The 56,766-nt window shown below is 61.8% G+C and carries 57 protein-coding genes (2 of these 57 cut by a window edge); 40 read left to right on the top strand and 17 right to left on the bottom strand.

All coding sequences use genetic code 11. From position 1 onward, the window contains the following. On the bottom strand, positions 1–128 hold the 5' portion of the coding sequence (locus JSO19_RS02920; RefSeq protein WP_270909617.1) for a PucR family transcriptional regulator. The gene continues 1,318 nt to the left of window position 1, outside the view; 128 of the gene's 1,446 nt are visible here — the first part of the coding sequence; the start codon lies at positions 126–128; the stop codon falls past the left edge of the window. Positions 129–248: 120 nt separating this feature from the next. On the opposite strand from JSO19_RS02920, the gene JSO19_RS02915 reads away from it, so the two are divergent. From JSO19_RS02915 to JSO19_RS02890, 6 genes are all read left to right on the top strand, one after another. Continuing rightward, positions 249–1,352, top strand: coding sequence for a Zn-dependent alcohol dehydrogenase (locus JSO19_RS02915; RefSeq protein ID WP_270909616.1), 1,104 nt, complete (start codon positions 249–251; stop codon positions 1,350–1,352). Between the two features lie 12 nt (positions 1,353–1,364). Next, positions 1,365–2,789 (top strand): APC family permease, encoded by a 1,425-nt coding sequence (locus JSO19_RS02910; protein WP_217136519.1) that lies wholly within the window; start codon positions 1,365–1,367, stop codon positions 2,787–2,789. Positions 2,790–2,986: 197 nt separating this feature from the next. Next, positions 2,987–5,221, top strand: a complete 2,235-nt coding sequence (locus tag JSO19_RS02905) for an RCC1 domain-containing protein (RefSeq protein ID WP_270909613.1) — start codon at positions 2,987–2,989, stop codon at positions 5,219–5,221. Between the two features lie 58 nt (positions 5,222–5,279). Further along, positions 5,280–5,822 (top strand): YaeQ family protein, encoded by a 543-nt coding sequence (locus JSO19_RS02900; RefSeq protein WP_270909612.1) that lies wholly within the window; start codon positions 5,280–5,282, stop codon positions 5,820–5,822. 65 nt (positions 5,823–5,887) lie between these two features. Continuing rightward, positions 5,888–6,727 (top strand): endo alpha-1,4 polygalactosaminidase, encoded by an 840-nt coding sequence (locus tag JSO19_RS02895; RefSeq protein WP_270909610.1) that lies wholly within the window; start codon positions 5,888–5,890, stop codon positions 6,725–6,727. 248 nt (positions 6,728–6,975) lie between these two features. Then, entirely contained in the window at positions 6,976–7,686 is a 711-nt protein-coding gene (locus JSO19_RS02890; RefSeq protein ID WP_270909609.1) for a DUF1361 domain-containing protein, read from the top strand. A 15-nt stretch (positions 7,687–7,701) separates the two neighbouring features. On the opposite strand, the gene JSO19_RS02885 is transcribed toward JSO19_RS02890, so the two are convergent. Continuing rightward, the gene (locus JSO19_RS02885) at positions 7,702–8,724 is read right to left on the bottom strand and encodes an NYN domain-containing protein (protein WP_270909607.1); all 1,023 of its coding nucleotides are present in this window, start codon (positions 8,722–8,724) and stop codon (positions 7,702–7,704) included. A gap of 44 nt (positions 8,725–8,768) precedes the next feature. Then, positions 8,769–9,080 carry a thiamine-binding protein gene (locus JSO19_RS02880; RefSeq protein ID WP_270909605.1) on the bottom strand — a complete coding sequence of 104 codons (312 nt, stop codon included), beginning with the start codon at positions 9,078–9,080 and terminating at the stop codon, positions 8,769–8,771. A gap of 213 nt (positions 9,081–9,293) precedes the next feature. Between JSO19_RS02880 and JSO19_RS02875 the strand changes: the two genes are divergently transcribed. The 6 genes from JSO19_RS02875 (at position 9,294) to trxA (ending at position 16,567) form a co-directional block, all read left to right on the top strand. After that, positions 9,294–9,851, top strand: coding sequence for an OsmC family protein (locus JSO19_RS02875; protein ID WP_270909604.1), 558 nt, complete (start codon positions 9,294–9,296; stop codon positions 9,849–9,851). A 157-nt stretch (positions 9,852–10,008) separates the two neighbouring features. Further along, on the top strand, positions 10,009–12,708 hold the full coding sequence (locus JSO19_RS02870) for an ABC transporter ATP-binding protein/permease (RefSeq protein ID WP_270909603.1): 2,700 nt from the start codon (positions 10,009–10,011) through the stop codon (positions 12,706–12,708). Beyond that, positions 12,705–14,447: an ABC transporter ATP-binding protein gene (locus JSO19_RS02865; RefSeq protein WP_270909601.1), complete on the top strand. Its 1,743-nt coding sequence runs from the start codon at positions 12,705–12,707 to the stop codon at positions 14,445–14,447. Before JSO19_RS02870 ends, JSO19_RS02865 begins: the two co-directional genes overlap by 4 nt. A gap of 102 nt (positions 14,448–14,549) precedes the next feature. After that, complete coding sequence (locus JSO19_RS02860; protein ID WP_270909600.1) at positions 14,550–15,653, top strand: type I restriction endonuclease; 1,104 nt, start codon at positions 14,550–14,552, stop codon at positions 15,651–15,653. 44 nt (positions 15,654–15,697) lie between these two features. Next, positions 15,698–16,042 carry a hypothetical protein gene (locus JSO19_RS02855; RefSeq protein WP_270909599.1) on the top strand — a complete coding sequence of 115 codons (345 nt, stop codon included), beginning with the start codon at positions 15,698–15,700 and terminating at the stop codon, positions 16,040–16,042. A 141-nt stretch (positions 16,043–16,183) separates the two neighbouring features. Further along, entirely contained in the window at positions 16,184–16,567 is a 384-nt protein-coding gene (gene trxA, locus JSO19_RS02850) for a thioredoxin (RefSeq protein WP_270909598.1), read from the top strand. Positions 16,568–16,576: 9 nt separating this feature from the next. On the opposite strand, the gene JSO19_RS02845 is transcribed toward trxA, so the two are convergent. After that, positions 16,577–16,843, bottom strand: coding sequence for a hypothetical protein (locus JSO19_RS02845; RefSeq protein ID WP_270909597.1), 267 nt, complete (start codon positions 16,841–16,843; stop codon positions 16,577–16,579). An 87-nt stretch (positions 16,844–16,930) separates the two neighbouring features. Here JSO19_RS02845 and JSO19_RS02840 point away from each other — a divergent pair, with 87 nt between their 5' ends. Continuing rightward, positions 16,931–17,395, top strand: coding sequence for a MarR family winged helix-turn-helix transcriptional regulator (locus JSO19_RS02840; RefSeq protein WP_270909596.1), 465 nt, complete (start codon positions 16,931–16,933; stop codon positions 17,393–17,395). Positions 17,396–17,445: 50 nt separating this feature from the next. Then, a complete protein-coding gene (recQ, locus tag JSO19_RS02835) occupies positions 17,446–19,302 on the top strand; it encodes a DNA helicase RecQ (protein WP_270909595.1) in 1,857 nt (618 codons plus the stop codon). Positions 19,303–19,308: 6 nt separating this feature from the next. Here the strand turns inward: recQ and JSO19_RS02830 are convergent, their stop codons facing one another. Then, positions 19,309–19,977, bottom strand: coding sequence for a tyrosine-protein phosphatase (locus tag JSO19_RS02830; protein WP_270909594.1), 669 nt, complete (start codon positions 19,975–19,977; stop codon positions 19,309–19,311). 240 nt (positions 19,978–20,217) lie between these two features. On the opposite strand from JSO19_RS02830, the gene JSO19_RS02825 reads away from it, so the two are divergent. Further along, on the top strand, positions 20,218–21,678 hold the full coding sequence (locus tag JSO19_RS02825; protein ID WP_333734899.1) for a DEAD/DEAH box helicase: 1,461 nt from the start codon (positions 20,218–20,220) through the stop codon (positions 21,676–21,678). On the opposite strand, the gene JSO19_RS02820 is transcribed toward JSO19_RS02825, so the two are convergent. Beyond that, a complete protein-coding gene (locus tag JSO19_RS02820) occupies positions 21,675–22,331 on the bottom strand; it encodes a pentapeptide repeat-containing protein (protein ID WP_270909593.1) in 657 nt (218 codons plus the stop codon). The genes JSO19_RS02825 and JSO19_RS02820 overlap by 4 nt on opposite strands. Before the next feature lie 172 nt (positions 22,332–22,503). On the opposite strand from JSO19_RS02820, the gene JSO19_RS02815 reads away from it, so the two are divergent. Continuing rightward, positions 22,504–23,019: a flavin reductase family protein gene (locus tag JSO19_RS02815; protein ID WP_270909592.1), complete on the top strand. Its 516-nt coding sequence runs from the start codon at positions 22,504–22,506 to the stop codon at positions 23,017–23,019. 5 nt (positions 23,020–23,024) lie between these two features. Here JSO19_RS02815 and JSO19_RS02810 read toward each other — a convergent pair whose 3' ends face one another. Genes JSO19_RS02810 through JSO19_RS02800 form a run of 3 tightly spaced genes read right to left on the bottom strand, consistent with a single transcriptional unit; the run spans position 23,025 to position 25,274 of the window. Continuing rightward, positions 23,025–23,885 (bottom strand): NAD(P)H-dependent flavin oxidoreductase, encoded by an 861-nt coding sequence (locus JSO19_RS02810; protein WP_270909591.1) that lies wholly within the window; start codon positions 23,883–23,885, stop codon positions 23,025–23,027. Between the two features lie 12 nt (positions 23,886–23,897). After that, positions 23,898–24,536: a hypothetical protein gene (locus JSO19_RS02805; RefSeq protein WP_270909590.1), complete on the bottom strand. Its 639-nt coding sequence runs from the start codon at positions 24,534–24,536 to the stop codon at positions 23,898–23,900. A 15-nt stretch (positions 24,537–24,551) separates the two neighbouring features. Then, positions 24,552–25,274: a glucosamine-6-phosphate deaminase gene (locus JSO19_RS02800; protein ID WP_270909589.1), complete on the bottom strand. Its 723-nt coding sequence runs from the start codon at positions 25,272–25,274 to the stop codon at positions 24,552–24,554. 208 nt (positions 25,275–25,482) lie between these two features. Between JSO19_RS02800 and JSO19_RS02795 the strand changes: the two genes are divergently transcribed. Beyond that, positions 25,483–26,922: a M23 family metallopeptidase gene (locus JSO19_RS02795; protein ID WP_270909588.1), complete on the top strand. Its 1,440-nt coding sequence runs from the start codon at positions 25,483–25,485 to the stop codon at positions 26,920–26,922. Between the two features lie 128 nt (positions 26,923–27,050). Here the strand turns inward: JSO19_RS02795 and ppa are convergent, their stop codons facing one another. Continuing rightward, entirely contained in the window at positions 27,051–27,536 is a 486-nt protein-coding gene (gene ppa / locus JSO19_RS02790) for an inorganic diphosphatase (protein ID WP_217136481.1), read from the bottom strand. Positions 27,537–27,599: 63 nt separating this feature from the next. Here ppa and tilS point away from each other — a divergent pair, with 63 nt between their 5' ends. From tilS to cls, 12 genes are all read left to right on the top strand, one after another. Continuing rightward, on the top strand, positions 27,600–28,640 hold the full coding sequence (gene tilS / locus JSO19_RS02785) for a tRNA lysidine(34) synthetase TilS (protein ID WP_270909587.1): 1,041 nt from the start codon (positions 27,600–27,602) through the stop codon (positions 28,638–28,640). A gap of 13 nt (positions 28,641–28,653) precedes the next feature. Then, a complete protein-coding gene (gene hpt / locus JSO19_RS02780; protein ID WP_270909586.1) occupies positions 28,654–29,211 on the top strand; it encodes a hypoxanthine phosphoribosyltransferase in 558 nt (185 codons plus the stop codon). Between the two features lie 104 nt (positions 29,212–29,315). Next, positions 29,316–31,442, top strand: coding sequence for an ATP-dependent zinc metalloprotease FtsH (gene ftsH / locus JSO19_RS02775; RefSeq protein ID WP_270909585.1), 2,127 nt, complete (start codon positions 29,316–29,318; stop codon positions 31,440–31,442). A 10-nt stretch (positions 31,443–31,452) separates the two neighbouring features. Continuing rightward, positions 31,453–32,679 (top strand): dihydropteroate synthase, encoded by a 1,227-nt coding sequence (gene folP / locus JSO19_RS02770; RefSeq protein WP_270909584.1) that lies wholly within the window; start codon positions 31,453–31,455, stop codon positions 32,677–32,679. Continuing rightward, entirely contained in the window at positions 32,676–33,200 is a 525-nt protein-coding gene (gene folK / locus JSO19_RS02765; protein WP_270909583.1) for a 2-amino-4-hydroxy-6-hydroxymethyldihydropteridine diphosphokinase, read from the top strand. The genes folP and folK overlap by 4 nt, the downstream gene beginning before the upstream one ends. Continuing rightward, entirely contained in the window at positions 33,197–33,730 is a 534-nt protein-coding gene (locus JSO19_RS02760; RefSeq protein ID WP_270909582.1) for a DUF3180 domain-containing protein, read from the top strand. Before folK ends, JSO19_RS02760 begins: the two co-directional genes overlap by 4 nt. Positions 33,731–33,740: 10 nt before the next feature. Further along, a complete protein-coding gene (locus tag JSO19_RS02755; protein ID WP_270909581.1) occupies positions 33,741–34,244 on the top strand; it encodes a PH domain-containing protein in 504 nt (167 codons plus the stop codon). After that, entirely contained in the window at positions 34,241–35,860 is a 1,620-nt protein-coding gene (locus JSO19_RS02750; RefSeq protein WP_270909580.1) for a PH domain-containing protein, read from the top strand. Before JSO19_RS02755 ends, JSO19_RS02750 begins: the two co-directional genes overlap by 4 nt. Then, positions 35,857–36,555 (top strand): Rossmann-like and DUF2520 domain-containing protein, encoded by a 699-nt coding sequence (locus JSO19_RS02745; RefSeq protein WP_270909579.1) that lies wholly within the window; start codon positions 35,857–35,859, stop codon positions 36,553–36,555. Before JSO19_RS02750 ends, JSO19_RS02745 begins: the two co-directional genes overlap by 4 nt. Before the next feature lie 61 nt (positions 36,556–36,616). Beyond that, positions 36,617–38,161: a lysine--tRNA ligase gene (lysS, locus tag JSO19_RS02740; protein ID WP_270909578.1), complete on the top strand. Its 1,545-nt coding sequence runs from the start codon at positions 36,617–36,619 to the stop codon at positions 38,159–38,161. 55 nt (positions 38,162–38,216) lie between these two features. Continuing rightward, on the top strand, positions 38,217–38,387 hold the full coding sequence (locus JSO19_RS02735) for a hypothetical protein (RefSeq protein WP_217136460.1): 171 nt from the start codon (positions 38,217–38,219) through the stop codon (positions 38,385–38,387). Positions 38,388–38,582: 195 nt separating this feature from the next. After that, complete coding sequence (cls, locus tag JSO19_RS02730) at positions 38,583–40,067, top strand: cardiolipin synthase (protein ID WP_270912085.1); 1,485 nt, start codon at positions 38,583–38,585, stop codon at positions 40,065–40,067. A 56-nt stretch (positions 40,068–40,123) separates the two neighbouring features. Here cls and JSO19_RS02725 read toward each other — a convergent pair whose 3' ends face one another. From JSO19_RS02725 to JSO19_RS02705, 5 genes are all read right to left on the bottom strand, one after another. Next, positions 40,124–40,351, bottom strand: a complete 228-nt coding sequence (locus JSO19_RS02725; RefSeq protein WP_217136459.1) for a helix-turn-helix domain-containing protein — start codon at positions 40,349–40,351, stop codon at positions 40,124–40,126. Beyond that, entirely contained in the window at positions 40,351–40,995 is a 645-nt protein-coding gene (locus JSO19_RS02720) for a hypothetical protein (protein ID WP_270909577.1), read from the bottom strand. Before JSO19_RS02720 ends, JSO19_RS02725 begins: the two co-directional genes overlap by 1 nt. Further along, the gene (locus JSO19_RS02715) at positions 40,995–41,648 is read right to left on the bottom strand and encodes a hypothetical protein (RefSeq protein WP_270909576.1); all 654 of its coding nucleotides are present in this window, start codon (positions 41,646–41,648) and stop codon (positions 40,995–40,997) included. Before JSO19_RS02715 ends, JSO19_RS02720 begins: the two co-directional genes overlap by 1 nt. After that, entirely contained in the window at positions 41,648–42,418 is a 771-nt protein-coding gene (locus JSO19_RS02710; protein ID WP_270909575.1) for a hypothetical protein, read from the bottom strand. Before JSO19_RS02710 ends, JSO19_RS02715 begins: the two co-directional genes overlap by 1 nt. A gap of 247 nt (positions 42,419–42,665) precedes the next feature. After that, positions 42,666–43,601, bottom strand: a complete 936-nt coding sequence (locus tag JSO19_RS02705) for an endonuclease domain-containing protein (protein WP_270909574.1) — start codon at positions 43,599–43,601, stop codon at positions 42,666–42,668. A gap of 488 nt (positions 43,602–44,089) precedes the next feature. Here JSO19_RS02705 and JSO19_RS02700 point away from each other — a divergent pair, with 488 nt between their 5' ends. The 4 genes from JSO19_RS02700 (at position 44,090) to JSO19_RS02685 (ending at position 48,699) form a co-directional block, all read left to right on the top strand. Further along, positions 44,090–46,615: an ATP-dependent Clp protease ATP-binding subunit gene (locus tag JSO19_RS02700; protein ID WP_270909573.1), complete on the top strand. Its 2,526-nt coding sequence runs from the start codon at positions 44,090–44,092 to the stop codon at positions 46,613–46,615. Between the two features lie 76 nt (positions 46,616–46,691). Next, complete coding sequence (locus tag JSO19_RS02695; RefSeq protein ID WP_270909572.1) at positions 46,692–47,204, top strand: amino-acid N-acetyltransferase; 513 nt, start codon at positions 46,692–46,694, stop codon at positions 47,202–47,204. 27 nt (positions 47,205–47,231) lie between these two features. After that, positions 47,232–47,894 carry a hypothetical protein gene (locus tag JSO19_RS02690; protein WP_270909571.1) on the top strand — a complete coding sequence of 221 codons (663 nt, stop codon included), beginning with the start codon at positions 47,232–47,234 and terminating at the stop codon, positions 47,892–47,894. A 115-nt stretch (positions 47,895–48,009) separates the two neighbouring features. Next, positions 48,010–48,699 carry a DedA family protein gene (locus JSO19_RS02685; protein ID WP_270909570.1) on the top strand — a complete coding sequence of 230 codons (690 nt, stop codon included), beginning with the start codon at positions 48,010–48,012 and terminating at the stop codon, positions 48,697–48,699. Here the strand turns inward: JSO19_RS02685 and JSO19_RS02680 are convergent. Further along, complete coding sequence (locus JSO19_RS02680) at positions 48,696–50,141, bottom strand: PucR family transcriptional regulator (RefSeq protein WP_270909569.1); 1,446 nt, start codon at positions 50,139–50,141, stop codon at positions 48,696–48,698. The genes JSO19_RS02685 and JSO19_RS02680 overlap by 4 nt on opposite strands. 134 nt (positions 50,142–50,275) lie before the next feature. Here JSO19_RS02680 and JSO19_RS02675 point away from each other — a divergent pair, with 134 nt between their 5' ends. From JSO19_RS02675 to JSO19_RS02645, 7 genes are all read left to right on the top strand, one after another. Then, positions 50,276–51,457, top strand: coding sequence for a CaiB/BaiF CoA transferase family protein (locus JSO19_RS02675; RefSeq protein WP_270909568.1), 1,182 nt, complete (start codon positions 50,276–50,278; stop codon positions 51,455–51,457). 30 nt (positions 51,458–51,487) lie between these two features. Further along, positions 51,488–52,648, top strand: a complete 1,161-nt coding sequence (locus JSO19_RS02670) for an acyl-CoA dehydrogenase family protein (protein WP_270909567.1) — start codon at positions 51,488–51,490, stop codon at positions 52,646–52,648. Positions 52,649–52,814: 166 nt separating this feature from the next. After that, a complete protein-coding gene (locus JSO19_RS02665; RefSeq protein WP_270909566.1) occupies positions 52,815–53,051 on the top strand; it encodes a biotin/lipoyl-containing protein in 237 nt (78 codons plus the stop codon). A gap of 4 nt (positions 53,052–53,055) precedes the next feature. Beyond that, a complete protein-coding gene (locus JSO19_RS02660; protein WP_270909565.1) occupies positions 53,056–54,030 on the top strand; it encodes a thiamine pyrophosphate-dependent dehydrogenase E1 component subunit alpha in 975 nt (324 codons plus the stop codon). After that, positions 54,030–55,004, top strand: coding sequence for an alpha-ketoacid dehydrogenase subunit beta (locus JSO19_RS02655; RefSeq protein ID WP_270909564.1), 975 nt, complete (start codon positions 54,030–54,032; stop codon positions 55,002–55,004). Before JSO19_RS02660 ends, JSO19_RS02655 begins: the two co-directional genes overlap by 1 nt. Before the next feature lie 133 nt (positions 55,005–55,137). Further along, the gene (locus JSO19_RS02650) at positions 55,138–55,800 is read left to right on the top strand and encodes a 2-oxo acid dehydrogenase subunit E2 (protein ID WP_270909563.1); all 663 of its coding nucleotides are present in this window, start codon (positions 55,138–55,140) and stop codon (positions 55,798–55,800) included. A 44-nt stretch (positions 55,801–55,844) separates the two neighbouring features. Beyond that, positions 55,845–56,543: a FadR/GntR family transcriptional regulator gene (locus tag JSO19_RS02645; RefSeq protein ID WP_270909562.1), complete on the top strand. Its 699-nt coding sequence runs from the start codon at positions 55,845–55,847 to the stop codon at positions 56,541–56,543. Between the two features lie 99 nt (positions 56,544–56,642). Here JSO19_RS02645 and JSO19_RS02640 read toward each other — a convergent pair whose 3' ends face one another. Then, positions 56,643–56,766, bottom strand: the final stretch of a protein-coding gene (locus tag JSO19_RS02640) for a hypothetical protein (protein ID WP_270909561.1). Its footprint extends 191 nt past the window's final position; 124 of the gene's 315 nt are visible here — the last part of the coding sequence; its start codon lies off the right edge, out of view — the gene reads right to left on this strand; its stop codon occupies positions 56,643–56,645.

The following is a 56,766-nucleotide window of genomic DNA, read 5'->3' as shown; positions in this document are numbered from 1 at the left end:
ACCTCAGAGCCCTTGACGATGAGCTCGTCAAACCGCACCACTTCGGCCACGGTCTCGTCGAGATCGTGCAGCCCGTGAATTGATTCTGGGGTGAAGCGGGTGATGAGTTGTCTTAGGGTCAACGCCATACCCAGAGTGTACAAGATGGTGATGGCCTGCTGTCAGAATCATCATGATGCGCATTGTGTCTGCGGGGTGTTGCTTTATAAGCTCAGGTGTCTTCACGCTCCAACAGAGAGGTTACAGTCATGAAAGCAGTCGTCTTCCGAGGGCCAGACCACGCCATCGAGTACACCGACGTTGAACTCGCGGCCCCGAAACGGGGTGAAGTTCGGGTCAAGATCGTGGCAGCCGGAGTATGCCACTCAGACCTGCACGTCAAGCGCGGTGAGTGGGAGGTTGCAGCACCGCTCGTCATGGGCCACGAGGGCTCGGGCATTGTCACCGAACTCGGTGAGGGCGTTACGTCACTCTCAGAGGGCGACCACGTCGTACTCAGCTGGGTGCCACCGTGCGGCGAGTGCCGCTTCTGCAAGTCGGGCTACGAGGCCCGCTGCCAGCTCGTTGCCGATCTCGTTGCACCCCAGGGCGTGCTCTTCGACGGCACCTCGCGCATGAGCATCGGCGATGAGACCATTCAGCACTACCTCGGCGTCTCGTCATTCTCAGAAGAGGTCATCGTTCCTGCTTCGGGCGCAATCAAGGTGCGCGATGACGCGCCGCTCGACGTGCTCGCGCTCGTGGGCTGTGCTGTTGCAACCGGCGTTGGCGCCGTCACGAACACCGCGGGTGTCGAGCCCGGCTCAACCGTCGCCGTGATCGGTTGCGGCGGCGTCGGCCTCAACGTTGTCCAGGGCGCACGCCTTGCGGGCGCAGAGCGCATCGTGGCGATCGATCTTCGCGAAGAGAAGACCGAGATGGCAGTGCAGTTCGGGGCGACCGACCGCATCAACGCATCAGACGGCGACGTCGTTGAGCAGCTTAAAGAGCTCCTGCCCGATGGCGTTGACTACGCCTTCGACGCTATCGGTCGTGTTGAGACGACCGAGCAGTCGATTCAGATGCTCAGCCTCGGTGGCGCATCGGTGATCGTCGGCCTGCCTCCCACAGGGGCAAAGGCAAGCTTCGAGCCGCTCGTGCTCGCCGAAGCAGACCAGCGCATCCTGGGCTCGAACTATGGCTCGGTGCGCCCATCAATCGATATTCCTGCGCTCGTCGATCGCTACATGGACGGCCAGCTGATTCTCGATCCGCTCATCTCGGGACGCGTGCCCCTCTCGCAGGCCGCGCAGGCTCTCGAAGATCTGCAGGCCGGTAGCGCGCTTCGCACCCTGCTCATTCCGGAAGCATAAGGGGCGCCGTACATGTCAACGACGAAACCTCAGGTAGATTCGGGCCTCCGCGAGGGGGTCATGTCAGGTCCTGAGCTCGCAGCCCAAGCCATCGCGAGCATTGCCCCGAGCGCCGTGATCGCCTTTACCGCCGCCGAGATTTTCATGGGCGCGGGCACCGGAACGCTTTACGCGTTCGCCCTCGCGACCATCGTGATCTTGTGCGTCGGCTACATCGTCTCGATGTTCGCGAAGCTCTTCCCGTCGGCGGGCTCGCTCTACACGTACGTCGCCAAAGGGCTCGGCCCGGTCGGCGCCTTTACCGCGGGTGCCGCCCTCATGATCGGTTCGTGGGGCATCGCCACCGGATCACTCAACGGCTCGGTCTCGTTCTTCATGGACACCCTGCGCTTGCTGGGCTTCGACGGGGTGCAAGGAACCGGCTGGACCGTGGCCCTCACGATTCTTATCGGTGGCACCGCGGTGTTCTTCACGATTCAGGGCATCAGGGCCTCGGCACGCGTCTCGTTCGTGCTCGAGATCATCTCGATCGTCATTATTCTCGTGCTGCTGATCGCCGGCCTGTTCTGGGCCGTCAAAGCGGGTTGGAACCCGTCGCACTTCAAACTTTCTGAGACGCCGTTTGAAGGGGTCGGTGCCGGCATGGTGCTCGCGATTCTCGGCTTCGTGGGCTTCTCGTCGGCCGATGCGCTCGGTCGCGAGGCGAAGAACCCGAAGGTCGCGATTCCGCGCGCCATCATGTGGAGTGCTCTTGGCGTTGGCATTCTCTATATCTTCTCGGCATACACGCAGATCGTTGTTCTGGGCGATGACCTCGCAACGGTTGCGAGCCCGCTCGAAGCGATCAACGAGAAGATCGGTATGCCCGTCTGGTTCGGCCCGCTGCTCGTGTTCGGTGTCGCAGCTTCGTTCTTTGCCGTCGTGGTTGCCCCACTCAACGTCGTGGGCCGCATCATCTACGTCATGGGTAAAGAGGGCGTGCTACCGGGAAGCTTCGGTCGCACGCACGAAAAGCACCTCACGCCTCACCGCGGTCTGCTCGTCGCCGGCGGCCTCACGATCGCCGTCGATGTTGTGCTCATTCTCTTCAAGAACGAGCCGATGGACATGCTTGTGTGGATCGATACCTATGGAACGTACGGCTATATGCTCTCGTATTCACTGGTTGCGATCGCTGGCGTTGTCTACCTGCGCAAGCAGGGCATTAAGAACCGCCTCGTGCCAATCTTTGCCACCGTCTCAGTTGCCGCGATGGCTTACGTGTTCTATGCCAATATCTGGCCGGTTCCGGCGTTCCCGATGAACGTTATCCCGTACCTCTTCCTCATCACTATGGTGCTTGGTTTCGTGCGATTCGGCTACGCGTCGAAGCGTGACCCTGAGATGAAGGGGCGTATTGGCAACACGCACACCGAAATGATGGAGGGCATCGGCTAAGGCCCCTATCCATCGATACAGAGCCACCGCTCGGGTTTTCTACCCGGCGGTGGCTCTTTTCGTGTCGACCGGGATTATGAGGCAAGGCTAGCCGTGTGCCTAGTACTTGGATACTCTTAACCAGATATACATTGCGGGAGAGAGAATGTTCGGGCCACTGACAGCAGGGCTATTCCCGCTACGAGGGGAATGTACCGATGAAAAAACACGTGTTTGGCCAAACGCTTGCTTCGGCGACGATCGCGGCCTTGCTGGTACCCGCGCTCATGAGTTCGGCCCACGCCGAACCGCTCGCTGATGGTCAGCCCTCTCCCGAGGTCGGTACGCTCGCTGGCGGCACCGAGGTTACGATCGATCTTCCTGAGCCGCCGCTTGGGCCTGACTTAGTTTCTATCCATGCTGGCAGTTTTACCACCCTTGCCCTTGGTGCTGATGGCAATGTCTATGGATGGGGTGCAAACAAGATTGGCGGTGTTGGTAACGGAACCAACAAAGAACAACCGGCGCCCGTGAGAACTCACCTGCCAGCGGGTGCGAAGGTGCTCGACTATGAGACCGGCCTCAACAACTCTTACGCGGTTCTTGACGACGGCTCTGCCTACTCGTGGGGTGCACATGATCAGGGGCAGCTCGGAATCGGACCTGCATATTTTCCGCTGCGTGAACCTGTGCCCATTGCGGTGCCCGAAGGCGTAACATTTGCTGAAATTCTCGCTGGTAAAAACTTCGCCATTGCCCTCGACACTGAGGGAAACGCCTACGGTTGGGGCAAGAATGAGCAAGGACAAATCGGTCAGGGCAGCGCCAACACCTCCGCCGTGGAAAGAGTGCCTGCTGCTGTCATGATGCCTGAGGGAGTGACGTTCACCTCGGTGAGTACCGTGGGAACTCACACGCTCGCAATCGGCTCTGACGGCAACACCTATGCGTGGGGTTACAGTAACCAGGGCTTGCTTGGCATAGCGAATGAGTCACCCAAGGCGATCAAAGAGCCAACCCGTGTTACCACCCCGCGGGGTGTGAAGTACACGAAGGTCATTGCAGGCTGGAACTATTCGCTCGGGCTTGGCGATGACGGGAAATTGTACTCCTGGGGTTCGAATGCCCATGGCTACCTTGGGATCGGCAGTAAAACCGCGAGCAAGACAGCAACGCCGGTTGCGCTTCCCGGTGGTACGTATGTCAAGGACGTTTCTTCGGGCGGTGAGCACGCGCTCGTGCTCACCGAAGAGGGGGAAATCTATGCCTGGGGTCTCAACAAAAACGGTGAGGTCGGTAATGGTGTCGTCTTGAACGCACAAGGTGAGGTGGCGGAAGGGAAAGAAGCAGATGTTGAGCAGCCGGTACTCGTGCAGAGTCCGGATGGTGTTCGCTTCACCACGATTAACGCTGGCGATGGTTTCTCGTTTGGCATTGCCGAAGACGGCACCTCATACGGTTGGGGACGCAACGAGCTCAGTCAGCTGGGAAACGGAACGCATAAAGGCACCTCGGTGCCTGTTCCGGTGTCGCTGCCCATCGTCACGGCCGAGGCGACCGAGGTGCTCTTTGACGGAGTCCCTGGAACTCACCTGAAGAACGCGGGCGATAAGGTAACCGTCGTAACCCCAGCAGGAACCGGATACGGGGCAGTTGATGTTCAACTGGGTTGGGCCGCGAACACGATCGCTCAGCACCCCGTCACCTTCGAAAAGGGATTTACCTACATTGACCTCCCTCGGGTGAGCGAAGCGAGTGAATCTTCTGGCCTTCTCGGCGATACGGTCACGTTCAGTACGGAGCTGTTCGGCTCACCCGCTCCGCAGCTTACCTGGTCATTCAGTATCGATGGCGGTGCAACGTGGGCTGCGGTATCGAAAGATCGCGGCGAGAGTGTGAGTACCGATGGTGCACAACTCTCGGTGACGATCACCCCTGAATCGGCAGAGACCCTCTACCGTGTTCACGCGGTCAATGATTATGGCGAAGCGACCTCTGACTCGTTCACGATCTCGGTCCCGAATTACCAGGTCACGTTCGAGAGCGCCGGGGGAACTGCAATCGAGCCGGTTACCGTCATAGGCGGCGCCTCGCTATCGAAGCCTGCCGACCCCGAGCGCGGGGGATTTACGTTTACCGGATGGTACACCGACGAGGGTACTGAAACCCCGTATGATTTTGAGGCACTGGTGACCGGAGAAATGACGCTCTTTGCCGGGTGGAGCGAGAAGAAAGATCCGGGCGTTGACGCTGTTCCTACCGACCCGATTGATCCCGTTGACCCGACAAAACCGACACCCACAAAGCCTGGTGAAACGCCAGGCGGCCCTGGTCTCGCTACGACCGGCCAGGCGGGCATCGGCTCAGTAATGCTCGGAGTAGCCGCGCTACTGCTACTCAGCGTCGGCGGTGTGTTCTTCGCGCGTCGAACGCGGCCAACGGCCAAGCAGTAGCCGTGACCGCGTAGCACGGTGACAGGGCGGGCGAGAGCCCGCCCTGTACACTTTCTGTATGGCTATTGGCGCGACGATGTATATCTTCGACGTGCAGCTGGCAGACGTCGATCGTGGTGTGTACGAAGACTTTGCCCTGCGCGTTGCGAAGCATCCTTCTGAAACCGACGAGTTCATGGTGACGCGGCTCATTGCGTACTGTCTCGAGTATGGCGAGGGCATCGCGTTCGGGTCGGGAGGGGTCTCGTCGACCGACGAGCCGGCGGTGCTCGTGCGCGATCTTACGGGAGCGATTATGACGTGGATCGAAGTTGGCGCCCCAAGCGCCGAACGCTTGCACAGTGCGAGCAAGGCGGCCGAGAACGTTGCCATCTATACTCACCGTGACCCAGAGAAGGTGCTTGCGCCCCTCACGGGCAAGAAGATTCACCGGGCCGAGACTCTTCGGGCATACAGTCTGCAGCCCGACTTCGTTGATGGGATTGTCGACAAACTCTCGAGGCGCAACACCGTGACGGTTTCGCGCACCGAGGGGCAGCTCTACCTTGAATTGCACGGTGAGTTGCTGCACGCCGAGATCGGCGAGCACACGATCAGCTGAGCCGGCTGGAGGGTGCAGCCGATCGTGCGAACGGTGCGGTAACGTTCGCGTGCAATAATGACACGGTGCAACGCCCCACATCACTCATACGCTTGGCGCTCGCAGGAGCGACGCTGCTGCTCGCTCTGCCATCATGCGCCCAGGCTGGGGCGCAGCCCGTTGCCGTGCGCGACGGCTTTCCTGAGCGAGGAGTCGCCGATTACCAGCTCGGTGGCGCATACGAGCCGCCAGAAGCAGTGACGATTGTCGAACGTGACAGTGCTGACGACCCGGCCCCTGGTCGATACAACATTTGCTACGTCAACGGTTTTCAGACCCAGCCCGCCGACGCTGAAGCATGGCTTACTGTGTCGCCGAGCGTTGTGTTGCACGACGCTGCCGGGCAACCGGTCTTTGATCCTGCGTGGCCCGACGAGATGATTCTCGATACCTCGACCGAGGCAAAGCGCGAGGCGATTATGTCCCGGCTCGAACCGGTGCTTGCCGAGTGCGCGAAGAAAGGATTCAATGCGGTTGAGTTCGACAATCTTGACACGTTCTCCCGCTTTGAGGGGCTTGTGGCCGAAGCGGGTAACCTGGCGCTCGCATCGCTCCTCGTGAATGCTTCACACGAACTTGGGCTTCAGGCCGGGCAGAAGAACACCCCGCAACTCGGTAAGAGCGGCCGCGATGAGGCGGGCTTTGACTTCGCTGTTGCAGAGGAGTGTGTTCGCTTTGCTGAGTGCGAGGCCTATACAGGGGTGTACGGCAAGCGCGTGATCGACATTGAATACTTTGACGACCTCCGGGGGTCGGTCGAGATGACCTGCGCTGACCCCGCTCGCCCAGACATGACGATCGTGCGAGACAGAGATCTGGTCCCGATCGACAACGGCGAGTATGCCTATCACGTGTGTGGCGAGTAGTCACTCTCAGCTTGCGCCATGGGGCGTTCCTTCGTGAGCTCCAGTGTGGGCTGTAGTGGGTTCGAGTATATCCAGCTACCCGGGAGATCTCGGGTGTGATTAAACTTGGCGAAGCTGGTTGGCGAAGCTGGTTGGCGAAGCTGGTTGGCGAAGCTGGTTGGCGAAGCTGGTTGGCATCGCGAGGTGCGAGGCCCCGGTACTCACCGCACGAGGTGGGCGAGAGAGAGGAAACGCGAATGATCGGTGGCATGCTGATTGGAGCGGCCGCGCTCAACGTATATGCGGTGCTACTGGTCGTGTTTCGAGCGGTCGGCTTTCGTACGAAGCTCTATCGCCCCATGCTGTGGAACGTGTGGCTCTCCATCACCCCGATTCTCGTCATGGGCGTCGGGGGCATCGTCTCGCTGCTCCTTCTCAGCGTGAACGCGACTCTCGGGGTGCTCAGCACCGTGTTGTTTGGCATCGCATGGCTGCTGCTCTTGCCGAACGCGAGCTACCTCATCACCGAGCTCAACTTTTCACACCGACGAGAGAGCGACCCGGTACCGCTCTGGTATGACATCATCCTGGTTATCTCGCTCGCGATGTCGGGCGTGCTGAATACGATAATGAACGTCTTTCTTGCACACCTCATGTACGCGGCGAGGCTTCATGGAGACGCAGCTTCATCGCTCCTGAAGCCAGATGCGCTTGGTTTCGTTGGGCTCGTGCTCCTGCTGCTCGGGTTCGGCATGTACCTCGGGAGGTATCTGCGGCTCAATAGCTGGGACATTCGCAGCCCGAAACGCCTCACCGCAAAGGTGTGGGGTCACTTTCGAGAGCCCACAAACCTCAGGGCGGGCGCCGCGTTCACGCTCACTTACGCGGTCTTTCTCGGCGTGATGTACGTCGCGGTAGCGGGAACTGCGGTGCTTGGGCTTGCGATGCTCGAAGAGGTGCGCAGCGCAGTGCTTCCGTGACCGTTCAGGCCTGCGCTAAGCCTGTTCTTTGAAGCGAACGAGCCGTTCGTGGCCGCTCTCTTCAAGCTCGACGACCTGAGATCTTGACTTGAGGAAGTCTGAGAACGAACGAAATCCGAGGGCCTTTTCATTGAATGATGGATCCATGCGCCGCATCTGTTGCTTCACCGCCGAGCTGTGCAGCCAGCCCGAGTCTTCCTTCTCAAGGCCGAGCCAGAGCGCCCGAATGAGCAACCCCGTGACGGCGGTATCGCGCTGCTCATCATCGTCTTCGTCGTGGAAGTCGGTGTCGCCTTCCTGCTGTGGCGAAGGGTCTTTCTGGGCCACAGACTCGCTCGCGTTCGGTGATCGCTTCTTCTGCGTGCCAGCGCTGGGATCCGCTGCGGTTTCGGTCGCGGCCTCTGACTTCGCGCGCGCCTCAGCCCCGCCCTTGGCCCCCTTGTTGCTCCCGGTGCGGCTCACGGGCTGGGGGAGTTCGATGCCGGGGAGCGACTCGTAGGTCGCAAACTCGTCAACGGCTGCCGCGAGCGACTTCGCGGTCGAGCCAGCGACGCCGATGCCCACGACGTACCGGCCGAGGCGTTTACAGCGCTGCGCGAGCGGTACATAGTCTGAGTCGCCGGCGACGATGACCATGTGGCTCAGGTCATCGAGCCGAAACATGTCTTCAACCGCGTCAACCGCGAGACGAATGTCGGCCCCATTCTTCGCGTATGCGGCGGCTGGAAAGAGCTGCACGAGGTCGACGGCGCGAGCGACCAGCTGGTTGCGGTACTCGGCGTTCATGGGTGACGACCAGTCGGCGTAGGCCCTGGTGAGCACGAGCGTGCCAAACGACGAAGCGTAGTCGATGAGGGCGCCGACATCGACCCTTGCCGCGCTCAGGCGCTCAGCGATCTCGGGGTCGTTCGGGTTTTGCGCAATGCTCTGCCGGTCTCGGCTGAAGGCATTGCGCCCGTGCACTCGGTCGTACCAAGAGATGATGATGTTATCGAAGTCGAGATAAACCGCAACGCGTCCCTGCTCAGTATCAGCCATAGGTCTAGTGTGACAGGTGATGCTGTGAGGGTGAAGCCAAGTGCTTAGTTCTCGAGGTCGTGCACGGCGTTTTCAAGGCGCACGAGTTTGCCCTCGAGTTCGCCCTCGTACCCCGGGCGAATGTCGGCTTTGATGACGAGCGAGATTCGTGAGCCAAACGGGGCAACGGCCTCGGTTGCGCGCTTGATGACATCGAAGACCTCGTCCCATTCACCCTCGATCTCGGTGAACATCGATGAGGTCTTGTTCGGGAGCCCTGATTCGCGAACCACCTTGACCGCGGCTGCCACCGCGTCGTGTACCGAGCCATCACTGCGTCCGGTTCCTGAAGGGGCTACTGAAAAGGCGGCGATCATGTCTTCCTCACACTCTGCATCGTTGGCTTGCTTGCTGGGGCTGCGATAGCGGCCCCTCGCAGGTACTGTAGCAGGGCTCGAAGTGCGTGATGAAGGCCCGTTGTGTGACGGAGTGTGACGCTCTATAACCGTGTGTTACGCGGGGGCTTGATGCTGAGGGGCGTTCTTCTGCACACTGAACACCACAGCAACGATGAGCAGTAAGGAAGCATAATGACCACGAGCACCCTCACCACTGAAACGACCATTCTGCCGGTCACGAGCGAAGAGCGATCGGAGCGCCTCGGCGGCGTGCTGAGTTGGTCGAAGGGGCTGGCCGAAAAGCCCGGCAACGCCGGTCTCGCGGTGAGCGTTTCAGGCGAGAGCGCTGGTGCGGTGGCGACTTCGTTGCGTGCGAGGCAGCACTCATTGACCGTCGACGAGCCGCCAACACTCGGTGGTGATGATCTGGCCGCGAACCCGGTTGAGTACGCGCTCACGGCGCTCATCGCGTGCCAGGTCGTCACCTACCGCTTGTGGGCTGAGAAGCTCGGCATCTCGGTTGAGCACCTCGAGGTGACTGCCGAGGGCAACCTTGACACGAGGGGATTCTTCGGGGTCGACGATGCCGTGCGCCCCGGTTTTCAGGGCATTGATGTCACGGTAAAGGTCACGGGACCAGAGAGCGCTGAGCGTTACGCCGAGCTGCAAGCCGCTGTCGAAGCGCACTGCCCAGTGCAAGACCTCTTCGCGAACCCGACGCCAGTGCGAGCTCACCTCGTGACGGCGTAACGTGCTCGGGCTTCGGCCCGGGTCAGGGCGGTCACTCGGTGGAGCGAGTGACCGCTTTTTCTTGCGCGAAAAGCCGATCTAACTTAGGCTGACCTAAGTAAAGCCTGGGGTCTCTTGGACCCGGGCATCGACGGTTACTGCGGCGCGAGGAAGAAGCATGGCAAAGCGAGGAATACAGGGGGCCGTGTTGCGCGGTCTGGGAGCGCGCGACTACGAGGTGACCGTGACCGCGACCGAGCTTCTCGCGCCACGGTTCTTGCGGGTCCACTTCACAACACCCACGCTCCTTGACGAGATTGAGATCGCGCCCACCTCGTGGCTGCGCTTTTGGTTTCCCGACCCCGACGATGGCGATATTGAGTACCAACGTGGGTATACGATCAGCACCGCCGATCCCGAGGCAGGCACCTTCACCGCAGACTTTGTCTTGCACGATCCGGCTGGCCCGGCCTCGCTCTGGGCGCTCACTGCCGAGCCCGGCATGACCCTCACCGTCACCCCGCTCGGGTCGACGAAGTTTGAACTCCCTGAGCAGTTGCCCGAGGGGTACCTGCTCGTGGGCGACTCGGCCTCGATGCCTGGAATCAGTCAGATTCTCGCCACGATTCCCGCTGAGGTTCCGGTCGAGTTGTACCTCGAAGAGCACCACCCTGACGACCGCCTTATTCCGCTGCACTCGCACCCGAGGCTCAGTGTGCACTGGGTGCACCGAGACTCGCCTGAATCAATGGCCGAGGCAATCGAGGCGCGTGACTGGTCGAACTGGTCATCGTGGGCGGCCCACGAATCAGGATCACTCAAGCGACTGCGCACGCGGCTTCGTGACGACTTTGGCTTCCCGAAGAGCGAGAGCTATCAGATCGCGTACTGGATTGAGGGTCGCGCGATGGGTAAGAAGCGCGAAGCGGTGAGCGTTGCCGACCTCATGTCGCAGGTTGAGCAGGCGGCTCCGGCTGAGACGACCGCCGCTGCCGTCGCGAGTGAGGCGGCTGTGCCCGATGCCACCGCAACCGAGGCCACCGTGGCCGCGCCGAGTGGGGCGGCCCCAGAACCTGCAGCTCCCGCGCAGCGCGGCACCTGGCGAGCGAATGCGGCCGGCACCCTGCTGGCGCCGCTCAAGCCTATCTTCATCGTGGCCGGGGTCGTGCAGGGCATTGTCACGGTGCTGCAGCTCGCCCCGTACTTCTTGCTTGTTGAAGTCGCGAGACTGCTCATCTCTGATGCAGAGGCGCAGCGGCTCTGGACGCTCGGCATCTGGGCGGCCGCGCTCATGGCTGCGGGTGCCCTGCTAGCCTCGGCGCTGCTCCTGTGGTTGCACGCCGTCGATGCGCGCTTTGAGCGAGACCTGCGTGCCCGGTTGCTCGGCAAACTTGGGCGGCTGCCGCTCGGCTGGTTCGAGCACCGTACCGCGGGCCAGGTGAAGCAACTCGTGCAAGATGACACCCTCGCCCTGCACTACCTCGTCACGCACGCGGTGCCCGACGCCGTTGCTGCTGTCGTGGCTCCCGTCGCAGTACTCGGCTACCTCTTTGTGGTCGATTGGCGGGTAGCCCTCGTGCTCTTTATCCCGGTGCTCGTCTACATCGTTTCGATGTACATCATGATCATGCAGTCGGGTGAAAAGACGAGCCAGGCGTCGAAGTGGGCTGAGCGCATGAATAGCGAAGCGGGCGGCTATCTCGAGGGGCAGCCCGTGATTCGAATCTTTGGCGGATCGGCCGCATCAACCTACAGGGCACGCCTCAGCGAGTACATTGCTTTTTTGAACGACTGGCAACGCCCGTTCATCGCCCAGAAGACGGTCATGGATCTCGCGACAAGGCCCGGCACCTTTGTGCTCATCATCGTGCTCATGGGTACGGCCCTCGTGACCGCCGGATCGATGCAACCCGTGAACTTACTCCCGTTCCTGCTCCTTGGCACGACCTTCGGTGGTCGCCTCATCGGTATCGGTTTCGGGTTGTCGGGGCTTCGATCGGGGCTGCTCGCCGCACGGCGGCTGCAGGTCGCCCTCGACGAACCAGAGCTCGAGACCGCTTCAGGCATGATGGCCCCTGCGACGCAGGACTCTGAGCAAGACCGCCCTGACGATACCGGGCGCGTGTGCTTTGAGCGGGTGATGTTCGAATACCGCGCCGGCGTTCCGGTCCTGCGCGATATTTCGCTGACGCTCGAACCGGGAACGATCACGGCACTCGTTGGCCCGTCTGGCTCTGGCAAGTCGACGCTCGCGTCACTGCTCGCGAGGTTCTATGACGTGAGTGCCGGCAGCATTACGATCGCAGGCAGCGACCTCAGATCGATGCAGCCAGACGAGCTCTACCGGCTCGTGAGTTTCGTGTTTCAAGACAGCCAGCTTGTGCAGGGCACGGTGGCCGAGAATATTGCGCTTGCCCGGCCGGAGGCCTCGCGCGAAGAGATTATTCGTGTGGCAAAGGCAGCACAGATCCACGACAGAATCGAACGAATGCCAAACGGGTACGACACGCTTATCGGGGCGAGTGCCGCGCTCTCTGGCGGTGAGAAGCAGCGGCTCACGATCGCGAGGGCGTTGCTCGCTGACACCCCGGTCGTCGTGCTCGATGAGGCGACCGCCTTTGCCGACCCAGAGTCTGAATACCTCGTGCAGCAGGCTCTCAGCCGGCTCACCATGGGGCGCACGGTGCTCGTGATCGCGCACCGGTTGCACACCATCACCGAGGCCGACCAGATTGTCGTGCTTTCGAAAGGGAGCATTGCCGAGGCGGGTAGCCACGAGGCGCTCTTGTCGCGTGAGGGAGTCTATGCGGCCCTCTGGCGGGCAGGGCAAAGCTCACCAACGACCGAGCCCGCTGCAAACCCGGAGGCCGCACGATGATTCGCACTTTTCTCTCGCTTGTTCCCGCGGACTTGCGCCGCACCGTTCGGGTGCACACGGCGCTCACCGTGGTGAGCGTCATCGCCCGCGCGTTGGGTGCGGTGCTTCTCGTCCCGCTCGTCGCGGCGCTTTTCTCGGCCGAGCCGGCGAAGGCTTGGCCGTGGGTAGGGGCGCTTGCGGCGGTCACCCTCCTTGGGTGGCTCATTGACTGGACTGTCGCGAAGCTCGGCTTTGCGATTGTCTTCGCCCTGCTCGAAACGGGCCAGCAGCAGCTCGCTGACCGACTCACTCGGGTGAAGCTTGGCTGGCTGAATCACGAGAACACTGCAAGGTCGCGTCAGGCAATCGCGGCGACGGGTCCCGACATGGTCGGGCTTGTCACCTACCTCATCACCCCTCTCGTGAGCTCGGTCCTGCTCCCCGTCGTCATTGGCATTGCACTGCTGCCCATTTCGATGGTGACCGGCGTTGTGGCGCTTGCGCTTGTTCCCGTCTTGTTTGGCACCTTCTGGCTCGCCGGCCGGCTCACCCGTGCGGCCGACCGCGAGGCCGCGGCTGCGAACAGCGCCTTTACTGAGCGGCTCGTCGAGTTTGCGCGCACGCAGCAGGCGCTCAGGGCTTCGAGGCGGGTCGCTCCGGGGCAGAGTCATGCGGGCGAAGCGCTTGAAGCGCAGCATCGCTCGATGACCAAGCTCATTCTCATGCAGATTCCCGGCGAGATTCTTTTCAGCATCGCAAGCCAGATCGCCCTCATCGCGCTCGCCGCGACCGTGGTATGGCAAACCATTTCGGGCAACCTGCAGGTGCCTGAGGCAATCGCCTTGATTGTCGTGATCGTGCGCTATCTCGAGCCATTTACCGCGCTCGCTGAGCTCAGCGGAGCGCTCGAAGGGGCCAGCGGAATGCTCAGAGACATTCGCGCGGTACTCGAAGCGCCGACCGTGCAACACGGCGAGAGTGAGGCGCCCGCTGCCGGTTCCGTCGAGATCGCCTTTCACGATGTGAGCTTTGCCTACGATGCCGCAACCCCCGTGCTTGATGGGTTCAGTGTTCGTCTCGAGCCGGGCTCAACCACTGCGATCGTGGGGCCTTCTGGCTCTGGCAAGAGTACCGTGCTCGGGCTGCTTGCAGGCCTGTACGAACCCACGGCTGGAACGATCAGGGTGAACGAGACCCCGCTCGACGCGCTCACGGGCGACGCGCGCGAGCGCCTCGTGAGCATGGTGTTTCAGGAGCCCTACCTCTTCGACGGAACGCTTGCCGCAAACGTCGCCGTGGGCAACCCATCTGCGAGCGACGAAGAACTCGGCCTAGCGCTCTCGCTTGCAAGGCTCACCGAGGTCACGAACGCTCACCCTGATGGCGTTGCGCTTGCCGTTGGCGAAGGCGGATCGCGGCTTTCCGGCGGCGAACGCCAACGCGTATCAATCGCCCGTGCCCTGGCGAAGCCCGCCCCCATCCTGCTCATTGACGAGGCCACGAGCGCGCTCGATACCGAGAACGAGGCCGCGGTTGCCGAGGCGCTCACGGGTGACGACACCCCGCGCACCAGAGTGATCGTTGCGCACCGCCTCGCGAGTATTCGCGCGGCCGATCGTGTGCTCTTTCTCGAGGGCGGTCGCATTGTCGAAGACGGCAGCATTGAGGCGCTCATCGAGGCCGACGGCAGGTTTGCAGAATTCTGGCGCAGGCAGATGAGTGCGTCTGATTGGCGGGTCGGTTCGCAAACCGACGTCTAGAAGTTCTCGCCTTGCTGCTCTTGCCAATCCGGGGTAGAGAAATGCTGCTTGAGGTGGTTAGCTTGCTTTTAAGTGAACAAAAGCGTTTAGCGAAGGAAGTGCATGTCGGTAGAAATCGCCGAACGGCTGTCTAGCCTGGCCACAAAGATTGAGCAACAGCGTGCTTCCATCGAGACTGAAGAAGCCACAAAAAATGCCTTTGTGATGCCGTTTATCTCGCTCGTACTCGGGTACGACGTATTCGACCCGAATGAGGTTGTTCCTGAGTTTACCGCTGATGTTGGCACGAAAAAGGGTGAGAAAGTTGACTACGCAATTGTTAAAGACGGCGATGTTCAGCTGCTCATTGAATGCAAACATATTGGTGCACCGCTCAATATCAAGCACGCGTCTCAACTCTTCAGGTACTTCGCGGTTGCTAACGCAAGAATCGCAGTTTTAACGAACGGTGATGAATATCAGTTTTTCACCGATCTTGATGCCCCAAACAAGATGGACGAAAAGCCCTTTTTGGTCATCACGATCTCTGATCTCGACCAGTCTCTCATTCCAGAGTTGCGAAAGCTGACGAAGGAAGCCTTTGACCTTGACTCAATTATCAGTGCCGCTGAAGAATTGAAGTTTGTTGGTGAACTGAAGCGCGTGCTTGCGGCACAGTTCGCGACCCCCGACACTGAATGGGTGAAATTCCTGACCGCTCGTGTCTACGAAGGAGCATTTACTCAACGTGTGCGTGAGCAATTCACTGGCCTCGTTGAAAAGGCAATGAAACAGTTCTTAAACGACCGGGTGAATGATCGCCTTAAGGCCGCGCTCGGTGGGCAAGCGATATTGGCTGACGACCAGTCGGTTTCTTCGTCTGAAGCGAGCGAGCATGTTGCCGAGGCCTCTGTCGAAAACGTCTCTGAGAAAGATGGTATTGAAACCACTCTTGAAGAACTTGAGGGGTACCAAATCGTTCGTGCAATCGCGTGTAGCGAAGTCGCCCCATCCCGAATCGCTCACCGAGACACCAAATCATATTTCGGCATTCTGCTGGATGACAACAACCGCAGGCCGCTAGCGCGACTCTGGTTTAACACTGCTCAGAAATATATTGGGCTGTTTGACGAGCAGAAAAACGAGACGCGACATCCCATTGAAGCCCTGGAAGAGATTTACCAGTTTGCCGATCAGATCAGGGCAACAGTGCACTTTTACGAGTAGGCCGCATGCCGCATTGCGAGTGAAGTCGTGGGAGAATTATTCCTATGAAGAAGAACACTGTGGCGCTTGCCCTCGCGGCAACCGCCTCGATTTCGCTGCTGACGGGCTGCGCCCCAGAACCCACGACGGGAACGGTTTCGGTGCAGCTGCGTGCGCTCTCGAAAGACCTCGGGCTTGACGAGGTGATCGTTACGATTGTGGGGCCCGATGACAAGAAGCTGCACGCCGAAACGCTCACCGAGGGTGTTTCGATGAGCTTCGAAGACGTTCCCTTTGGGTGGATCACGATTGATGCGGCGGGTGTCTGCTCAGTGGGCGGCGAACTCTCGGCCGAGTCGTTGACGCTTGGTCTTGTGGTCGACGGTAAGCACTGCGAGGTCACGAACTAGGGCATCGACCGGGTCTCCCAGGCTGAAGCTTGGGTTGCTTGCAGCGGGTCCTGGCGCTGTAGTACCCTTGGTTTGAGATACCCCCAGGGGTATTCCGAATGAAGGAATCTGCCTTCACGGGGAGCGAAGGGAAGTGCGATCATGGCGACACGAAACATTGGCCAACATGATTTTGCTGAGGTTGTTCAAGCTGAGGGCATGGTGCTCGTTGACTTCTGGGCGGCCTGGTGTGGCCCCTGCCGCGCTTTCGGCCCGACCTTCGAGAAGGCCTCTGAAGCCAATCCCGACATTGTCTTCGCCAAGGTCGACACCGAAGCGGAGCAGGAGCTTTCTGCGGGGCTGAACATCACGTCGATTCCGACGCTCATGCTCTTTCGTGACGGCATTCTGCTGTACTCGCAGGCCGGAGCACTTCCTCCCGCGCAGCTCGATGAGCTCATTGAGGGCGCGAAGAAGCTCGACATGGACGACGTGCGCAGGCAGATCGCTGAGGCTGAGCAGAAGGCTGCTGAGAAAGCTGAGTGACGCGTCGCGCTAGCGTTTTGCGAAACGTGGCGCCAACCCGAAGGCCATCCAGAGCCCGACTGCGTCGAGCACGATGCCGCCGCTGAAGAGCCAGACGGCGGTGTCGGGGTGCGAAAAGGCAAGGCTCATGACCCAGAAGCCGCCAAAGACCAGCACGCTCGACATGATAAAGAGCAGTACTGATGCGATGCTTGCTCGCGGCTGTTCGGGGGTTGCGAATGACGCTGAGTGGGTACGGCTCTCGGGGACTTTGGGGTTGTCTGACTGAGGCGACATGATGATCCTTGCGTTAATGATTGATGCACAAACTATTCATGCGTTACGTAATGGTACATTATTTCTGAGATGGGAGATAATTGAGCAATGAGCACCAGCGATCCACTGTCCCTAGAACGACAGGTTTGCTTTGCGCTCACGGTCGCCTCGCGCAGCATCGTTGCGGCCTACAAGCCGGTGCTCGATCCGCTCGGCATCACGCACCCGCAGTATCTTGTGATGCTCGCGCTGTGGGGCAACGAGCCGCAGGCACTGTCTGACCTGGGGGTTGAGCTCAAGCAAGACCCCTCGACGCTTTCACCAATCATTAAGCGGCTCGAAGCCCAGGGGCTCGTTACCCGTCAACGAAGCGCCGCTGATGAACGCAAGCTTGAGATCACCCTGACGAAGCAGGGCCGCGATCTCCGTTCACAGGCGCAGAGCGTGCCGATTGCGATGGCCGAGCGACTCGGCATGAGCCCTGAGAAGCTACAGCAATTGCACGCCTCAATGATCGAGCTCACCGAGGCGAGCCATCGTTCGCTTACCGGTGACGAGGGCGGCACACACTAAGCAACCCTCGCTAAGCTGGCACGGCAGCCGTTTCAGCAGGAGGAACCATCGTGACGCTCACGCCCACCGCTACCGAGCACGCAGCCGCACGCGGCGCGCTCGAGACGATCTTTGGGTACCCAGATTTTCGCGGATCGCAGGAGTCGATCGTCGGTCACGTCATCGCTGGCGGTGACGCTGTCGTCCTCATGCCAACGGGTGGCGGTAAATCGCTGTGCTATCAAATTCCCTCACTCGTCAGGGAGGGCACCGGTATCGTGCTCTCTCCGCTCGTCGCGCTCATGCATGACCAGGTCATCGCCCTGCGGCAGGTAGGCGTGCGTGCAGCTGCACTGAACTCGGCTATGTCGTTGGAAGAGCGTGAGGCGGTCGAAGAGGCCTATCTCGCGGGGCAGCTCGAGGTACTCTACCTCGCTCCCGAGCGTCTCGGCAGCGGGAACACGATTGACTTTCTTTCTCGGGGTCGTATCGCCCTGTTTGCGATCGACGAGGCTCACTGTGTGTCGCAGTGGGGCCACGACTTTCGCCCCGATTACCTTCGCCTGGGGGAGCTCGCAGAGCGCTGGCCAGACGTTCCGCGCATTGCCCTCACGGCAACCGCGACGCCCGCGACCCACGCCGAGATTACCGAACGCCTTCACCTCGAGGGCGCCGAGCACTTTGTCTCAAGCTTTGACCGCGAGAACATTCGGTACCGCATTGTTCCTAAGGTGAATGCTCGGGCACAGCTCATTTCGTTTATCCAGCGTGAGCACTCCGGCGAAGCTGGAGTCGTGTACGCGCTCAGCCGCAAGCGCGTCGAACAGACAACCGCGGCGCTTCGCGACGCTGGCATCGATGCGGTGGCATACCATGCGGGGCTTCCAGCAGAGCAGCGCATGAGTGCGCAGCAACGGTTCTTGAGCGAAGACGGCGTTGTCGTCGTGGCGACGATCGCCTTCGGCATGGGCATCGATAAGCCTGATGTTCGCTTCGTCGCTCACATCGATCTGCCGAAGTCGGTCGAGGGCTACTACCAGGAGACCGGGCGTGCTGGGCGAGACGGTCTGCCGTCTGAAGCCTGGATGGCCTACGGGCTCGCCGACGTGGTGCAGCAACGGCAGTTCATCGAGTCAGGCGATGGCGACGCGCAGACGAAACGCAACCAGGGCCAGCATCTTGATCACATGCTCGCGCTCTGTGAGAGCGTGACCTGCCGACGTCAGTACCTCCTGCAATACTTCGGAGAGCAGAACGTTCCTGACGCGTGCGGCAACTGTGACGTTTGCCTCGATCCGCCCAAGCTCTGGGACGCGACGATTCCATCGCAAATGCTGCTCTCAACGGTCATTCGTACTCAGCAGGAGCGAGGTAGACAGTACGCCGCCGGTCAGCACATTGATGTTCTGCGGGGGGTTAGCTCTCAGCGGGTTACCGAGATGCGTCTCGATGAGCTCTCGACCTGGAACATTGGTGCAGAGTGGTCGCAGGCTCAGTGGCGGGGCGTCGTGCGGCACCTCGTTGCTGTTGGGCTGCTCGAAGCCCAGGGCGAGTGGGGCGTTCTCTGGCCGAGCGAGGCCGCGAAGCCCGTGCTCCGCGGTGAGCAAGCAGTGATGATGCGTGAAGAGGTTATTTCGCGCGCAGAGAAGAGCGTGTCTCGAAGCTCCGGTTCGGTCAAACGCTCGGCAGCGGCGAAAGACCTCGATGAAGACCAACTCGCGATCTTCGAACGGTTGCGAGAATGGCGAGCCGTCGTCGCCAAGGAACAACAGGTACCAGGGTATGTGGTGTTCAATGACGCGACGCTCTCCGCGCTCGCGCTGCACCAACCCGAGAACGACGAACAGCTACTCGCGATCTCGGGCATCGGCGAGGTCAAGCTCGAGCGCTACGGTGCCCAGGTGCTTGAGGTGCTCGCCCAGGAGTAACCCTCGCTAGGCTGCCCCTGACACGAGCGGAAGCTGATCAACCCTTGCACCGTTGCGCAACAGATAGGCTGCCGGGCCACCAAACTCGTCGACGAGATCGAGTGCATCTTCGATCGCCCAGGCGGGGCTTTCGAGATGCAACTGCTCGGTCTCAGCTCTGCTTTTTCCTTCGAGATCAAGCGTGGTGATCATGCGTGCGACCGCGGCAGCACGTTCGGTGCGCACCTCGGCGCTTGAGAGCGCGTAGTCGGCGACGATCTCGTCACGAGCGTCGCCGAGGAGCGCGCGTAGAATCGCAACGACCAGGCCCGTGCGGTCTTTGCCGGCAGTGCACTGCACCACCGTCACGCCAGGATGCTCAAGCACGCTGACGACCGCCTCGGTGATACGCGTACCTCGGTTGACGATGAGGTCTCGGTAGACCCCCTCGAGCGTTCCTTCGCCGGGGAGCTCGCCTTGATAGAGCCCGATTTCACGCACAGGGATGGTATGCGATTTGGGGCCGCGCTCGCTTGGCTCACGCAGGTCGATTGCCAGGCTGACACCGCGGGCTTTGAGGGTCATCTCACCTCGTGCAGTGAGGCCGTCGAGCGAAGCCGAACGCACGAGCCAGGGGTGTTCGGGCGAGCCGATACCACGCACGTTATAGGTACCCTCTGCATAGATCGTATTCATGGTGTGCACCTTTCTCATTCCTTCTCAGGGTGAGCGATGAACCTTTCGCGCGAGGGGCAAGGCAATGAAGCAGCGCTGTCGAACGCGTAAACCCCGCATGAACAAGGGGCTGAACATTCAGGTGGTGTTCGGGCTCAGCACAGCCCGAACAGAGCGGAAGAAGCGTGTGGCGCGCTAGACTCTCAGGGCAGAGGGGTCACGAAGATTACCCTCACGATGCATATCCCGTGAAAGGTCCGTGTGACGAACCCTACTTTTATTGATCTTGGCGTGCCCGAATCTATGGCAGCGGCGCTCGCCGCCGACGGCAAAACCGAGGCGTTCCCGATTCAGCGCGACACGCTGCCAGACACGCTAGCGGGGCGTGACGTTCTTGGCCGTGGGCGCACCGGCTCGGGCAAGACGATCGCGTTCGGCATTCCTCTTGTCGCTCGTCTCGCGGTCAACGCGGCCGAGCTTCGTCAGCCAAACCGCCCGAGGGGCCTCGTGCTTGCTCCCACCCGTGAACTCGTCACGCAGATCGCCGATACGATTTCGCTGCTCGCAAAGCCCGCTCGGGTACGCGTCACCACGATTTTTGGTGGAGTGTCGCAGCGCAGGCAAGAGGATGCTCTCGCGCAGGGCGTCGACATCGTCGTTGCCGCACCGGGCCGGCTTGACGACCTCATGAAGCAGGGCGTTCTGACCCTCGACGGCGTTGAAATCACCGTACTCGATGAGGCTGATCACATGGCCGATATGGGGTTCTTGCCCGTGGTCACGCGCATTTTGCAGAAGACCCCACGAGATGGCCAGAGACTTCTCTTCTCAGCAACGCTCGATAATGGTGTCGACAAGCTTGTAAAGCGTTTTCTCACCGACCCGGTCATGCACTCGGTCGATCCTGCCGAGTCGCCGGTCGCTCAGATGACCCACCACGTGTTCGACGTTGCCGGTAAAGACGAGAAAGAAGATCTCATCGAGGCGCTTGCCTCAGGAACCGGCAAACGTATTCTCTTCACCCGCATGAAGCACCAGGCAAAGCGCCTTGCTCAGAAGCTCACGAAGGCCGGTATTCCAGCGGTCGAACTGCAGGGCAATCTTTCGCAGAACGCACGCGAGCGAAACCTCAAGGAGTTTGCAACCGGCGAGGCGAAGGTGCTCGTGGCAACCGATGTCGCTGCTCGCGGCATTCACGTCGATGGCGTTGAGCTTGTCGTGCACATCGACCCGCCGGTCGAGCACAAGGCGTACCTGCACCGCTCAGGCCGCACGGCTCGTGCCGGTTCAGAGGGCGACGTGGTCACGATCTGCCTTCCTGAGCAGCGCAAAGAGATGGCGCAGCTCATGCGGGCTGCAAAGATTCAGGCCACACCCCGCAAAGTCACGCCTCAGGACCCCGAAGTCATCGAGCTCATCGGCGAGGTCGCCGAGCGGGTCGACCCTCGCGAGGTTGAGGCACGAAGGCAGAAAGCGATGGGCCAGAACGGTGCCGGCCAGGGCAAGTCACAGGGGGCGAATGCTCAGCGCAAGCGCCAGCGCCGTGGCGGTCAGGGTGCGGCCGGTGGCGGCCAGGGCGGTAACGGTAACAGTGGCGGCCAAAGCCGCGGCGGGCGTGGCGGTCAGGGACAGGGCGGCAACGGGCCTGCCAGCGGCCGGAATGGTAGCCGACCCCAGGGAGCACAGCGCCAGGGTAACCAGCGCCGCGGTTCGGGCCGCTAGCCCAAAACGCTGATGCCGAGGTGGCGCGCAAAGAGGTGCGCCATCTCGGTCGTTTGCAACGACGAAACCGTCACCCCTTTCATCGACTCGACGCCCTCAATGCCAGCAAAATCGAGCCCACGCAGGTCAACGTCACGCGAGGTTGCCCCGCGGAGGGAAAGCTTGTCGACCGTGACGCCTGAGAATGAGACCCTCGTGAGGGAGGCGTTGTCGAGCACGAGCTCTTCAATATGGCAATCGCGAATCGAGAGATCGTTGATCGTCGAAGAATGAAGGTTGAGCAAACCAAGCTTTGACCCCTCAATCGCAAGTTCTGAGATCTCGGCGTCAAACATCTCGACGACGCCGAGGCGTGAGCTATGTACCTCGCAGTTGCGCCAGGTCGTCGAGCGTGCGCTGAGCACGGGGGCGCTCAGCAGCTCGAAGCGGGTCTCGATACATCGCGCATAGCGAATATCGGTGTTGTGCGCGTTGCAGCGGAGAAACTCGCAGAGCTCAAACGTTGAGCCTGCGAGGTTGAACCCTTCAAGGTCACAGCCATCGAAGCGGAGCGCCTCGTAGCTTCCGCGGTCGTGCAACTCGCTCTCGGTACCTGATGCGAGGGTGTGCAGGTTGAGCGGTGTGAGTCGAGGGGCGATGGGGGCTTTGGTCATGGGAGCATCGTACGGGGTACCTCTGATACTTTTCTAGCGCACGGCACACCGTTTGCTGCTACTCGGTCTTGTCGTCAACACTGCCAGCGGGCAGAGAGCCCTCGAAGGTACAGTGGTACAGGTACATGAGTGGCGCTGGGCGCCCAGCCGTTCAAGGGGAGAGTGGGTCAACGTGAGCTATCCGGCAACACCAGACGATATTCAGCGGTTTAAAGACGCGTTCCGGTTGCACCCAGCGGGCGTCGCGCTCGTAGCGGGCAACACCGCTGAGGGTTTGGTCGGGCTGACGCTCTCGAGTATTGCTTCGGTCAGTGCTGATCCGCCAGTGCTCTCGTTCTCAGTGACGCGCTCGACGGGGAGTGCGGGAGGTATTCTTTCTGCCGGAACGTTCGTGGTGCACTTCTTGACCGACCAGCAAGCTCAGCTCGCGATGAACTTTGCACGCACGGGTTCACCAAGGTTCACCGAAGAACAGGGGTGGCAGACACTGCCGACCGGCGAGCCGTACCTGCCGAGCGCCTCAATGGCGCTTCGGTGCACGATTCGAGAAACCCTTCCCGTGGGCCCATCGGTGCTCATTCTGGCAAACGTGCTCGACACGTATCAGGGCGAGCCTGCGACACCGCTCGTCTACCGCGATCGCACGTTCTTCTCTGGTGGCGGCCTCGAAGCGCTGCCCGTCGAGTAGAAACGCTACAGGCGAAACGAATCGACAACCGCTTTCGCGGTGCGCACTTCGGTGAGCGCACCGATGCCCATCCCGGCGTTCACCGGGCTCTCTCGAATGACGCGCTCGGGAAAGCGCTTGGGCCACGGCAAACCGAGGGCGATATCGAATTCTCGAGTCACGTGAGTGTCGCCCTCGCCTGCCGCGAGCAGGGTGGCGCGGCTCTGGTCGTTTGTGAGCGACTCAGGGCATGCGGTGAATGCGGTGCCAACCCAGCCTCCTGCCGCGCCCAAACGTACCACCTCAGCGAGGTCGTCACGAGTTGAGATCGCACCAGCCGCGAGCACCGGGACCCGGCCCGCGACCGTCTCGAGCACCGAGGTGAGAAGGGCGTCACGCTCGTGCTCTGGCGCACCGTGACCGCCTGACTCGAGGCCACGTGCGATGACCGCGTCGATGCCGTTGAGAACAGCCTGCTCGGCCTCTGCAGCGTTGGCGACCTGGGTGACCGTCGCGATGCCAAGGTGATTGGCACGTGCGATCCACTCGGGCGCCGGTGCTTCGGCCGAAAAGTCGCCAAAGCTCACCGAGAGCAGCATGGGTCGTGCGTCGAGGGCAAGGTCGAGCATGGAGGGGTCCTGAGCGATGCCCCAGTCGACGAGTCCAATACCAAAACGGCCGTCGCCGCCAGCCTCACGATAGCGAGCGAGCTCACGGGTGAGCGCTTCGAATGAACCCGAGCTGCCCATGCCGAGGGTTCCCAGAGCGCCGGCCTGCGATACTGCCGCTGCGAGCTTGCCGCCAGCGACGCCTCCCATCGGGGCATTGATAAGGGGAACGTCTGCTCCGAGCCTTCGCCACCATGCGGCGTGCACATCAGCGTTCAATTGACGACTCCTTTACTCTTGGAGGGCTCCGAGGCGATCGCCGAGCTCTCTAACGAGGGCATCGAGACCTTGGTTGCGGCGCTCGAGCAGCATCGTGAGCTCGGAGATTGATGCATCAGAGGGGTGTCGTTCGACCTCGAGTGAGAGATCACGAATCTCATCGAGGTGGGCCGCAGCATCGGCACTGTGGAGCAGCAAGTCCTGGTGATCATCGCTCGAAGCCAGGAACGTCGTCCATGTGCCGAGCGCCGCAGAGAGCTTGCGGCGCTCGTGAAGCACCTCAACGCGCAGCGCGTGAAGGGCTGCGTCGAGATCAGCGGCCTCTGCATCGATGCGCAGGTGGTGCGCCACGATGTGGCCGCGGCTGATCTCGCTCTCATGCTCATCGGCAATGCCGTGCAGCAATTCGGTGAGGGCGAGCCGGGTCACCGGTGCCCACCGTCTGGCGTTTGACCGTGCAAGCACCTTGTCGATCACGAGTACCGTGAACAAGAAGGTGACAAAACCCGCGACAATACCGCCGACAATGACAAGCTCCTGCCAGAATGTCGTGCGAATGTCGAGCCACAGCACCACGACGATGAGGGCCGTCGCGAGCACGAGGGTAACGATTTCGAGTGCTCGGCGCTGAACCTGCTTCGGGTGCTGCACGGTCGTGCCTTTCTGCTACAGGAGTGAGGCGGCGGCCTCGTCGAGATACCAGGTGACGTTTGGGTGACGGCGCAGAACGCTGCCGGGCAGATCGACCGTCTCAGGGCCGTTCAAAGCGGCAGCAACAGCAGGGGCCTTCGCTTCACCGGTTGCGACAACGATCAGCTCGCACGCCTCGAGAATGGTGCCAAGACCCTGCGTGATCGCTTTGGTCGGTACCTGCGTGATGCTGTCAAAGAAGCGTGCGTTGTCGGCGATCGTCTCGGGCATGAGATCGATTTCACGAGTGCGTGAGTCGAAGGGAGAGCCTGGTTCGTTGAAGCCAAGATGGCCGTTGCGCCCAATGCCAAGAATCTGCAGGTCAATGCCACTGGCGGCCCGAATAGCCTCGTCATACTCGACCGCGTTGGCCGCGACATCGCCAAGGCCGCAGGGCACCCGAACGAGGTCGGGGTTGAGTCCAATAACCGCGGTGGCGTCGCGTGCGATGACGCTGTGATAGCTCTCGGGGTGCTGAATTTCAAGGCCACTGTACTCGTCGAGCGCGAAACAGGCGACGTGATCCATCGCGATGCCACGCTCCTGGGCTACGGCGGCCCAACCCTGGTACACGGGAATCGGTGACGACCCTGTTGCGAGACCGATAACAGGGTCAGGCTTGCCCTCGATGACGGCGACGATCTGCGCACCCGCAGATTTGCCGAGCTCGGCTAGCGACTGAAACACCTGAATGGTCACGGTGAACCTTTCTGATAGGGGAGTGCAGACGGTTCGTTCCTGCACGATCTTGCATTCCATAGCCTAGATGGATTTGGCTGGGAAGTGGCTCGTGCAACACCGGGTGCCGCTCGAAATGTGCACCCTCTCTGCAGTAAGTGTTTCCTTGCGTTTCAGGGCGGGGTGATAGTCTGACCGTGAATTCTTGTGACTCAAGTTCGGGGAGACTATGTCAAACACTACGATGAAGACCTCTCGTCGAGGCGCCTGGAAACGCCGCCTCGGGGCGATTGCGATCTTCTCGGTGGTGGCAACCACCATCGCCATCCCTCAGATTGAGACGCCCGCGCACGCTGCGAACGATGATCTCAACCTGCCCACGTGGGCCGATGTGCAGAAGGCAAAGAACGATACTTCTGCAGGGAAGAAGAAGATCACCGAAATTGAGGGCCTCATTAAAGAGGTCGAAAACCGCGTTGAAGCAGCGCGTATGCGTTCTGCCGATGCATCGCAGGTCGCCGTCGAGGCGCAGCAGGACTACGAGCGCGCCCATGCTCAGGCTGAGGAGCTCGAGAAGCAGGCTGCCGAAAGCCAAGCGAAGGCGCAGGAGGCCGCAGAGCAGGCTGCCGCGCTTGTCTCACAGATGTACCGCTCCGGCGGCATTGATCGTAACGTCGAGCTCTTTCTCGAAACCGACGGCGAAACCGCTGACGCGTTGCTTGACCGTCTTGCCATGATGTCGAAAGCCACCGAGCGAAACACCTCGATCTCGCAGGAAGCCGAGCACGCGATGAACAACGCGAAGCAGCTCGGTGAGCAGGCTGAAGATGCTCAACAGGAGCGAGAGCGCCTGCACGAAGTCGCCGAGAAAGAAGCGAATGAAGCAGCGCAAGCTGTTGAGGTCGAGCGCCAGAACCTGTCCAAGCAAGAAGAGCAAGAGAAGGTCTTGAAGGCGCAGCTTGAGGCCCTGAAAGACACCGAGACTACAACCGTCGATGGCTACCAGGAACGCCTGCGGGTTGAAGAAGAGCGTCGTCGTGCAGCCGAAGAAGCGGCACGAAAAGCCGCTGAAGAGGCACGCCGCGCGGCTCAAGAAGCAGCGCGAAAGGCCGCAGAGCAGGCTGCCCAGAATGGCGGCGGCGGCGGTGGAGGCGGCGGCGGCGGTGGAGGCGGCGGCGGTGGTGGAGGCGGCGGCGGTGGTGGCGGCAACACTGGCGGTGGCGGCGGCGGTGGCAACACCGGTGGTGGCAACACCGGCGGTGGCGGCGGTAACGTCGGCAGCAGCGGCTGGGTGCACCCACTTGGTGGGGCCGGTTACCGAGTCTCGACCGAGTGGATGGGCTACTACGGCCACACCGGCATCGACCTCGCAACTCCGGCATGGACGCCTATTTATGCCGCGTCGAGCGGAACCGTGGTGCTCTCGGGCTGGTGGTATGGCTGCGGTAACGCGGTGCGCATCTCGCACGGCAATGTCACAACGAGCTATTGCCACATGGTGCAGTCACCCTCGGTCTGGGTTGGCCAGAGCGTGGGCGCAGGTCAGATCGTTGGCTACGTTGGCACGACAGGCAACTCGACCGGTAACCACCTGCACTACGAAACGATGGTCAACGGCATCTACACCAACCCGCGTTACTTCATGAGCGATCGCGGAATCTGGTTCTAGTAGCGCCCCTGGCGGCGGCTAACACCCGAGACATACACACAGCGCCCCGGTTCACGGAGAACCGGGGCGCTGTGTTTTTCGAAGGCATGCCGTGCGCATGAGCGCCGGTTGCCCGAAGGCAACGCTTGTTACGCCGTCTTGGCGCGTTCGATCGCCTCAAGAATGAGCTGCTCTGCGTCAGCCGCAGTGCCCCAAGCGTCGACCTTGACCCATTTGCCGGGCTCGAGGTCTTTGTAACGCTCGAAGAAGTGCTCGATCTCTTTGCGCGTGTACTCGGGAATATCGTTCACATCTTGAATGTGGGTCCAGCGAGGATCTTTGTGCTGCACGGCGATGACCTTGTCGTCGCCTCCAGCTTCGTCGCTCATGCGCAGCACACCTACGGGGCGCACCTTGATGCCAACGCCGGGAAAGACCGGGTAGTCGAGCAGCACGAGAACGTCGAGCGGATCGCCGTCTTCGCCCAGGCTGTTCTCGAAGAAGCCGTAGTCTGCTGGGTAAACGAATCCGGTGTACAGAACGCGGTCAAGGTACACGCGCCCGGTCTCGTGGTCGATCTCGTACTTGTTGCGGCTTCCCTTAGGAATCTCTACTACCGCATCGAATTCAGCCATGCTGGCTCCTCTCGAATCGTGAACAAACACCATAAGAGTAGCCGATAGCGGTACCTTAGATGCATGAGTACTGCTCCAAATGATCGTCTTCCCAGGCTAACACCGGCGGTTGCCGAGACCCGTCTCGCGGTTCGAGAGGCCCTCGACGAGGCCGCCTTGCCCGCTCAATCACTCGTCTTAGTGGCCCTTTCGGGGGGCCCAGACTCGTTTGCTTTGGCCGCTGCCTCAGCCTTCGAGGGTGAAAAAGCTGGCCTGCGCGTTGGCGCCGTGATCGTCGACCACGGGCTCCAGGCTGAGTCGGCTGAGGTCGCAGAGAAGACCGCGACGCTTGCACGAAACCTTGGCCTTGATCCAGTGATAGTGACCCGCGTCGAAGTGACAGAGCACAGTGACGGGCCTGAATCGGCTGCTCGCTCGGCAAGGTACACCGCGTTTCGCAACGCAGCTCGTGAAACGGGAGCGGTGCGCATTTTTCTCGGCCACACGAGAGACGACCAAGCAGAGCAGGTTCTCCTTGCCCTTGCACGCGGATCAGGCTCGCGTTCGCTCGCCGGTATTCCACCGAAGCGTGGGCTTTTTGTGCGCCCGATCCTCGGTGTCTCAAGCCAGACCACCGCTCAGGCGTGCGAAGACGCGGGCATTGACCCCTGGCAAGATCCGCACAACGAAGATCCGGCCTACACCAGATCACGGGTGCGCCATCGCGTGATTCCCGTGCTTGAGGCCGAGCTCGGTCCCGGCATCGTCGATTCGCTCGCTCGTACCGCAGAGCTTGCGCGCGAAGACAGCGAGGCGTTTGACGAGATGATCAGCGAGATCATCGAAGAGATCGTTGAGCCAGCCGAGGCGGGCATTGCGGTGCACTCTGGTGCGCTCTTTGCCAATCCCGCGGCATTGCGCAACCGCATCATTCGCTACGTCGCCAAAGCCGAGTTTGGTGTACAGCTCACCCGACAGCACACACTCGAGGTTGCTAAACTCGTGACCGACTATAAAGGCCAGGGTGCGTTGCACCTGCCCGGCATTCGCGTGAAGCGCGAGGGCGCATACATCGTGATGAGCGCGGCGCCCGGGGCAGAAGACCACCCGGGAACGATCCTCTAGAAAGAAGGAACGCATGGATTCAGAGCAACTGTCGGGCGAACTCGCGACAATTCTGTATACCGAGGCCCAGCTCAAGGCGCGGCTCGAAGAGCTGGCCCGCGAGATTGAAGCCGACTACCCGGGTGAGCCGCCCTTGCTCGTCGGGGTGCTCAAGGGCGCGATCATGGTGATGGCTGACCTCTCACGCGAGTTGCGCTTTCACGCACAGATGGACTGGATGGTGGTGTCGTCGTACGGTGCAGGCACGAAGTCGAGCGGCGTTGTGCGCATCTTGAAAGACCTCGACGCCGACATTACCGACCGTGACGTGCTCATCGTTGAAGACATCGTTGAATCAGGGCTCACGCTTTCATGGCTCAAAGAAAACTTCTTGAGCCGCGGCGCGCGCTCGGTCAAAATTGTGACGATGCTTCGCAAGCCTGAGCTCGCAAAGGTCGAGATCACGGTTGACTACGTTGGCTACGATATTCCGCCAGATTTCGTGGTCGGCTACGGGCTCGATTATGCCGAGGATTACCGAAACCTGCGCGATGTTGCGATTCTCGCACCGCACATGTACGAGAAAAAATAACGTTCGGTTCGCCTACGGCAGAACTCCAGCAGATTTCCATGCCCGGCGGGGTAATCTCGAAACTATTACCCGCCGGGCATATTCGTTGACGAAAGGCGCTCATCTTGGCCGAAACAACACAGGGCAAAGGCAAGCAGCTCTTTAAAGGGCCGCTCATTTATTTCATCCTTGCGCCCCTCATTGTGCTGCTCGGATGGTCGCTGCTGGCCGGCGGAGGCATGAAAGAGGTCTCGACCCAGGACGGTCTCGCCTACATCACCGATGGCAAGGCCAAGAAGGTCACCATGATCGATGGTGACCAGCGCGTGAACGTTGAACTCACGAAGGCCGACAAAAAAGACGGTAAAGAGGTCTTCTTCTACTACGTTTCGCAGCGCGGTGACACCGTCGTTGAGGCGGTCACCGACGCCAAGCTCAAAGACGGCTACACCGACGAGGTGCCGAAGCCGAACCCGTGGCTCTCGATGCTCGGGTTCCTCCTCCCACTGTTGCTCATTGGCCTCTTCTTCTGGTGGATGCTCTCATCGATGCAGGGCGGCAACAAGGTCATGCAGTTCGGTAAGTCGAAGGCGAAGCTCATTGCTAAAGAGACGCCGCAGGTGACTTTTGTCGATGTCGCCGGTGCTGACGAGGCCGTCGATGAACTGCACGAGATCAAAGACTTTTTGCAAAACCCGACCCGGTACGAGGCAGTCGGCGCCAAGATTCCCAAGGGTGTGCTGCTCTACGGCCCTCCCGGTACGGGTAAGACGCTGCTGGCGAGGGCGGTCGCTGGTGAGGCCGGCGTGCCCTTCTACGCGATTTCTGGCTCAGACTTCGTCGAGATGTTCGTCGGCGTTGGTGCGAGCCGTGTACGTGACCTCTTTAAAGAGGCGAAGCAGAACGCACCGGCCATTATCTTTGTCGATGAAATCGACGCGGTAGGTCAACGCCGCGGTCAGGGCATGGGCGGCGGTCACGATGAGCGTGAACAGACGCTGAACCAGTTGCTCGTTGAGATGGATGGTTTCGAGCCGGGCATCAACATCATCATGATTGCCGCTACGAACCGCCCAGACATGCTTGACCCTGCACTTCTGCGCCCAGGCCGGTTCGATCGCCAGGTCGGTGTTGATGCACCAGACATGAAGGGGCGCCTGCAAATTCTCGAGGTGCACGCAAAGGGAAAGCCGCTCTCGAAGAACGTTGACCTCGAGGTCGTCGCACGAAAGACTCCTGGCTTCACCGGTGCTGATCTCGCGAACGTGCTCAACGAGGCTGCGCTGCTGACCGCTCGCTCTCACGCGCAACTCATTGATAACCGCGCGCTCGACGAGGCGATCGACCGTCTTGTTGCTGGGCCGCAGCGACGCACGCGCATGATGAACGACCAAGAGAAGCTTGTTACGGCCTACCACGAGGGCGGTCACGCGCTCGTCGCGGCCGCGCTCAACTACACCGACCCGGTCACGAAGATCACGATTCTTCCGCGAGGGAGGGCACTCGGCTACACGATGGTCATGCCGCTCGACGACAAGTACTCGGTGAGCCGCAACGAGCTGCAAGATCGCATCGCATACGCGCTCGGCGGCCGTGTTGCCGAAGAAATCGTGTTCCACGACCCGACCACCGGCGCGGGCAACGACATCGAGAAGGCGACCTCAACGGCCCGCCAGATGGTGACCGATTACGGTATGTCGGCGACGCTTGGGCCGGTCAAGCTTGGCCAGGCTCAGAGCCCCTCATACCTCGGTGAGTTCGGCTCAAGCAGGGACTACTCAGAAGGCATTGCCGTTCAGGTCGACTCTGAGATTCGCGCCTTCCTCGAGCAGGCTCATAACGAGGCGTACGAAGCGCTCAATATTAACCGTGACGTACTCGACCGTCTCGCGCTCGAACTGCTCGAAAAAGAGACCCTCGATCACAACCAGATCGCAGAGATTTTTGCTGACGTGCAGAAACTGCCAAAGCGCGAGGTATGGCTCTCACACGAAGACCGCCCGGTCTCGCAGCGCCCTCCCGTTGAGGTGCCTGAAGCGGTTCGCACCGATGGTGAAGCCGTGACGATTGCAAACCTCGATACCGATACCTCGAGCAAGCCGCAGGCTTCGACCACCTCGGGTGACGCAGCGGCTGGTGAACAGCCTGACGCTCACCCGCAGAGCGAGAACCCACCCGCACCGAGCAGTGGTGGGGCTGTGCCGAAGAACCTCGGTGTGGTCGAAGACCCCGACACCGACTCGGGCCGGTAAGCGGTCTCGCATGGCGACCAAGGTGCTCGGCGTGCTCAACGTTACGCCAGACTCGTTTAGCGATGCGAACCGGTTCGCCGAGCACGAGGCCGCCGTGAAGCGGGGCGTTGAGCTCGCGTCACTCGGCGCTTCGATCGTCGATGTCGGCGGTGAGTCGACGCGGCCTGGGGCAACGATGATCGGGGCTGCTGAAGAGCAGCGTCGGGTGCTGCCGGTCATCCGCGACCTCGCCCGCGAGGGTATCTGCCTCTCGGTCGATACGCTGCGCGCGAGTACCGCAGAAGCTGCCGTGCTCGCCGGCGCGCGCTACGTGAACGATGTGTCTGGCGGCGAATATGACCCGGCCATGGTCGACACGGTCGCGAGACTCTCGGCCAATGTTGACGGGGTTTACTACATCATCGGGCACTGGCGGGGCATTCCCGACCCAGAGCATGACCGCTCGAATTACGACGATGTCGTGGCCGAGGTTGCTGCGACTTTGAACGCAAACGCACAACGGGCCCTCGACGCAGGTGTCGCCCGCGAGAACATCGTGCTTGATCCCGGCCTCGGTTTCGATAAAAGGGCAGAACAGTGCTGGGAGATCTTGCGCCGGCTCGGCGAGATCACGGCTCTCGGCTACCCGGTGCTCATTGGAGCATCGCGCAAACGCATGCTCGCTGAGATCGCTGGGGCCGATAAACCCGCCACTGAGCGGGACCTCGCCACGAGCGTCGTGAGTGCTTTGAGTGCCAGAGCCGGAGCCTGGGGCGTGCGAGTGCACGACGTCGCGGCGACAGTCCAGGCACTCGCGGTGACCGAGGCCTGGGGGAGCGCAGCCACCTCGCCGACTCGTGACGTGCCTCTCGCCGACCCGAAACCCGCCACGTGGAGTGCGCTCAGCACGATTCGACTCACAGGGCTCGAAGCCTTCGCGCACCACGGGGTATTTGACTTTGAGCGGGCAAACGGCCAGAAGTTTGTCATTGACGCCGAGGTCGAGGTTGATCTCGCAGACACCGCCGACGACCTCAGCCGCACCGTGCACTACGGGGAACTCGCCGAGGCCATCGTCGCCTCGGTCGAACGTGACCCGGTCGATCTCATTGAGACCGTTGCAGAACGCCTCGCGGGAGTCGCCCTCTCGTTCGCCGGGGTGCGGCGCACCACCGTTACGGTGCACAAACCAGAGGCACCCATCACGGTGCCCTTCCACGACGTTTCCATTACGGTCACGAGGGAGCGTGCACGATGAGCGCCACCCCCATGAAACAGCTCACCACGGTATTGCTCGCGTTCGGCGCGAATCTCGGCGACCGGGAAGCGACGATCCGCGAAGCTCAAATGATGATCGCGAACGCGGCAGGCGTGAGCGAGGTCAAGGCCTCCCCGCTGCGTGAGACGATCGCGTTCAGAATCGATGGGCCCGACCCCGACGCGCCAAAGTATCTGAACGGGGTTGCGACCCTCACGACGACCCTTGGCGCACACGAACTGCTCGATCTCGTGCAGAGCGTCGAGCAACACCACGGGCGCACCCGCGAGGTCGTCTGGGGCGATCGAACCCTCGACATCGACATCATCGTCTTCGGCGGCAAGGCCATCGCCGATGAACGGCTCCGGGTTCCGCACCCGCGGGCACACGAGCGCGATTTTGTGCTCTCGCCGTGGAACGACCTTGACCCCCACGCCGTGCTCATGGGGCACGGGCGAGTGAAAGACCTTCTTGAAGCAGTCGGCGACACCACGACTGCCTATGACGGGGCTTCGGCATGAACCCCGGGGCGCGCAAGCTGAACCCCCTCACCCTCGTGGTCTTTGGCATTGTGGGCGCAGGTATCGGCCTGCTTCTGCAAACGTATCGCTCGGGCGTAGGCGTTGCGCCATTTGCGCCGCCGCTGTCGTTGCCCGCGTCGCTTCTCGTTATCGCGGTCTTGCTCATCGTGCTCGCCTTGCGGCTCAAGCGCGCGATTGTCGACACGCGCACGATCACGGTAAACCCCTTTCACGCCGTGCGGCTATTGGCCGCCGCTTGGGCGTCGCAGTTCACTGGAGCGCTCTTCGCGGGCTTTGGGCTCGGCCTCTTCGTGATGATTGCAGGCCGAGTGACGCAGCTCGCTGCCGCGGTGTGGCTGCCCATGGGGCTCACAACGCTCACCGCTCTGGTGCTGCTCATCGCGGGGCTGTTCGCCGAGCGAGTTTGCCGAATACCGCCTGACGACGGGGCAGAGAAGAGCGCGTCAGATGAGCGCGCAGAAGGCCCAGAACACGGAACTGCGCAAGCATACGAACGGCCAAAAGACTAAACTAAGCCACGTGCAAACTCTTGAACCTCAATTTCAGTCAGACGCCCGTGAGTGGCAACGCGTTTCGCCGAAGTATGCCGTAGCAGATCTGCTCGTCAACCTCATCACCGGGGGCATCGTCATCGGCGTTCTCGTGTTTGTGTTCGCGGTCGCCGCCGACGAATGGCTCATCTGGTACACCCTTGCGGTTGCCGCGGTCGCGATTATCGTGCTCATCTCGTCGGCGCTCGCGTTTCGCCGTGTGAAAGCCATCGGCTACATGCTGCGCGAAGACGACCTCATCTTCCGCCGTGGCATCATGTTCGAGCGCATTATCGCGGTGCCCTACGGCCGCCTTCAGCTCGTCGACGTCACCCGCGGCCCGCTCCTGCGCATGCTCGGACTCGCCTCGCTGAAGTTTGTGACGGCGGCTCCCGCAACCGGTGTGCAGCTTCCCGGCCTGAAAACGAAAGACGCCGAGCAGCTGCGCGACCAGCTCGTGGCACTCGCTGAGACGAGGCGGTCAGGCCTGTGACCCACAACGCTCACTCTGAGGCTCCCGAACCGGCAGCCGCCGAGGTTGCGGTCGAGCCAGACACCTGGCAGAGGCTGCACCCGCTCACCCCGATCATCGATGGCGGCCTCGTGCTCGTCATCGTTATCGGCATCATCATCGCCAATATGCGCGACGTGTTCATCAACCGTTTCGTTGGCAGCACGTGGAGCAACGAATACACGCCAGAGGGCGAATGGGGCGAGCCAAGCTGGTTCGAGAGCAACCTCATTCTCGTCGTAGCACTCAGCGTGCTCGGCCTCATCATCATCGTGCTCGGCTTCGCCTGGCTCAGCTGGTTCTTCCACTCATATCAGATCAATGGCAGCGCGGTCGAGATGCGCAAGGGCATTCTCTTTCGCAAGCACCGCAGGGCTCCGCTCGACCGTATTCAGTCGGTGAACCTGCAGCGTCCGCTCATTGCGCGGCTCTTCGGCCTCACAAAAATTCAGGTGCAGACCGGCGGATCAGACGGCGAGGTTGCCCTCGCATTCCTGTCGCACGGGGTCGCCAAAGACGTGCGGCAGCAGATTCTGCGCACGGCGGCCGCCGTTTCAGCGGGCAAGCCAGCGCCGGGAACCGAAGCCGCGAAGGAAGCCTCGGGCAGTGCTCTCGCCGAAGAGCTTGACCGCCGCGCGCAGGAGTTCGTCGACAGCGACATTGACTACGACGATGAGAACGCGGTTTCACTCGTGCAGGTGTCAGCGGGCCGCCTCGTCGGCTCGATCGTGCTCAGCCACGAGGCGATGTTCCTATATCTCGCCGTGATTTTGCTACCGTTCCTCGCGGCATCGCTGAGCTGGTACGTGCTCACGGCGCTGATTCCCATCGTGATCGCCTTCGCCGGCATCTTGATTAGCCGCTTCAATAAGGGCTTCAACTTCAGCATCTCGCAGTCGGGCAATGGCATTCGCACGGGATCGGGACTCACCTCGACCTCGACCGACACGATTCCCCGGCACCGTATTCACGCGATCGATATCTCTCAGCCCCTGTGGTGGCGCCCCTTCGGTTGGTGGCGCATTCGCCTCACGACCGCCGGCAGCACCGCCGCGAATACGGGCAACAGTAACCAGGGCGTGCTCGAAAACGTCGTCTTGCCGGTGGGTAAACGCGACGATGTTCTTGCGGTTGCCGGGCTTATCGCACCGCACCTCAGCGAGCCGGGCGAACAGCACTGGGTGCTTGATGCACTCGATGGGCCAGGAACCGGCTTCACGAAGGCGGGGCCACGCTCGGCGTTCCTCCTGCTCTTTGGCCGTCGTCGGGCCGGCATCTCGATCGCGCATGGTGACACGCTGAACGCGACCGTGCGCATTCGTCGGGGCGCCTTCACGAGGCACCTCGTCATGCTGCCCATTGCCCGTGCGCAGTCGATCATGCTGCACCGGCCGATGGTGCACGCCTGGCTCGGCCTCGCGACGATCGTGCTGCACACCGTCATGGGGCCGGTGAGCGCCCAGATGCGCGGACTCGCCCGCAGTGACGCGCAGCAGTGGTGGAACTATCTTGCGAACACCGCAGTGAGGGTGCAGCGCGGCGACGAAGCCCCGAGGCGCGCGCCCAGGCACGCGGCCGTGGAGGAGCCCGAACAGTGACGGGGGCTGCCGGGCGCCTCGGCATAGGCATCATCGGCGCGGGTCGTGTTGGCCCCGTGCTCGGCCGTGCGCTAGCGGGAGCAGGGCACGAGATTCTTGCGATCAGCGCGGTGAGTGACGAAAATCGCGAGCGTGCAGAGGCGCTCTTGCCGGGCGTTCCGATCCGCACCCCCGATGAAATCGTGCGTGACTCGCAGCTCGTCATCTTCGCGATACCCGCGGGTGAACTCGAAGCGCTCGTGCACGGGCTCACCGAGACCGGGGCGTGGCAGCCGGGACAACTCGTCATGCACACCGCGGCAGCGTTCGGGTACGGGGTGTTTGCACCAGCGATGCAGAGCGGTGTGATTCCGCTCGCGTTTCACCCCGCGATGGTGTTCAGCGGCACGAGCCTCGACCTGGCCAGGCTGCACGAGGCCACCGTTGCCGTCACGGCCCCTGCGCCGGTTCTGCCCATCGCGCAGGCACTTGCCGTCGAGATCGGTGCCGAGCCCGTGATCGTGGCCGAAGAAGCGCGAGCAGAGTACGCCGACGCGACCACGGCTCTTGGTGAGCTCACGGCCTCGCTTGCGCGGCAAACCGTTGCGACGCTCACCGACCTCGGTATCGAGATGTCGTCGCGAACCGTAGCGAGCATCGCGCGTGCGGCGCTCGACGAAGTCTTGCTTGAAGCCCCACGCGATGAGGGCCTGTAAGAACAGCTAGACTGGTCAAGTCTGATACCCAAGGCGTTACGCCCGACCTCAAAGGATGCCAGTGACTGACACGACTCAGCCAGAAGAACTGAATGCGAGCGAGTTTGAACAGGAAGTGTTCGAACAGAAAGCCGTACGTATGGCTAAGCGTGACAAACTCAACGCCCAGGGCGGCCTTGGCGGCGGGGCATACCCCGTTGCATTGCCCATCACGCACACGATTCCCGCGGTGCGCGCTGAGTTCGGCAAGCTCGAGGCAGAGGCCGATTCGCGCTCTGGCGTGGCCGTCGGTGTTGCTGGCCGCGTCGTGTTTCAGCGCAACACGGGTAAGCTCTGCTTCGCCGCGTTGCAGTCAGGTGACGGCACCCGCATTCAGGCGATGGTGAGCCTCGCCGAGGTGGGCGAAGAATCACTCGCAAGCTTCAAAGAGCTCGTTGACCTGGGCGACCATCTCTTCGTCCAGGGCGAGGTCATCTCGAGCCGCCGCGGCGAGCTCTCAATCATGGTGACCGAGTGGCAGATCGCTTCGAAGGCGATCGCGCCCCTTCCTAACGTGTACAAAGAACTGAACGAAGAGACGCGGGTGCGTCAGCGCTACCTCGACCTCATCGTTCGCGAGCAGGCTCGCGTGAACGTCGTGACGCGTGCACGCACCATGGCGAGCCTGCGTAAAACGTTCGCCGAGCGCGACTTTCTCGAGGTCGAAACCCCGATGCTGCAGGTGATGCACGGCGGCGCCGCTGCGCGCCCGTTCGTGACTCACTCGAACGCCTTCGATACCGAGCTCTTCCTGCGTATTGCTCCCGAGCTGTACCTCAAGCGTGCGCTCGTTGGCGGCATCGAGCGTGTGTTTGAGATTAACCGAAACTTTCGTAACGAGGGCTCAGACTCGACGCACAGCCCCGAGTTCGCGATGCTCGAGTCGTACGAGGCGTACGGCGACTACAACTCGATCGCAGACCTCACGCAAACGCTCATTCAGAATGCGGCGCTCGCGGTGAACGAGGGAACCGAGCGCGAGGGTTCGCACGAGGTGCTGTGGGCTGACGGAACGCTCTTCGACCTCGGCGGTAACTGGGATCGCATCTCGATGTACGGCACGCTCTCAGAGGCACTCGGCCGCGAGGTTACCCCAGCGACTCCCGTCGACGAGCTGCAGAAGATCGCCGACGCCGAGGGCGTCCAGGTGCCCCACGCCAATCACGGCAAACTCGTCGAAGAGCTGTGGGAGCACTTCGTCAAGGGTGGGCTCACGCGCCCGACCTTCGTGATGGACTTTCCCGTCGAGACGAGCCCGCTCGTGCGCCAGCACCGAGACATCGAGGGCGTCGTCGAGAAGTGGGACCTGTACATTAACGGCTTTGAACTCGCGACCGGGTACTCAGAGCTCGCCGACCCCGTGATTCAGCGTGAGCGCTTCGTCGAGCAGGCTGCTCTCGCGGCCCAGGGCGACGACGAAGCACACCCGATCGACGAGGAATTCCTGCGCGCACTCGAGCACGGCATGCCACCCGCTGGCGGCATGGGTATGGGCATGGACCGCCTGCTCATGTCACTCACGGGCCTCGGCATTCGCGAAACGATTCTGTTCCCACTCGTGAAGTAGCGCCGCAAGGCAATCGCCACCGTTCTTTTCAGGAAAGCCAGGTACAGTCACCACTATGGATGTCTTTTTAGATGGAGTGTGGGCGATCACGCCGACCCTGCTCATTGGTCTCTTCTTCGCATGGGTCTTGCGTTTGATCCTGCGCGCCGACCGGAGCGAACGCCGCGTGTTCCAAGACATTGAGAACGAAGAGCGCGCGAAGGCCGGCCTGCCACCGAAGCAGTAGCCCTTCGCCGTCTCAACGCCGTCGCAGCCAAGCACCGCCTCACCGCGGGACGCTGGCTGCGGCGGCGTTTGTGCGTTTTTGGGCGAAATTGGGCGCTCGCGGTGCCGCGGCCTAGGTTACTATGGTGCATGGACATAGGGGCGTCGGTTGCCCACGAACTGGGCGAGGAGACGCTACACGGTGATACCTTTTGATATGCAGGGGCTGAGCTCTTTCGCGCTTGCCTGGACCATCACACTCACGGTGGTCGACAACCTGCTTCGCATCACCGCCCTCTTCGTTGTGCCGCGCAACCGCAGACCAACCTCTGGCATGGCCTGGCTCATGGCGATCTTCTGGCTGCCGATCCCCGGCTTCCTGCTTTTTCTCGTGATCGGCAGTAACCGCCTGCCGAAGCACCGCACCGAGAAGCAAGAGACGATCAACGGTCTCGTGACGGGCATCGCCGAACGCGAGAACAACAAGCTCGTCTCGAATCACGACGACCTTCCCGCCGCACTCGTGCCGGCGGTCAAGCTTGGCACGAGGCTCGGGGCCCAGCCGATGCTCTCTGGCAACGCGGCGTCGATGAGCATCAACTATGAGCAGTCGCTGCTCGACATCGCGAAGGCCATCGACGAGGCCGAGACCTTCGTACACATTGAGTTTTACATTCTTGCGCTCGATGACACCACTCGGGTGCTCTTCGACGCGATGCGTCGCGCGATTGAGCGCGGGGTAGAGGTGCGTGTGCTGCTCGACCACATCGCCTCGGTGCGCAACATGTACGGCAAAGAGACGCGCGAAGAGCTCGACGACATGAACGCGCAGTGGTCGTACATGCTTCCGGTTCGCCCGTGGCGCGGAGAGTACCAGCGCCCCGACCTGCGAAACCACCGCAAGCTCGCGATCATCGACGGCAAGGTCGGCTTCATGGGCTCGCTCAACATCATCGATGCCTCGTACAACCTCAAAAAGAACCTGCGCCGGGGGCTTCTCTGGCGTGACCTTATGGTTCGGCTCGAGGGCCCCGTCGTGCTTGGCCTCGAAGCAGTTTTCCAAGGCGACTGGTACATCGAGACCGGCGAGTTTCTCGAGCACCTCTCGCCGTTTGAAACCTTCGTTGACGACGAAACGAAGCAACCGGGCGATCTCGACTGCCAGATCTTGCCGAGTGGCCCCGGCTACGCGAACGAAAATAACCTGCAGGTCTTCGTCGCGCTGCTCTACACGGCGCAGCACCGCATTAGCATCACGAGCCCGTACTTCGTGCCCGACGGGTCGATCATGAACGCGCTTCGTGCCGCGACCGCGCGTGGCGTCGAGGTCGAGCTGTTTGTGTCAGAAATCGGCGACCAGCCGCTCGTGTACCACGCGCAGCGCTCGTACTACGAGGAGCTGCTGCGCGCTGGCGTGCGCATCTTCATGTACAAGCCGCCGTTCATTCTGCACGCGAAGCACTTCACGATCGACACCGAGGTTGCCGTGGTGGGCTCTTCGAACATGGATCAGCGCTCGTTCGGCCTCAACATGGAGGTATCGATGATCGTGCACGGCACCGAGTTCGTGCGCGACCTCGACGAGGTCAACGACTACTACCGCGAGAACTCGCGCGAGCTGCTCGACGAGGAATGGTCGCAGCAGCCCCTGCGCTCGCAGCTTTTCGACAACCTGGCTCGCCTCACGTCGGCCCTGCAGTAGCCCGTTGCGGATCGCGGCTCGCGGGTCGCAGCTTGCGCAGTCGCCCCGGCGCGCAGCTATGCCTGCGGAGCCTGGCTCAGCAGATCGCCAACGTCGCAGTTCAGGGCCCGGCAGATGGCCGTGAGCGTTGTAAAGCGAATAGCCTTGGCGCGATCATTTTTGAGGACCGAGAGGTTCACAACGCTCACCCCAACAAGCTCGCTGAGTTCGGTGAGCGTCATCCCTCGTGCCTCGAGCAACTCATCGAGGTGGCAGCGAATCGCATGGGTCTCTTCGGGCGGCACTAGATGAGCCCCTCACTGTCGCGTTGTAACCGCACACCCCGAGCCCACAGCATCGCGACGAGCCCGAGCACCACGCCGAGCGCGAGCATCGGCCAGTCGGTGTCTTGCAAGGGAGAGTAATGGCCCGCCACCAGCCACGACCCGGCTGCAGAAGGGGCCTCGCCGCTGCTGGGCAGGCCGAGCTCTGTGAGAGCGACCTCTGCGGCGAGTGCGGTGAACCACGGAATGACGACCGAGCCCACGAGGCTGAGACCCGCGATGACCGCGAGAAACACCTGCCCGGTGCGGGCAAAGGGGCGCTGGCCGACGAGGCGACGCGTGAGGGCGATGACGCCCAAGCACCCGGCAATGACGGTCGCAAAGGGAAGCGCGGTTGCGACGCCGGTCAGCACTCGGGGCAGAATGAGCGGTTCGAACCCTTCGACGAGTGCAGTGTCATGGGAGACGCGGCTGCCCCCGAGGCCACTGAGCCCGGCAATCTCGTTCGTTTCGGGCATGGCGACGGCGGCTGTGAATGAGAATGATCCGCCGACCGGGTTTGTGACGCTCCACGAGGTGATGAGCAACGCATAGAGTAGGGCGACGAGCCCAACAACGCTTGCTGCGGTGATGAGTGCGGTCGCGAGTGATTTCTGGATGATCATTACACGAGTCCTTCGACTTCTTCTTGCATGCGCAGGGCCCTTGCGAGCGCGATGTCGAGCAGGCCGAGTGAGCACACGATAAAGAGGATAACCGCATACCAGGCCCACCATATGCCGCCGGCAGGAGCTTGTGAGCGAACGTTGAGGGCGCCTTCGACGCCGTTCGCTGCGAGGTGCCAGCAGGCGTAGGCGGTGACCGCCCCGATTGCGAGCCCGTAAGTGAGGGTTCGTACGAGCCTGCTTGTCGCTCGCGAGAAGAAGGATCCGCGCAGGAATGCCCAGGCGATACCGCCCGTACAGACGATGCCGCACAGACCCGTCAGGCACGCGACGATGATTGTGGCGCCGAGTGCGATGGTCGAGAGCGGATTCAGTTGCGTGACGAGTACGTTGATCGTCGTGAGCGTTCCCGAGACCGGCTCGGCCGAGATCGGCCCACCGGAACCGTATGCGGTGAGGGCCTCGGCGGTGACTTGCGCCTCGCTGACTGGCAGGCGCCACATGATCCCGTTCGGGGTGAAGGCGTCGCGAAATGTTGTGACGGTGATTGCGATGACGCTCGCGGCGGCGAGTACGCCCATGACGAGAACCGTGAAGGCATCGGGCTTGAGCCTGCGCTGCTGTTGGAACTCTGACTGCGTGCTGTGTGACATTAGATGAGTCCTTCGGTTTCTCGGTGAAGCTTTGCCCCGACGGCGAATGCGTGTGCGGTAATGGCGCCGACGATGGCAAAGAAGATCCACGGCAGAATCGAGAATGAGACGGCCGGTGTGAGCTTGCTGAGCCCCGCCCAGCCGTGCCCGCCGTCGAAGCTGTCGGTTCCGGAGCCTGTGCCTGTGCCTGTTCCCGCCCCGATTCCCGCGACGGTTTCGACCGCTGTCATGAAGGTGAGCATGGGTTGCGTGGTAAAGGTGATGAGCGCAATGATCCACGTCGCGCCGATCGCCACCGCGGTGCCGCGGCTGAACACACTGCCTCGAAGCACATTGCGGGCGACGAAGCCGAGGCCCACCGCGATGCCGATGATGCCGACAATCATGAGCGCTGACCCGGCGATCGCGGGCGCCAAGGCCGACGCGGGCAGATCGCTGACGGTGAGCGTGATGCTCTCGACCGTGGCGGCGACCCCGTCGCTGAGCGTTTGTGGGCTGGCCTCGAGCACCTCGGTCTTCACTGCCACCTCGCCAGTGCCGACAACCTCAGCGATGCGGGCGACGCTCACCGCAACCCCCGCAGCCGCACCGAGTGCGCCAAGCCCGAGGAACGCCCACAGCGAGATCCGGTCGGCCGCGCCGAGGGGGTGCGTTGCTCCTGGGACCGCTTTCCTTGCTGGCGTCGCTGTCGCCGCTGCTTCTGCTGGTTCCGTTGCCCTCGCGGCTTCTGCGGCCGTCATCTTCGCTGCGGCGTTGGGTTGCTGCTGCATGCTGTCTCCATATCGATATTCGATAATAACGTTAATCGATATGGTGACGGATTGCTGGCAAGTCTGTCAACCCCGAATTTCGTCGTGGGGGCGTTTGTTGCTCTTTTCTTGGTCTACTTGACGAAAAGCAGGGTGTTTTGAGTCAAACACCCTGCTTTTCGTCAAACGGCGGGCAAAACAGCGGACACAGAGCAACAACCTAGGCGTCACCGAGGTCACACTTGGTGCCCCGAAGCCACGTCAACCGCTACCGGAGGGCCTCGCTGAGCCGGCGAAGAAAACTCTCTGGTGAGCGAAGGTCGCGAGCGGTCGCGCGCAGCACTCGCCAACCGGCAGCAATCATGAGTTCGTGCCGCTCGACGTCGAAACGTGCTTGCTCCTCGCCGCCGGTGAAGTGATAGCGGCCCTCGTACTCGATCGCTACCCGGAAGGTCGGGTAGCCCAAATCTGCGTGCAAGGTGCGGCCTTCAACCTCAATGGGGCAATTGACCTGAGGATCTGGAAGTCCTGCTTCACGAATTCGTAGGCGCAGCGCGCTTTCTGCCGGAGAGTCGACGGGCCAACGCAGTAAAGGTAGGGCCGCGGCTCGGGCCACCGAGCCGACCGATCTCTCATGCTGCGCGCACGCGGCGTAGAGCTCGGCGAGCGTCGCCAGGGGAGGGGAACGTTGGCCGCCACCCCGGTCGATACGCAGCCCCGTAAGCACAGCATCGCCGAGTGCGACGAGTCGCTCATGACTCACCCTGCCGGCGAGCATGCACCACGTATCAGCCGGCGAAGTGACCGGAAGCCCAGCAAGCCGATGAACCTCGACCGTTTGAGCCCGGACCGAGTGGCTCGCGACGCCCGCCCTGCGCAATGCTCGGGCTGGAAGCTCGGTAACAATATCGATGGGCAGCGGATCACGTACGCCCAAGGCACGTTTTCGGGGCAAGGCAAGCCCGTAGAGCTCGGCAGCGGTGAAACGGGAAAACGCATCTGTTGGTCTCAGGACCGGCAGAAGAGCTCGACAGCGAAGCTCGAGGGAGTGCAATGGCATGAGCGAGGGATTCACGATAATGCCGTGTGAAGCCCTGGGCATATCTTTGGCCTGAACGCGCCCTTTCGATGCGCCCCGTGAGATCACCTCAGAGACGCGCAGCGCGTCCGCGTCGAAGTGAGTGAAAGGAGTGCGTCGGTTCATCGTGAGTTCCACGATGCCGTAACCGCTGGCGTGGATCTGCTTGCCAACAGCCTCGGTGCTCGTTCTGGTGTTGTGAACGGTGAACGGCTTGCGCTCGCCGAAAGCTCCGTGGTGCCGTAGGTGTTCTGATCCACTTGACGAAAAGCAGGGTGTGCGGCCGAAAACACCCTGCTTTTCGTCAAGTAGACGCGGAAAAAGCGAGCAGCGGTGTCGCGAGGCGCGGGGGAGTGTCACGCAGCGTTGAAAGGATGCCGTGGGGCGCAAAGGGATCTCATCGTGCGCAATGGCGTGGCATCGCGCGCTACTGAGCGTCAGTGCGCGCCAGCTGGCCTAAGCGCGAGGCGTCAAGCCCGAGGCCGAGGCGGAGCCCCCAGCCCCGAAAGCCCCGATCACGCCGACGGCGAACATTTGCCCACAGAGCAGGTCTAGCCCGTACGCTGGTGGCATTGGGAGACGTGTACGTTGCACGTCGCGACGAGGAGAAACACATGTTCGAGAGATTTACCGACCGCGCACGCCGCGTTGTCGTGCTCGCGCAAGAAGAAGCGAAGTCGCTCAACCACAACTACATTGGCACCGAGCACATTCTTCTGGGACTCATTCAGGAAGGCGATGGCGTCGCCGCGAAGGCGCTCGGTGAACTCGGCATCTCGCTCGACGCTGTGCGCGAGCAGGTCATTGACATCATCGGCCAGGGGCAGCAGCCGCCGGCCGGCCACATTCCGTTCACGCCTCGTGCCCGCAAGGTGCTCGAGTACTCGCTGCGCGAGGCTCTGCAGCTCGGCCACAACTACATTGGCACCGAGCACATGCTGCTCGGCCTGCTGCGCGAGGGCGAGGGCGTTGCAGCCCAGGTGCTCATCAAGCTTGGCGCCGATCTCAACCGTACCCGCCAGACCGTGATTCAGATGCTCTCGGGCTACCAGGCGGGCAACAAAGAGACGGTCTCGGTCGGCGCGACCGAGACGCCCACCCAGGAAAAGGGCTCGAAGGTACTCGACAACTTCGGGCGCAACCTCACCCAGGCGGCTAGAGACGGCAAGCTTGACCCGGTTATCGGCCGCGAAAAAGAGGTCGAGCGAGTCATGCAGATTCTCTCGCGCCGCACGAAGAACAACCCGATCCTGATCGGTGAGCCCGGCGTTGGTAAGACAGCCGTCGTTGAGGGCCTTGCGCAGGCTATTGTGCGCGGCGAGGTTCCCGAGACGCTGAAAGACAAGCAGCTCTACGTGCTTGACCTCGGCTCGCTCATCGCTGGCTCACGCTACCGTGGCGACTTCGAGGAGCGCCTCAAGAAGGTCATGAAGGAAATTCGTGACCGCGGCGACATCATCATCTTCATTGACGAGATTCATACGCTCGTTGGTGCGGGTGCAGCCGAGGGTGCGATTGACGCCGCCAACATCCTGAAGCCCATGCTCGCGCGTGGTGAGCTGCAGACCATTGGTGCGACGACGCTCGACGAGTTCCGCAAGCACTTCGAGAAGGATGCTGCGCTTGAGCGCCGCTTCCAGCCGATTCAGGTTAACGAGCCTTCGATTCCGCACTCGATCAACATTCTCAAGGGCCTGCGTGACCGTTACGAGGCACACCACAAGGTTTCGATCGCTGACGACGCGCTCGAGGCGGCAGTAACGCTCGCCGATCGGTACGTGCAAGATCGCTTCCTGCCCGACAAGGCCATCGACCTGATCGACGAGGCCGGCGCACGCCTGCGTCTCTCGATTCTGTCGAGCCCACCCGAGCTGCGCGAGTTCGATGAGCGCATCGCGGTCGTTCGTGCCGACAAAGAGACGGCAATCGAAACGCAGGACTTCCAGAAGGCAGCCGAGCTGCGCGACGAAGAGAAGAAGCTCATCAACGAGCGCCTGCGCCGTGAGAAAGAGTGGCGCAAGGGTGAGGTCGAGACCGGCGGCATCGTCGACTCGGGTCTCATCGCCGAGGTGCTCGCAAACGCGACCGGTATTCCCGTGTTCAAGCTGACCGAAGAGGAGACCGCGCGTCTTCGCTTCATGGAAGAGGCGCTGCACCAGCGCGTCATCGGCCAGAATGAGGCGATCTCGGCGCTGTCGAAGTCGATCCGCCGCCAGCGTGCTGGCCTCAAGGATCCGAAGCGCCCCTCGGGCTCGTTCATCTTCGCCGGGCCCACGGGTGTCGGTAAGACCGAGCTTGCGAAGGCGCTCACCGAGTTCCTGTTTGACGACGAAGATGCGCTCATCTCGCTCGACATGTCAGAGTACGGCGAGAAGCACACCGTTTCGCGCCTGTTCGGTGCCCCTCCCGGGTTCGTCGGCTTCGAAGAGGGCGGCCAGCTCACCGAGCGCGTGCGCCGCAAGCCATTCTCGGTCGTGCTCTTTGACGAGATCGAGAAGGCTCACCCCGATATATTCAACTCACTGTTGCAGATTCTTGAAGAGGGTCGCCTCACCGACGGTCAGGGCCGCGTAGTCGACTTCAAGAACACCGTCATCATCATGACCACGAACCTCGGTTCGAAGGGCATTGCCGGTGGACCCGTCGGCTTCCAGGTCGAGGGCAACGAGGCGGCAACCTACGACATGATGAAGGGCAAGGTGATGGAAGAGCTGAAGAACCACTTCAAGCCCGAGTTCCTGAACCGTGTCGACGACACCATCGTGTTCCCGCAGCTGTCGAAGGAAGAGATTCTGCAGATCGTGCACCTCTTCATCAAGAGCCTGCGCGATCGTCTGCTCGATCGCGGCATCGACATCGAGGTTTCAGAGGCAGCTCGCCAGCACCTCGCCGACAAGGGTTACGACCCATCGCTCGGCGCAAGGCCGTTGCGTCGCGCGGTGCAGCAGCTCGTCGAAGATCCGCTCTCAGAGATGATCTTGAACGCAGAGCTCGTGTCGGGCGACACCGTGAAGGTTGACTTCGTCGAGAACGAGCTCACCTTCGCTGTCGAGCACGGTGCCGAGCGTGACGCGGGTGCAGTGAGCGCCGCGAACGCCGCGGCAACCGCTTCGACGGCCGCAACGCCCGACGTCATCTAGCACGTCACTGAAAACGCCCCCGGTTTCGCGACCGGGGGCGTTTTTTGTTGCATGAGCACCGGGTTAGACTGGAGTGATGAACAACGAGATCATCATTCGGCCAGCACGCACGACTGACGTGCGCAAGATCAGCGAACTGATGGAGCCCCTCGTTGCCAGGCGAATTCTGCTCGGTAAAGACCTCGTCGTGCTGTACGAACAGGTACAGGAATTTCTGGTCGCGACCGACCAGGGCGGCGAAATCATCGGGTTTGGTGCGCTGCACCCGATGTGGGAGCACCTGGGCGAAATTCGCACGATCGCGTCGGTCGACTCGTGGCTTGGTAAGGGCGTCGGCAGTGCGCTCATGCGTGGCCTTGAAGTGAAAGCGCGCGACCTGGGCCTCTCGAAGCTCTTCTGCCTGACCTTCGAAACTGAGTTCTTCACCCGTCACGGTTTCACGCCGCTCGATGAAAATGACACGCTCATCGAGGCCGATGTCTATGCCGAGCTCCTGCGCTCGCCCGATGACGGCGTGGCCGAGTTTCTCGACCTTGCACGCGTGAAGCAAAACACCCTCGGCAACACACGCATGCTCAAACGTATTTAATCAGGCTGCGCGGGTAGTCTGTGGTGCATGAGCGAGCACACCGACCAGAGCGATACCGGTAGCGGTATGCCGACGCGCCTGTCGCCGAAGGTATACCGCAGGCGCCGTATCGCGGTTGTCGTGGGTCTGCTCGCAGCGATCGCGATCATCGTCATGCTCGTGGTGGGCCCTCAAGGCGTTGCCGGCTGGTTCGGCGGCGGCGAGAAGCCCGCGCAGGCCGATTCGCAGGGCACTGAGCAAGGGGATGAGGCGAAGCCCAAGGACGATAAGCAGTCGCCGAAGGGCGCCGCGAGCTGCGACATGAAGCAGGTTTCGGTCGAGGCGATCACCGATCAGTCGAGCTACGACTCGGGCGAATCACCGCAGTTTTCGCTGCGCGTGACGAACCACAACGATGTGCCGTGCGACCTCGACCTCGGCACGAAGACGATGGGATTCGTGGTGACGAGTGGGGGCGAAACCTACTGGGATTCACGCCACTGCCAAACGAACCCTGAGACGACGCTCGTGCGCATGGAGCCCGATCAGTCGCTCGAGACCGAGGCGCTGCCATGGAACAGAACCAGAAGCACTCCCGAGACGTGCGACTCTGAACGCCCGGTGGCTCCTGGTGGCGGCGCTTCGTACCACCTCACGGCCGAGATCGCGGGCGTCGAGTCGCCCGAGTCGGCACAATTTCTCATGTACTGATCCTGTTTAATGTTGCAATGGCGGATCGCGACAAGCCCGTCAATGGCTCGGCAGTACTGAGGCTCACGCCCGACGAATTCCCCGGAACGCTCGATTAGACTAAACAACCGTGACGATGACTTCTTTAGCGGCAGCAGTGAGCACCCCGTTTCTTGGCCTGCTCGGTATCGACTGGCTTGATCCCGAGACCCTTCTCGAAGTTGGTGGATGGGCCGCGCTCATTCTCGCGATCGCATTCGTGTTTCTCGAAACCGGTGTCATTGTTCTCGCGTTCTTGCCTGGTGATTCGCTGCTCTTCACGGTCGGTCTCTTTACCGCGACCGGCGTCATCGACGTGCCCATTTGGATCACGTGCCTGTTTCTCTTTGTCGCAGCATTCGCCGGTGATCAGGTCGGCTTCATGCTCGGACGCAAGGCAGGCCCGGCCATCTTCAAACGTGAGAAGAGTCGCTTCTTCAATCCCGAGAATGTTGAGCGAACGCACGAGTTCTTCGAGAAGCACGGACCGAAGGCCATTATCATCGCGCGCTTCTTGCCGGTGTTCAGGGCATTCGTTCCCGCGGCGGCCGGAATCGGCAACATGACCTATCGTCGGTTTATCGCCTACAACTGCGTGGGTGCACTCCTATGGGCGGTCGGTGTGACGCTGCTCGGTTACTTCCTCGGGAGCATTGAATGGGTACGCAACTACAGCGAGTACATCATCATTACGCTCGTCTTGCTGCCGGGCATTCCCATCTTGATCGAGGCCATCAAGGGCTTCAGGGCCTGGCGCCGAAACCGTAAGGCTACCGAGCAGGACTAGCCGTCGACGCGTAACGCGAGCCACAGCTGCGCACGGTCGTCTGCGCTCTCGAGTGAGACCCCGAGCAGCGTTTCGATGCGTTCCATTCTCGCCCGAAGAGTGTTGCGGTGAATCCCGAGTGCCTCTGCGGCGGCACCGCGTTGGCCGTGCTGTGCCAGGAAGACGCGCAGGGTTTCACGCGCTTCGAGATCACAGTGGGGGCTGTGTAGCGAGAGCGCGCCCAACACGGCGTGGCTCGACGAAGCGCCCTCGGGAGTCGCGAGCAACAGCTCGATCAGCGCGTTCGACTCGTTCGCCTTGAGTACTCTGGCGGTGCGCGGGGTACGGTACAGGCGTTCAGCGCTCGAGAGTCTCGGCACGAGTGCCTCGGCCGAACGGCGGCTCACCTCGGCATGCTGCAGTTCGGTCTCAAGCCCCACCGCGACGTCGAGGCCGCTGGCGGTAATGTTGTCGATGGCCCAGCCCGCGAGCTCGGGGCTTACGACCTGCCAGGCGAGAACCGCTCCCTGTGGCGTCACCGGCTGCGTTCGAGCGCTCAGGGGATACCTCGTAATGAGCCTCAGGATGCCCTCTCGGTGCTGCGATCTCCAAGCGGCGATCGCTTCCGCCTGTCCTTGCGCCACGAGTACGTGCACTCGCTCCGGCAGGGTCATGCCGGGGTCGAGCACGTGCACGAGCCGCTGGGGGTCGGGAACCCCTGTCACGATCGCCTTCGTCACCCGGCCCCAACGCTCGCGTTCGACGACTGAGTTGTGAGCGCGGGTGCGATCGTCGATACTCAGCACCATCGCGGCCGAGGTGAATGCGGCGGCGCCCTCTGGTTCGAGTGGTGGGCCTGGGGCCACGAGCTCGCGTCCGGAACCGACCGAGAGTCGTTGCGACTGCTCGGAGCCCGCGTCGAAGCCCTGGGTTGCGGCAATGCTGCGCCCCTCGCTGTCAACGAGGGCAACGTGCCTGCCGGTGAGCTGTGCCACCGCCGAGATGATCGCGGCCGGGTCTGAGCCGGAGTGCGCGAGGTTCAGGACTCTTCGCTGCGCGAGCAACGCCTCTCTGGCTTGCCCGAGGTCGTCGCGTTGCCGTAGCAGCGAGACTTGTCTCGCGAGTGCAGCAGGGGCGAGTGTTGCGGGGGCGAGGAGCAGGGTCAGTTGGTAGTCGCCAGCGGCCTGCGTGAGCGCTGTCGGGGGTTTCGCGTGGGAAGCGGCTGCGGGAGCGATCCACACGAGCGCCGGCGTGCGGGCTCTCGTGAGCGAGGCGACGAAGTCTCGCCAGCGGGTGCCGGGTGCGGCCTCGGTGACGATGATGAGCGCTTCGGCATCGGCGTAGCGGAGGGCTTCGCCGGGGGTCGCGTGTGCCACCCATGAAATCGGTGCGGTGAGCGATGCGGCTTGCACGAGTTCGAGGCCGAGGTCGGCGGCTTCGAGAAGGTCGGTGACTGAGGCCATGGTGATATCTTTGCACAGTTTCTAACCACTTTCTGTGCAATATTCATAGGCGGATCATGGCCAACTGCGGCGTACAGTGAGTCTCGAAGGCCTGCGTACCGCGGGCAATGAAGCCAGAAAAGGAACGATACTCGATGCCAAGCCCGCAAGATTCAGCACCTGAAGCGCCTCGTGGGGCACTCGGGGGAATTCGTGTCGCCGACTTCTCGAGGGTGCTCGCAGGGCCGCACGCGACGATGATGCTCGCCGATCTGGGCGCCGATGTTATCAAGATCGAGAGCCCGCAGGGTGATGGCACGCGGGCGTGGGTTCCGCCGGCGAACGCGCTGGGGCAGAGCACCTACTTCGCTGGGGTTAACCGTGGCAAGCGCTCGGTCGTCATTGACCTCTCGACCGAAGAGGGGCGCGCGGCTGCGATGCACTATGCGACGACGGCCGATGTCGTGATTCAAAACTTTAAACCCGGCACCATGGAACGTTTCGGCCTCGGCTACGAGGCGGTCGCCGAGACGAACCCCGGCGTCGTGTACTGCTCGATCTCGGGCTTTGGCGATGGCGGCGGCAAAGATTTGCCCGGGTACGACCTACTCGTGCAGGCGGTTGGTGGCCTCATGAGTATCACCGGTGCCGAGGGAGGCGAGCCTCAGAAGGTGGGTGTCGCTCTCGTCGATGTACTCACGGGCCAGAACGCCGTGATTGGCATTCAGGCGGCGCTTCGGGCGCGCGACGAGGCCGATTCGGCGACGCGGGGTCGCGGGCAGCACGTCAAGGTGAACCTGCTGTCAACGCTGCTCTCATCGCTCGCGAACCAGGCGTCGTCGACACTCGAGACCGGAGTTTCACCGCAGCGCATGGGAAATGCCCACCCCTCGATCGCCCCATACGAGACGTTCGAGACGGCTGATCAGACGATCGTGCTCGCGGTTGGCACTGACGGCCAATTTCGGGCGCTCTGCGAGGTGCTCGAGCTTGCGCAGGTTGCCGACGACGAGCGTTTCACCACGAACGAGCTCCGGGTCGCAAACCGCGCGGCCCTTGGCGCGATCATTACCGAGAAGCTCAGTGAAAAGCCGGCGCAGCACTGGATCGACGCCTGCATGGCCCGCAAGATTCCCGCGGGCCGCGTGAACAGCGTCGGCCAGGCGTTCGAACTCGCCGAGCAGTTGGGCCTTGACGCCGTCGCCCAGACAGGCGAAGTGCGCTCGGTGGCAAACCCTATTGATCTTGGCCTCACTCCGGCGAGTTACACGCTCGCTCCGCCGCACCTCGGCGAGCACACCGGGGCCGACTGGCTGCCGGCCACCACGAACCGTTAACCCCGCACCACTCAACGAGAAAGACCATCGATGAACACGATCGACACCCTGTTTAACATTTCAGATTTTGTGACCGAAGAAGAACGCGAATGGCAGATGCGTGCGCGCGAGTTTGCGCAGACCAAGATTCAGCCCGTGATCGACCAAGCCTTCGAAGATCGCAGGCTTCCAGTCGAGCTGCTGCCAGAGGTGGGTTCGTTCGGTGCCTTCGGCATGTACATGGACGGTTACACGCTGCCGGCCGCCTCATCGGTCGCCTACGGGCTCGTCGCGATGGAGTTTGAGGCCGTTGACTCGGGCTTTCGCACCGCGCTTTCGGTTCAGGGGTCGCTCGCGATGGGTGCCATTCATAAGTTTGGTTCTGAGGAGCAGAAGAACGAGTGGCTGCCCCAGATGCACACCGGAGAAGCAATCGGCTTCTTCGGACTCACCGAGCCACAGGGCGGATCGGACCCGAACACGATGCTCACCACGGCACGTCGCGAGGGCGATGAGTGGGTACTGAACGGCAAAAAGCGGTGGATCGGCCTCGCCTCGATCGCGAAGCTTGGCGTGATCTGGGCCAAGGACGAAGAAGGCATCGTGCGCGGCTTTATCGTGCCGACCGCGACCCCGGGTTTCACCGCGACCCCGATCGAGAATAAGCTCTCGATGCGCGCCTCGCTCCAGTGCGAAATTGAGCTCGATAACGTGCGGCTTCCCGCCGACGCTATCCTGCCGGGGTCGAAAGGCCTCTCCTCGCCGTTCAAGTGCCTCAACGAGGCTCGCTACGGTATCGTCTGGGGCGCTATGGGTGCCGCTCGGGCCTGCCTCGAGGTTGCCGTCGAACGTTCGCAAACCCGCGAGGTTTTCGGGCAGCCGATTGGCAGTAAGCAGATCACCCAGGCAAAGCTCGCCGACATGTTTGTCGAGTACGAGAAGGGCATGCTGCTCGCGCTGCACCTTGGTCGTCAGAAAGACGCAGGAAAGCTCACCCACGGTCAAATCTCGGTGGGCAAGCTGAATAGCGTGCGCGAGGCGATCAAGATTGCCGGTACGTGTCGTTCGATTCTTGGTGGCGACGGGATTACGACCGATTTTCCAGTCATGCGCCATATGGCAAACCTCGAGTCTGTGCGCACCTACGAGGGAACTGACGAGGTGCACCAGCTCGTTATCGGGCGAGAACTGACGGGTATGGCTGCGTTCTAGTCGAGAGCCTTACCGAGGGGCTGTGTTGGCGGTTGCCAGCATAGCCCCTTTTCGTTCCAACGGGAGTCCGGGACGCGGCCGCAGTCCTATTTGACAAGTGGTACGACCAATCATGATAATGGAATGACCACTGTGACCAGAGTGCAATTTCCAATGGAGGGAATCTATGTCGATCAACATTGAAGTGAACGACCTTGGCGGGGCCGAAGAAGCAGTATTTGCTGCCTGGCTGAAAGAAGTAGGCGACGAGGTTGCCGAGGGGGAAGCCATCGCAGAGGTGATGACCGACAAAGTCAACGTTGAACTCTTCGCGCCGAAAGCAGGAACGCTCGCGACGCGCACCATCGATGAAGAAGACCCGGTCGAACTCGGCCAGGTTATCGGAACGCTGACCGAGGCATAACCCCATGACGCAGACGACTGAACAGCTCGTTGAGCTGTGGCAGCACATGGTGAACGGGCGGGCGCTCGACCGTGCGATGTGCATTCACAACCCGCTCTGGCACGAAGGCCGTGGTGAAGAAGCCTCGATCGTCGGTGCCTTTCACGCGCTCGGCGAGGGCGACGTTGCAGCACCCCACTTTCGCGGCGCGACCACCCTGGGGCTCATGCGTGGTCTCAGCCCAGAGACCGTCGCGGCCGGTGTCTTCGGCAAAGAAGCCAGTGTGACCCGAGGTGCATGGCGCGGTGACATCAATGCCCTGCCCTCACGCGAGGTCATCGGCATGTTTTCGGGCTCTCTGGGAACGACCGTCGCCTATGCCACGGGCGCTGCCATGACGATCAAGCGGCAGGGCAAACCCGGTGTTGTCGTGAGCTCATTTGGCGATGGAACCTCGAACTCTGGCGTTATTGCTGAGTCGTGGAACATGGCAAAGATGCTGAGCCTGCCGATCGTGTACATCTGCCAGAACAACCAGTACGCCACCTCGTTGCACGCTGATGATGCGATTGCAGGTGGTACCGTGAGCGACCGGGCACGGGCTTACGGCATGCCGACCGAAGACGTCGACGGTAACGACGTCATCGCCGTGGCTGAGGCTGTCGCGCGGGCGACGGATTACGCCCGTGAACACGGGCCGGCCTTCGTTCAGCTTATGACCTATCGCATGGGTGGCCACTACATGAGCGACCCAGAAGTATACCGAAGCCGCGAAGAGGTCGAAGAGTGGCAGCTTAAAGACCCGATCGTGCGTCTCGAGAAGGTGCTCGCAGAAGAACACGGATGGGACGCTGAGGCGGGGGCGGCTCTGAGAGCAGAGATCGAGGCCCAGTACGAGGCACTCGTGATCGCGGCGAAAGACGCGCCAGCACCCGACCCCGAAACACTCTCTGCCTCACCCTACGTGAGCGACCTTGCAGCAGCGAAGGAGGGCAACTGATGGCCCGCATGACGATGAGCGACGCGATCGTCGAGGCGATCCGCCAAGAAATGCGCAACGACGAGAGCATCTACATGCTCGGCCAAGACATTGGGCAGTTTGGCGGCCCTATGCAGGCAACGAAGGGACTGTGGGAAGAGTTCGGCGACTCAGGGCGCATGATTGACGCACCCATCTCAGAGGAGGCCATGATCGGCACTGCCGTGGGCGCCGCAATGACGGGCAGCCGCCCGATCGTTGACCTCATGTTTGCCGAGTTTCTCGCGCTCACGGTCACACCCCTCGCGCACGAGGGCGGCAGCATCGGGTTCAAAACCCGGGGCGAAGTGACCGTCCCCATGTTCGTTCGTGCAAAGTGCGGCATTGGCCCGCATCACGGTCACGCCGAGATGATGGCGGGCATGCTCATGAGCTTTCCCGGGGTCAAGGTCATCATGCCGACCAATCCTCAGGACGCCTACTCGCTTGTGCGGGCCGCGATTCGTGATGAAGGCCCCGTCGTGATGCTCGAGCACATGAGCCTTCTGCATGCGCGCCGCGCCGAAGTCGACCTCGAAACAACCGCCGAGATTGGGCGAGCTGCCGTGCAACGCGAGGGCAACGATGTGACGATTGTCGCCTCGGGCCTGATGGTTTCACGGGCCGAGCGCGCCGCGAAAACTCTCGCCGAAGAGGGGATCGAGGCCGAGATCATCGACCTACGTTCGATCGCCCCACTTGATGCCACCACGGTGGTCGCCTCGGCGCGAAAGACCGGAGCGGTCGTTGTCGCTGACGAAGCCTGGCCCACCGCGGGCCCCGCGGCTGAGGTCGCCCATCAGGTGCTCCGGCTTACGGGCGGGCGCGACCACATTCGCTTCGGCTTTGCGACGTCGCCACACACCCCAATTCCCTTCAGTACCGAGCTCGAAAGGGCGTTTGTGCCGAGTATTGAAGATATCGTCGCTACGGTGCGAGAGACCCTCGCCCCGTAGCGATACCGGCCCGCTTGTACGGGCCACACTCCGATAGGGGAGCGCCACTCCCGCGGAACCAACAGAGCCCGGCCACCGACGGGTTCCAGACTGCCTTGAGCGGCCGGGCTCTGACCTCAGAAAGCATAGAAGCATGATTGAACAGACCGAAACCCGTGAGAGCATCACCGGGGTGCGCAAACTTATCGCTGCGAACCTCGTGAAATCGCACACCGAGATACCAGCCGTGAACATCATCGAAGAGTGTGACCTCACCGGGGTAGACCGGGCGATGCTCGTGCCCATGGTGCTCGCGAGCATCGGCGAGGTCGTGCGCTCCTTTCCCGTGTTTAACGCCGCGGTCATCGACGGCGAGATTGTTCGGTACAGCCGCTGCGATATTGGTATCGCCGTTGACACCGAACGCGGTCTCATGGTTCCAGCCGTGCGCGACTGCGGCTCCCGAGAGGTTGAGGCGCTCGCCGACGATGTCGTCTCGCTCGCCGCGAAAGCCCGCGAAGGGAAGCTCTCGCCGCTTGATATGCGCGCAGCAACGACAACCTTCACGAGCCCCGGAAAGCGCGGCGGCATCATCGCGACCCCGATCATCAACGCACCGCAGACCGCGATTGTCGGGCTGCATCGCATGGTCGACAAGCCCGTCGTTCGCGATAACCAAATCGTTATTCGCACCATCGCAAACCTCACCCTGACCTTTGATCACCGTGTTGCCGACGGGGCGCTCGCCGGTGATTATCTGCTGACACTCGCAAGGACTCTTGAGGCACACGCCCTGAAATACCAAGCATCGCGCTAAAGTGATAGGTGTTATTTCATATCGTGGTGAAAGCGTAGAACTTGATGACCGAACCTCTCGAGACCGTTAGGGACAATCATTTCGATGATGACCCCGTCTCAATTGCCCTCACCAAGCGCATCAAGGGGATGAAACCTGGCGACCGACTCCCGAGCGAGCGCGACCTTGCGATTGAGCTTGGAGTGAGCCGAACCGCCCTGCGTGACCGCCTCGCGGTGCTCGTCGGGCTGGGCTCTCTCGAACGCCAAATCGGTTCAGGAACGTATGTGGCCGAGCTTCGGCCCCAGACGCTCGCGCTCGCGCTGAGCCTCGGCCTGAGCTCGGCGAACCTGCCCATTCACGCGCTCGAGTCGGTGCGCATCGCGCTTGAGCGTCAGGCCGCAATCGAGGCCTGCGCCGACCCCGACCCGACGCTCACGGGCCACATGCAAAAGGCACTCGACATCATGGCTGTCGCGACCACCTCGGTCGAGATGCACAAGGCCGATCGTGATTTTCACCAGGCGATGCTCCGGGTCTCGGGTAACCCCGCCCTCATCTTCTTTGCCGATGTGCTCGCCGACACCCTCTCGCAGAGCATGGCCGAACGCAGTGTTCGCCTGCGCGAGAAGCATACTGAGGAGGGGCTGTGCGACCTGTTCATCGAACTGCACAAGCCCATCTATGACGCGATCATGAGTGGCGACGAAGAGAAGGCCGTGCTCGCGGTCGAAGAACACTTCGACGTCGTCATGCTCTATTAAAGGTCTTTGCGCCCAGATGTTCCTCTCACGGGCATCAACGAAACGAGGCCCCCACCCGCGGTTGCGGTGGGGGCCTCGAACGTTCTGGGGCTGCGTGGGTTATGCAGCGGTGCGTGCCTCGGGCATGTGCATCGAGATGCGAGCGGCGCCCGTCAGGTTGAGAGGGTGAATGTCGATAACCCAGCCGAGTGACTCCAGTGACTGGAGATCTGCGCGGGCATCG

This window comes from Leucobacter sp. UCMA 4100 (genome assembly GCF_027853335.1).
Classification (GTDB): Bacteria; Actinomycetota; Actinomycetes; order Actinomycetales; family Microbacteriaceae; genus Leucobacter_A.
The sequence above is the reverse complement of the archived record's forward strand: the minus strand, read 5'-3'. Positions and strand labels throughout refer to the sequence as shown.

Bases quoted from the DNA above. Each gene is read 5' to 3' on its own strand.
- JSO19_RS02795 (WP_270909588.1), top strand. From the start codon at position 25,483: ATGTCAAACACTACGATGAAGACCTCTCGTCGAGGCGCCTGGAAACGC.
- JSO19_RS02845 (WP_270909597.1), bottom strand. From the start codon at position 16,843: ATGTCGCCTCAGTCAGACAACCCCAAAGTCCCCGAGAGCCGTACCCAC.
- JSO19_RS02860 (WP_270909600.1), top strand. From the start codon at position 14,550: ATGTCGGTAGAAATCGCCGAACGGCTGTCTAGCCTGGCCACAAAGATT.
- JSO19_RS02840 (WP_270909596.1), top strand. From the start codon at position 16,931: ATGAGCACCAGCGATCCACTGTCCCTAGAACGACAGGTTTGCTTTGCG.
- JSO19_RS02715 (WP_270909576.1), bottom strand. From the start codon at position 41,648: ATGTCACACAGCACGCAGTCAGAGTTCCAACAGCAGCGCAGGCTCAAG.
- JSO19_RS02865 (WP_270909601.1), top strand. From the start codon at position 12,705: ATGATTCGCACTTTTCTCTCGCTTGTTCCCGCGGACTTGCGCCGCACC.
- JSO19_RS02915 (WP_270909616.1), top strand. From the start codon at position 249: ATGAAAGCAGTCGTCTTCCGAGGGCCAGACCACGCCATCGAGTACACC.
- JSO19_RS02720 (WP_270909577.1), bottom strand. From the start codon at position 40,995: ATGATCATCCAGAAATCACTCGCGACCGCACTCATCACCGCAGCAAGC.
- JSO19_RS02705 (WP_270909574.1), bottom strand. From the start codon at position 43,601: ATGAACCGACGCACTCCTTTCACTCACTTCGACGCGGACGCGCTGCGC.
- JSO19_RS02760 (WP_270909582.1), top strand. From the start codon at position 33,197: ATGAACCCCGGGGCGCGCAAGCTGAACCCCCTCACCCTCGTGGTCTTT.
- JSO19_RS02885 (WP_270909607.1), bottom strand. From the start codon at position 8,724: ATGGCTGATACTGAGCAGGGACGCGTTGCGGTTTATCTCGACTTCGAT.
- JSO19_RS02905 (WP_270909613.1), top strand. From the start codon at position 2,987: ATGAAAAAACACGTGTTTGGCCAAACGCTTGCTTCGGCGACGATCGCG.
- JSO19_RS02870 (WP_270909603.1), top strand. From the start codon at position 10,009: ATGGCAAAGCGAGGAATACAGGGGGCCGTGTTGCGCGGTCTGGGAGCG.
- JSO19_RS02655 (WP_270909564.1), top strand. From the start codon at position 54,030: ATGGCCCGCATGACGATGAGCGACGCGATCGTCGAGGCGATCCGCCAA.
- cls (WP_270912085.1), top strand. From the start codon at position 38,583: ATGCAGGGGCTGAGCTCTTTCGCGCTTGCCTGGACCATCACACTCACG.
- folK (WP_270909583.1), top strand. From the start codon at position 32,676: ATGAGCGCCACCCCCATGAAACAGCTCACCACGGTATTGCTCGCGTTC.
- JSO19_RS02710 (WP_270909575.1), bottom strand. From the start codon at position 42,418: ATGCAGCAGCAACCCAACGCCGCAGCGAAGATGACGGCCGCAGAAGCC.
- JSO19_RS02660 (WP_270909565.1), top strand. From the start codon at position 53,056: ATGACGCAGACGACTGAACAGCTCGTTGAGCTGTGGCAGCACATGGTG.
- JSO19_RS02875 (WP_270909604.1), top strand. From the start codon at position 9,294: ATGACCACGAGCACCCTCACCACTGAAACGACCATTCTGCCGGTCACG.
- JSO19_RS02680 (WP_270909569.1), bottom strand. From the start codon at position 50,141: ATGGCCTCAGTCACCGACCTTCTCGAAGCCGCCGACCTCGGCCTCGAA.
- JSO19_RS02900 (WP_270909612.1), top strand. From the start codon at position 5,280: ATGGCTATTGGCGCGACGATGTATATCTTCGACGTGCAGCTGGCAGAC.
- JSO19_RS02690 (WP_270909571.1), top strand. From the start codon at position 47,232: ATGAGCGAGCACACCGACCAGAGCGATACCGGTAGCGGTATGCCGACG.
- JSO19_RS02820 (WP_270909593.1), bottom strand. From the start codon at position 22,331: ATGACCAAAGCCCCCATCGCCCCTCGACTCACACCGCTCAACCTGCAC.
- JSO19_RS02855 (WP_270909599.1), top strand. From the start codon at position 15,698: ATGAAGAAGAACACTGTGGCGCTTGCCCTCGCGGCAACCGCCTCGATT.
- JSO19_RS02830 (WP_270909594.1), bottom strand. From the start codon at position 19,977: ATGAATACGATCTATGCAGAGGGTACCTATAACGTGCGTGGTATCGGC.
- JSO19_RS02910 (WP_217136519.1), top strand. From the start codon at position 1,365: ATGTCAACGACGAAACCTCAGGTAGATTCGGGCCTCCGCGAGGGGGTC.
- JSO19_RS02665 (WP_270909566.1), top strand. From the start codon at position 52,815: ATGTCGATCAACATTGAAGTGAACGACCTTGGCGGGGCCGAAGAAGCA.
- JSO19_RS02695 (WP_270909572.1), top strand. From the start codon at position 46,692: ATGAACAACGAGATCATCATTCGGCCAGCACGCACGACTGACGTGCGC.
- JSO19_RS02735 (WP_217136460.1), top strand. From the start codon at position 38,217: ATGGATGTCTTTTTAGATGGAGTGTGGGCGATCACGCCGACCCTGCTC.
- JSO19_RS02880 (WP_270909605.1), bottom strand. From the start codon at position 9,080: ATGATCGCCGCCTTTTCAGTAGCCCCTTCAGGAACCGGACGCAGTGAT.
- folP (WP_270909584.1), top strand. From the start codon at position 31,453: ATGGCGACCAAGGTGCTCGGCGTGCTCAACGTTACGCCAGACTCGTTT.
- hpt (WP_270909586.1), top strand. From the start codon at position 28,654: ATGGATTCAGAGCAACTGTCGGGCGAACTCGCGACAATTCTGTATACC.
- JSO19_RS02650 (WP_270909563.1), top strand. From the start codon at position 55,138: ATGATTGAACAGACCGAAACCCGTGAGAGCATCACCGGGGTGCGCAAA.
- JSO19_RS02700 (WP_270909573.1), top strand. From the start codon at position 44,090: ATGTTCGAGAGATTTACCGACCGCGCACGCCGCGTTGTCGTGCTCGCG.
- JSO19_RS02670 (WP_270909567.1), top strand. From the start codon at position 51,488: ATGAACACGATCGACACCCTGTTTAACATTTCAGATTTTGTGACCGAA.
- ppa (WP_217136481.1), bottom strand. From the start codon at position 27,536: ATGGCTGAATTCGATGCGGTAGTAGAGATTCCTAAGGGAAGCCGCAAC.
- JSO19_RS02645 (WP_270909562.1), top strand. From the start codon at position 55,845: ATGACCGAACCTCTCGAGACCGTTAGGGACAATCATTTCGATGATGAC.
- JSO19_RS02675 (WP_270909568.1), top strand. From the start codon at position 50,276: ATGCCAAGCCCGCAAGATTCAGCACCTGAAGCGCCTCGTGGGGCACTC.
- JSO19_RS02685 (WP_270909570.1), top strand. From the start codon at position 48,010: ATGACTTCTTTAGCGGCAGCAGTGAGCACCCCGTTTCTTGGCCTGCTC.
- tilS (WP_270909587.1), top strand. From the start codon at position 27,600: ATGAGTACTGCTCCAAATGATCGTCTTCCCAGGCTAACACCGGCGGTT.
- trxA (WP_270909598.1), top strand. From the start codon at position 16,184: ATGGCGACACGAAACATTGGCCAACATGATTTTGCTGAGGTTGTTCAA.
- JSO19_RS02890 (WP_270909609.1), top strand. From the start codon at position 6,976: ATGCTGATTGGAGCGGCCGCGCTCAACGTATATGCGGTGCTACTGGTC.